Annotated in this window: 58 protein-coding genes (1 of these 58 running past the window's edge); 24 read left to right on the top strand and 34 right to left on the bottom strand. The window is 61.7% G+C overall.

Features of this window, described 5'->3' with window-relative positions; translation table 11 throughout:
* Positions 1-998, bottom strand: partial view of a nitric-oxide reductase large subunit gene (locus QKB66_RS11400; RefSeq protein WP_311517752.1) — the start only. Its footprint begins 1,651 nt before the window's first position; only the first 998 of its 2,649 coding nucleotides appear in the window; it begins with the start codon at positions 996-998; the stop codon falls past the left edge of the window.
* A gap of 403 nt (positions 999-1,401) precedes the next feature.
* On the opposite strand from QKB66_RS11400, the gene QKB66_RS11395 reads away from it, so the two are divergent.
* The 3 genes from QKB66_RS11395 (at position 1,402) to metX (ending at position 4,257) form a co-directional block, all read left to right on the top strand.
* Positions 1,402-1,611, top strand: coding sequence for a hypothetical protein (locus QKB66_RS11395; protein WP_070518484.1), 210 nt, complete (start codon positions 1,402-1,404; stop codon positions 1,609-1,611).
* Positions 1,612-1,754: 143 nt separating this feature from the next.
* Positions 1,755-3,092 (top strand): O-acetylhomoserine/O-acetylserine sulfhydrylase, encoded by a 1,338-nt coding sequence (locus tag QKB66_RS11390; RefSeq protein ID WP_248092549.1) that lies wholly within the window; start codon positions 1,755-1,757, stop codon positions 3,090-3,092.
* Positions 3,093-3,105: 13 nt separating this feature from the next.
* The gene (gene metX / locus QKB66_RS11385) at positions 3,106-4,257 is read left to right on the top strand and encodes a homoserine O-acetyltransferase MetX (protein ID WP_414253329.1); all 1,152 of its coding nucleotides are present in this window, start codon (positions 3,106-3,108) and stop codon (positions 4,255-4,257) included.
* On the opposite strand, the gene QKB66_RS11380 is transcribed toward metX, so the two are convergent.
* Together QKB66_RS11380 and QKB66_RS11375 are read right to left on the bottom strand one after the other, a co-directional pair.
* Positions 4,254-4,580 carry a DUF3017 domain-containing protein gene (locus tag QKB66_RS11380; protein ID WP_248092551.1) on the bottom strand — a complete coding sequence of 109 codons (327 nt, stop codon included), beginning with the start codon at positions 4,578-4,580 and terminating at the stop codon, positions 4,254-4,256. The two genes, metX and QKB66_RS11380, sit on opposite strands and share 4 nt — an antisense overlap.
* Positions 4,581-5,438: a bifunctional methylenetetrahydrofolate dehydrogenase/methenyltetrahydrofolate cyclohydrolase gene (locus tag QKB66_RS11375; RefSeq protein ID WP_096336518.1), complete on the bottom strand. Its 858-nt coding sequence runs from the start codon at positions 5,436-5,438 to the stop codon at positions 4,581-4,583.
* A 24-nt stretch (positions 5,439-5,462) separates the two neighbouring features.
* Between QKB66_RS11375 and QKB66_RS11370 the strand changes: the two genes are divergently transcribed.
* The 4 genes from QKB66_RS11370 (at position 5,463) to QKB66_RS11355 (ending at position 8,511) form a co-directional block, all read left to right on the top strand.
* On the top strand, positions 5,463-5,933 hold the full coding sequence (locus tag QKB66_RS11370) for a tRNA (cytidine(34)-2'-O)-methyltransferase (RefSeq protein ID WP_061920678.1): 471 nt from the start codon (positions 5,463-5,465) through the stop codon (positions 5,931-5,933).
* 78 nt (positions 5,934-6,011) lie between these two features.
* Positions 6,012-6,278, top strand: a complete 267-nt coding sequence (locus QKB66_RS11365; protein ID WP_248092553.1) for a FeoA family protein — start codon at positions 6,012-6,014, stop codon at positions 6,276-6,278.
* A gap of 2 nt (positions 6,279-6,280) precedes the next feature.
* The gene (gene feoB / locus QKB66_RS11360; RefSeq protein ID WP_414253328.1) at positions 6,281-8,227 is read left to right on the top strand and encodes a ferrous iron transport protein B; all 1,947 of its coding nucleotides are present in this window, start codon (positions 6,281-6,283) and stop codon (positions 8,225-8,227) included.
* Entirely contained in the window at positions 8,224-8,511 is a 288-nt protein-coding gene (locus QKB66_RS11355; protein WP_070518488.1) for a hypothetical protein, read from the top strand. Before feoB ends, QKB66_RS11355 begins: the two co-directional genes overlap by 4 nt.
* Here the strand turns inward: QKB66_RS11355 and QKB66_RS11350 are convergent.
* Positions 8,474-9,937 carry a PH domain-containing protein gene (locus tag QKB66_RS11350; RefSeq protein ID WP_414253327.1) on the bottom strand — a complete coding sequence of 488 codons (1,464 nt, stop codon included), beginning with the start codon at positions 9,935-9,937 and terminating at the stop codon, positions 8,474-8,476. The genes QKB66_RS11355 and QKB66_RS11350 overlap by 38 nt on opposite strands.
* Positions 9,934-10,407, bottom strand: a complete 474-nt coding sequence (locus QKB66_RS11345; protein WP_311517757.1) for a PH domain-containing protein — start codon at positions 10,405-10,407, stop codon at positions 9,934-9,936. The genes QKB66_RS11350 and QKB66_RS11345 overlap by 4 nt, the downstream gene beginning before the upstream one ends.
* A gap of 67 nt (positions 10,408-10,474) precedes the next feature.
* On the opposite strand from QKB66_RS11345, the gene QKB66_RS11340 reads away from it, so the two are divergent.
* Positions 10,475-10,735 (top strand): helix-turn-helix transcriptional regulator, encoded by a 261-nt coding sequence (locus QKB66_RS11340; protein WP_414253326.1) that lies wholly within the window; start codon positions 10,475-10,477, stop codon positions 10,733-10,735.
* Positions 10,736-10,739: 4 nt separating this feature from the next.
* Positions 10,740-11,222 carry a hypothetical protein gene (locus QKB66_RS11335; protein WP_414253325.1) on the top strand — a complete coding sequence of 161 codons (483 nt, stop codon included), beginning with the start codon at positions 10,740-10,742 and terminating at the stop codon, positions 11,220-11,222.
* Here the strand turns inward: QKB66_RS11335 and QKB66_RS11330 are convergent, their stop codons facing one another.
* Both QKB66_RS11330 and QKB66_RS11325 read right to left on the bottom strand, forming a co-directional pair.
* A complete protein-coding gene (locus QKB66_RS11330; RefSeq protein WP_414253324.1) occupies positions 11,223-11,555 on the bottom strand; it encodes a hypothetical protein in 333 nt (110 codons plus the stop codon).
* Positions 11,542-14,688 (bottom strand): error-prone DNA polymerase, encoded by a 3,147-nt coding sequence (locus QKB66_RS11325; protein ID WP_414253323.1) that lies wholly within the window; start codon positions 14,686-14,688, stop codon positions 11,542-11,544. Before QKB66_RS11325 ends, QKB66_RS11330 begins: the two co-directional genes overlap by 14 nt.
* 133 nt (positions 14,689-14,821) lie before the next feature.
* On the opposite strand from QKB66_RS11325, the gene QKB66_RS11320 reads away from it, so the two are divergent.
* The 4 genes from QKB66_RS11320 to QKB66_RS11305 are packed head-to-tail and all read left to right on the top strand — an operon-like array spanning position 14,822 to position 18,357.
* The gene (locus QKB66_RS11320) at positions 14,822-15,679 is read left to right on the top strand and encodes a MetQ/NlpA family ABC transporter substrate-binding protein (RefSeq protein WP_096336525.1); all 858 of its coding nucleotides are present in this window, start codon (positions 14,822-14,824) and stop codon (positions 15,677-15,679) included.
* Between the two features lie 4 nt (positions 15,680-15,683).
* Positions 15,684-16,586 carry a MetQ/NlpA family ABC transporter substrate-binding protein gene (locus tag QKB66_RS11315; protein WP_239239104.1) on the top strand — a complete coding sequence of 301 codons (903 nt, stop codon included), beginning with the start codon at positions 15,684-15,686 and terminating at the stop codon, positions 16,584-16,586.
* A 32-nt stretch (positions 16,587-16,618) separates the two neighbouring features.
* Positions 16,619-17,680 carry a methionine ABC transporter ATP-binding protein gene (locus tag QKB66_RS11310; RefSeq protein WP_062042132.1) on the top strand — a complete coding sequence of 354 codons (1,062 nt, stop codon included), beginning with the start codon at positions 16,619-16,621 and terminating at the stop codon, positions 17,678-17,680.
* On the top strand, positions 17,677-18,357 hold the full coding sequence (locus QKB66_RS11305) for a methionine ABC transporter permease (RefSeq protein WP_062035800.1): 681 nt from the start codon (positions 17,677-17,679) through the stop codon (positions 18,355-18,357). The genes QKB66_RS11310 and QKB66_RS11305 overlap by 4 nt, the downstream gene beginning before the upstream one ends.
* Here QKB66_RS11305 and QKB66_RS11300 read toward each other — a convergent pair.
* Complete coding sequence (locus tag QKB66_RS11300) at positions 18,344-19,198, bottom strand: sucrase ferredoxin (RefSeq protein WP_414253322.1); 855 nt, start codon at positions 19,196-19,198, stop codon at positions 18,344-18,346. The genes QKB66_RS11305 and QKB66_RS11300 overlap by 14 nt on opposite strands.
* Positions 19,199-19,302: 104 nt before the next feature.
* On the opposite strand from QKB66_RS11300, the gene QKB66_RS11295 reads away from it, so the two are divergent.
* Positions 19,303-19,923, top strand: a complete 621-nt coding sequence (locus QKB66_RS11295; protein ID WP_414253321.1) for a hypothetical protein — start codon at positions 19,303-19,305, stop codon at positions 19,921-19,923.
* On the opposite strand, the gene QKB66_RS11290 is transcribed toward QKB66_RS11295, so the two are convergent.
* Both QKB66_RS11290 and QKB66_RS11285 read right to left on the bottom strand, forming a co-directional pair.
* Positions 19,920-21,488, bottom strand: coding sequence for a DNA polymerase Y family protein (locus QKB66_RS11290; protein ID WP_414253320.1), 1,569 nt, complete (start codon positions 21,486-21,488; stop codon positions 19,920-19,922). The two genes, QKB66_RS11295 and QKB66_RS11290, sit on opposite strands and share 4 nt — an antisense overlap.
* On the bottom strand, positions 21,485-22,168 hold the full coding sequence (locus QKB66_RS11285) for a hypothetical protein (RefSeq protein ID WP_248092593.1): 684 nt from the start codon (positions 22,166-22,168) through the stop codon (positions 21,485-21,487). The genes QKB66_RS11290 and QKB66_RS11285 overlap by 4 nt, the downstream gene beginning before the upstream one ends.
* A 58-nt stretch (positions 22,169-22,226) precedes the next feature.
* Here QKB66_RS11285 and QKB66_RS11280 point away from each other — a divergent pair, with 58 nt between their 5' ends.
* The gene (locus QKB66_RS11280) at positions 22,227-22,640 is read left to right on the top strand and encodes a hypothetical protein (RefSeq protein WP_248092594.1); all 414 of its coding nucleotides are present in this window, start codon (positions 22,227-22,229) and stop codon (positions 22,638-22,640) included.
* Here QKB66_RS11280 and QKB66_RS11275 read toward each other — a convergent pair.
* The 3 genes from QKB66_RS11275 to QKB66_RS11265 are packed head-to-tail and all read right to left on the bottom strand — an operon-like array spanning position 22,637 to position 25,620.
* Complete coding sequence (locus QKB66_RS11275) at positions 22,637-23,779, bottom strand: hypothetical protein (protein WP_414253319.1); 1,143 nt, start codon at positions 23,777-23,779, stop codon at positions 22,637-22,639. The genes QKB66_RS11280 and QKB66_RS11275 overlap by 4 nt on opposite strands.
* Positions 23,780-23,815: 36 nt before the next feature.
* On the bottom strand, positions 23,816-24,469 hold the full coding sequence (locus QKB66_RS11270) for a response regulator transcription factor (protein ID WP_248092596.1): 654 nt from the start codon (positions 24,467-24,469) through the stop codon (positions 23,816-23,818).
* 2 nt (positions 24,470-24,471) lie between these two features.
* Entirely contained in the window at positions 24,472-25,620 is a 1,149-nt protein-coding gene (locus QKB66_RS11265; protein ID WP_248092597.1) for an ATP-binding protein, read from the bottom strand.
* A 112-nt stretch (positions 25,621-25,732) separates the two neighbouring features.
* Between QKB66_RS11265 and QKB66_RS11260 the strand changes: the two genes are divergently transcribed.
* The 5 genes from QKB66_RS11260 to QKB66_RS11240 all read left to right on the top strand — a co-directional run bounded on the left by QKB66_RS11260 (position 25,733) and on the right by QKB66_RS11240 (position 31,637).
* Positions 25,733-26,749: a PspC domain-containing protein gene (locus QKB66_RS11260; protein ID WP_248092599.1), complete on the top strand. Its 1,017-nt coding sequence runs from the start codon at positions 25,733-25,735 to the stop codon at positions 26,747-26,749.
* Positions 26,749-28,365, top strand: a complete 1,617-nt coding sequence (locus tag QKB66_RS11255) for an HlyD family efflux transporter periplasmic adaptor subunit (RefSeq protein ID WP_248092600.1) — start codon at positions 26,749-26,751, stop codon at positions 28,363-28,365. Before QKB66_RS11260 ends, QKB66_RS11255 begins: the two co-directional genes overlap by 1 nt.
* Entirely contained in the window at positions 28,362-29,033 is a 672-nt protein-coding gene (locus tag QKB66_RS11250; RefSeq protein ID WP_248092603.1) for an ABC transporter ATP-binding protein, read from the top strand. Before QKB66_RS11255 ends, QKB66_RS11250 begins: the two co-directional genes overlap by 4 nt.
* Entirely contained in the window at positions 29,030-30,301 is a 1,272-nt protein-coding gene (locus QKB66_RS11245; RefSeq protein ID WP_248092606.1) for an ABC transporter permease, read from the top strand. Before QKB66_RS11250 ends, QKB66_RS11245 begins: the two co-directional genes overlap by 4 nt.
* 376 nt (positions 30,302-30,677) lie before the next feature.
* The gene (locus QKB66_RS11240) at positions 30,678-31,637 is read left to right on the top strand and encodes an HNH endonuclease signature motif containing protein (RefSeq protein ID WP_414253318.1); all 960 of its coding nucleotides are present in this window, start codon (positions 30,678-30,680) and stop codon (positions 31,635-31,637) included.
* Between the two features lie 51 nt (positions 31,638-31,688).
* Here QKB66_RS11240 and QKB66_RS11235 read toward each other — a convergent pair whose 3' ends face one another.
* Positions 31,689-31,907 (bottom strand): aldo/keto reductase, encoded by a 219-nt coding sequence (locus tag QKB66_RS11235; RefSeq protein ID WP_414253317.1) that lies wholly within the window; start codon positions 31,905-31,907, stop codon positions 31,689-31,691.
* A gap of 119 nt (positions 31,908-32,026) precedes the next feature.
* On the opposite strand from QKB66_RS11235, the gene QKB66_RS11230 reads away from it, so the two are divergent.
* Complete coding sequence (locus tag QKB66_RS11230) at positions 32,027-33,364, top strand: DUF2252 domain-containing protein (protein ID WP_414253316.1); 1,338 nt, start codon at positions 32,027-32,029, stop codon at positions 33,362-33,364.
* 52 nt (positions 33,365-33,416) lie between these two features.
* Here QKB66_RS11230 and guaA read toward each other — a convergent pair whose 3' ends face one another.
* The 4 genes from guaA to guaB form a co-directional block, all read right to left on the bottom strand.
* A complete protein-coding gene (gene guaA / locus QKB66_RS11225; RefSeq protein ID WP_414253315.1) occupies positions 33,417-34,991 on the bottom strand; it encodes a glutamine-hydrolyzing GMP synthase in 1,575 nt (524 codons plus the stop codon).
* Positions 34,992-35,063: 72 nt separating this feature from the next.
* The gene (locus tag QKB66_RS11220; RefSeq protein WP_414253314.1) at positions 35,064-35,639 is read right to left on the bottom strand and encodes a hypothetical protein; all 576 of its coding nucleotides are present in this window, start codon (positions 35,637-35,639) and stop codon (positions 35,064-35,066) included.
* A gap of 25 nt (positions 35,640-35,664) precedes the next feature.
* Entirely contained in the window at positions 35,665-36,801 is a 1,137-nt protein-coding gene (locus tag QKB66_RS11215; RefSeq protein WP_248092635.1) for a GuaB3 family IMP dehydrogenase-related protein, read from the bottom strand.
* Positions 36,802-36,825: 24 nt separating this feature from the next.
* A complete protein-coding gene (gene guaB / locus QKB66_RS11210) occupies positions 36,826-38,346 on the bottom strand; it encodes an IMP dehydrogenase (protein WP_414253313.1) in 1,521 nt (506 codons plus the stop codon).
* Between the two features lie 162 nt (positions 38,347-38,508).
* On the opposite strand from guaB, the gene QKB66_RS11205 reads away from it, so the two are divergent.
* Positions 38,509-38,880, top strand: coding sequence for a DUF5319 domain-containing protein (locus tag QKB66_RS11205; RefSeq protein ID WP_061920620.1), 372 nt, complete (start codon positions 38,509-38,511; stop codon positions 38,878-38,880).
* Between the two features lie 67 nt (positions 38,881-38,947).
* Here QKB66_RS11205 and QKB66_RS11200 read toward each other — a convergent pair whose 3' ends face one another.
* Together QKB66_RS11200 and QKB66_RS11195 are read right to left on the bottom strand one after the other, a co-directional pair.
* Positions 38,948-39,751, bottom strand: coding sequence for a hypothetical protein (locus tag QKB66_RS11200; RefSeq protein WP_414253312.1), 804 nt, complete (start codon positions 39,749-39,751; stop codon positions 38,948-38,950).
* Positions 39,752-39,816: 65 nt separating this feature from the next.
* The gene (locus QKB66_RS11195; protein ID WP_414253311.1) at positions 39,817-40,377 is read right to left on the bottom strand and encodes a sigma-70 family RNA polymerase sigma factor; all 561 of its coding nucleotides are present in this window, start codon (positions 40,375-40,377) and stop codon (positions 39,817-39,819) included.
* 304 nt (positions 40,378-40,681) lie between these two features.
* Here QKB66_RS11195 and QKB66_RS11190 point away from each other — a divergent pair, with 304 nt between their 5' ends.
* Positions 40,682-40,972, top strand: a complete 291-nt coding sequence (locus QKB66_RS11190) for a WhiB family transcriptional regulator (protein WP_061920616.1) — start codon at positions 40,682-40,684, stop codon at positions 40,970-40,972.
* 9 nt (positions 40,973-40,981) lie between these two features.
* On the opposite strand, the gene QKB66_RS11185 is transcribed toward QKB66_RS11190, so the two are convergent.
* The 11 genes from QKB66_RS11185 to glmS all read right to left on the bottom strand — a co-directional run bounded on the left by QKB66_RS11185 (position 40,982) and on the right by glmS (position 52,290).
* Positions 40,982-43,330 carry an ATP-binding cassette domain-containing protein gene (locus tag QKB66_RS11185; RefSeq protein WP_414253310.1) on the bottom strand — a complete coding sequence of 783 codons (2,349 nt, stop codon included), beginning with the start codon at positions 43,328-43,330 and terminating at the stop codon, positions 40,982-40,984.
* Positions 43,331-43,396: 66 nt separating this feature from the next.
* On the bottom strand, positions 43,397-45,013 hold the full coding sequence (gene groL / locus QKB66_RS11180) for a chaperonin GroEL (protein WP_414253309.1): 1,617 nt from the start codon (positions 45,011-45,013) through the stop codon (positions 43,397-43,399).
* A gap of 6 nt (positions 45,014-45,019) precedes the next feature.
* Entirely contained in the window at positions 45,020-45,319 is a 300-nt protein-coding gene (groES, locus tag QKB66_RS11175; RefSeq protein WP_269465448.1) for a co-chaperone GroES, read from the bottom strand.
* Between the two features lie 163 nt (positions 45,320-45,482).
* Positions 45,483-45,911: a hypothetical protein gene (locus QKB66_RS11170; protein ID WP_061920608.1), complete on the bottom strand. Its 429-nt coding sequence runs from the start codon at positions 45,909-45,911 to the stop codon at positions 45,483-45,485.
* 105 nt (positions 45,912-46,016) lie between these two features.
* Positions 46,017-47,066 carry a tRNA (adenosine(37)-N6)-threonylcarbamoyltransferase complex transferase subunit TsaD gene (gene tsaD / locus QKB66_RS11165; protein WP_414253308.1) on the bottom strand — a complete coding sequence of 350 codons (1,050 nt, stop codon included), beginning with the start codon at positions 47,064-47,066 and terminating at the stop codon, positions 46,017-46,019.
* Positions 47,063-47,533 (bottom strand): ribosomal protein S18-alanine N-acetyltransferase, encoded by a 471-nt coding sequence (gene rimI / locus QKB66_RS11160; protein ID WP_248092658.1) that lies wholly within the window; start codon positions 47,531-47,533, stop codon positions 47,063-47,065. Before rimI ends, tsaD begins: the two co-directional genes overlap by 4 nt.
* Positions 47,530-48,198, bottom strand: a complete 669-nt coding sequence (tsaB, locus tag QKB66_RS11155) for a tRNA (adenosine(37)-N6)-threonylcarbamoyltransferase complex dimerization subunit type 1 TsaB (protein WP_248092675.1) — start codon at positions 48,196-48,198, stop codon at positions 47,530-47,532. The genes rimI and tsaB overlap by 4 nt, the downstream gene beginning before the upstream one ends.
* Positions 48,198-48,665, bottom strand: coding sequence for a hypothetical protein (locus QKB66_RS11150; protein WP_248092678.1), 468 nt, complete (start codon positions 48,663-48,665; stop codon positions 48,198-48,200). The genes tsaB and QKB66_RS11150 overlap by 1 nt, the downstream gene beginning before the upstream one ends.
* Positions 48,666-48,730: 65 nt before the next feature.
* A complete protein-coding gene (gene tsaE, locus QKB66_RS11145; RefSeq protein ID WP_062042205.1) occupies positions 48,731-49,195 on the bottom strand; it encodes a tRNA (adenosine(37)-N6)-threonylcarbamoyltransferase complex ATPase subunit type 1 TsaE in 465 nt (154 codons plus the stop codon).
* On the bottom strand, positions 49,188-50,282 hold the full coding sequence (gene alr, locus QKB66_RS11140; protein WP_414253307.1) for an alanine racemase: 1,095 nt from the start codon (positions 50,280-50,282) through the stop codon (positions 49,188-49,190). The genes tsaE and alr overlap by 8 nt, the downstream gene beginning before the upstream one ends.
* A gap of 136 nt (positions 50,283-50,418) precedes the next feature.
* Complete coding sequence (glmS, locus tag QKB66_RS11135; protein WP_414253306.1) at positions 50,419-52,290, bottom strand: glutamine--fructose-6-phosphate transaminase (isomerizing); 1,872 nt, start codon at positions 52,288-52,290, stop codon at positions 50,419-50,421.
* A 152-nt stretch (positions 52,291-52,442) separates the two neighbouring features.
* Between glmS and QKB66_RS11130 the strand changes: the two genes are divergently transcribed.
* Complete coding sequence (locus QKB66_RS11130; protein WP_311517781.1) at positions 52,443-53,270, top strand: dienelactone hydrolase family protein; 828 nt, start codon at positions 52,443-52,445, stop codon at positions 53,268-53,270.
* A gap of 56 nt (positions 53,271-53,326) precedes the next feature.
* On the opposite strand, the gene QKB66_RS11125 is transcribed toward QKB66_RS11130, so the two are convergent.
* From QKB66_RS11125 to QKB66_RS11115, 3 genes are read right to left on the bottom strand one after another with little or no spacing between them, the layout of a single operon-like run.
* On the bottom strand, positions 53,327-53,596 hold the full coding sequence (locus QKB66_RS11125) for a hypothetical protein (protein ID WP_248092690.1): 270 nt from the start codon (positions 53,594-53,596) through the stop codon (positions 53,327-53,329).
* Complete coding sequence (locus QKB66_RS11120) at positions 53,596-55,200, bottom strand: zinc metalloprotease (protein ID WP_414253305.1); 1,605 nt, start codon at positions 55,198-55,200, stop codon at positions 53,596-53,598. The genes QKB66_RS11125 and QKB66_RS11120 overlap by 1 nt, the downstream gene beginning before the upstream one ends.
* Positions 55,197-55,520, bottom strand: coding sequence for a hypothetical protein (locus QKB66_RS11115; protein ID WP_248092695.1), 324 nt, complete (start codon positions 55,518-55,520; stop codon positions 55,197-55,199). Before QKB66_RS11115 ends, QKB66_RS11120 begins: the two co-directional genes overlap by 4 nt.
* Between the last annotated feature and the right edge of the window lie 108 nt (positions 55,521-55,628).

The raw sequence follows: 55,628 nt of genomic DNA, 5'->3' as shown, positions 1-55,628 counted from the left end.
ACGTTATACGGCAGGATTTCCTGCAATGGGATACCGAAGAAGCCGGTCAGCTCCGTGCGGTAGTGCTGCGAGGCTGCACCCAGGAGCGCCTGGATGAGGAAGAGCAATGCGATGACAAGGACAAACCATGCCACGACCTTCTGCGACTTGGTAAGACCTACTTCGCCCGGCTGGGTGAAGTCGAGGTTTGGCGCCTCTTCTGCGTGCCAACCAATGGACTTAGACCAACGGCCATAAATCGCGAAGATAAGGCCGGTGCCGCCGATCAGCGCGATAAGCGAGAGCACAGACCAGACCACGAGGTCTGCGGTCGGGCCGTTATCCACGCGTGGCTCAGCCGGCCAGTTGTTGGTATAGGAGTAATCGTGGCCCGGGCGCTCTGCCGCAGAAGCCCATGCAGTCCAACCGAAGAAACCAACAAGGTTGTTGATCTGCTTTTTGTCTGTAATGAACTCAGATGGAAGTCCCTTGTTATGAGAGTCTTCGCCAAAGTACTTCGCGTAGTAGTCCTTGTTGGACTCGAAAGCAGCGATTTGGTTATCGGTCCACTTCAGTACACCAGTTGCTTCGTCGTAGCGGTTGGTGCGGAACTCCTGCTGGACTGCTTCTTCTGGAGTCGCGTCCGAGGAGATGAAATCGGGATAACCGTTGGCGTCGTTAAGCTCGCGTGCCTTATCCAAAGACATGCGGAGGTATTCCGCCGTGTAGTCAGGGCCTAGGTAGGCGCCGTGTCCCATGACGGAGCCGTATTGCTGCAGGCCGCGGGTTTGGTAGAGAGCCTGACCGTTCAGAATCTCATCCTTGGTCAGGATGGTCTCACCGGTGGTTTCGGAAACAATCTTTTCCGGAAGAGGCATAGACGCGTTGTAAGTGCGGTACGCCAAAAAACCCATGACTAGAAAGCCAAAGATCATGACTAGGGCGACGCCCTGCACCCACACGCTGCTGAGCTTAAGGACCGGCTTGCGGCGGTCCTCGTGGCTAGTAGTGGTGGACATATATTTTCCTGTCTTCTCAATGTGCTGACGCTTAGACTGCGCGCCAAGGTGTCCCGAGTCAGAAGGCACCCACACCGATTATGGACGGAAAAACTAGAGTTAAATAGCCGGGCACGCGCCCACCTTCCCCAAAGGCGGTCATACGGAAGGTTGACACCCGCCAATAGCTAGACCATTCCCCCATTGCCGATTTTCAGCTAATTTTTATATCTCCCCAAGTGAAACGCAATAAAACACTTCGACCATACTCCCCGATTTGCTTTAGCTTTAAAGCGATTTCCCAACGGTGTTAATTTAATCACCATTTGCAAAGCGCTGAAAAAATCAGAGTACATACAGGTTAACGCCACCAACCCCAACCCCAAAAGTTGTTTAATTCGGATTTTGTCGTATTATTTTAAGCATGACTTTCGCAGAGCACACCAAGCGCAACTGGCTAATCACCCTCTTTGCCGCCATCTTCCTCGCGGCGATTGTTTCGATGATCTTCCTGAACGACCCGCACCAAACCGTCACGGTCGCAATGGTCTTCATTGCGGCTGCCTTACTACTCTTCGGCGGCATCCTAGGCGGCTGGTACCTCATCCACCAGCGCGCAGGCTCCCAAAAATAAACTCGCGCTAAACTCACACCGCGACTAACGGTCGGCTACCTGCCGACCGCTTTGTCTGTTTTTATTCATTTCACTTGCTGGGCAAACGTCAAATTTTCTCCACATCCATGCCCATTATGAACCGCTTGGTCTAGTCTTTGCTCATGGCTACAAAATACGACACCAGCAACCTTGAAAACCTCGCCCTCGCTACCCGCTGCCTGCACGTAGGCCAGGATCTCGACGGCTCCACCAACTCCCGCAACGTTCCGATTTACCAAACCACCTCCTACGTATTTGATTCGGCCGAGCATGCCGCCGCTCGCTTTGCGCTTGCCGACGCCGGCCCCATCTACACCCGGCTGACAAATCCCACGGTGGACGCACTCGAGCGTCGTCTAGCGGCGCTCGAAGGCGGCGTAGCCGCAGTCGCCTTTGCCTCTGGGCAGGCGGCAGAAACCGCCGCCATCGAAACGCTGGCTGGCGCGGGCGACCATATCGTGGCCTCCCCTCGCCTCTATGGCGGAACGAATAGCCTTTTTACCCATACGCTGCACCGTCTCGGCATTGAAGTAACTCTGGTCGAGGATCCCGATGATCCGCAGTCATGGCAGTGCGCTGTGCGCGGAAATACCAAGGCCTTCTATGGAGAGACCTTCGGCAACCCGGTGGCAGATGTGCTGGATATTCCAGCAATCGCTGAGGTAGCGCACGCAAACCAGGTGCCGCTGATTGTGGACAACACCATCGCTACCGCGGCGCTGGCGCGCCCGTTAGAGCTCGGCGCGGACGTCGTCGTCGCCTCCACCACCAAATTCTATTCCGGCTCGGGCTCGGCCATCGGTGGCGTCATCGTCGACGGCGGCACCTTTAACTGGACCGTTCAGCGCGACGGCAAGCCGGTATTTCCGTTCTTCACCGAACCCGACGAAAGCTACCATGGCCTGCGGTTTGCAGACCTCGGCGAACTGGCTTTCGCGCTGCGCGCCCGCGCTGGCATCCTCCGCGATACGGGTGCGGCAGTCTCGCCTTTCAACGCTTGGCTGACCTTGACCGGGCTGGAAACTTTGGAGCTGCGCGTGCAGCGCCACAACGAAAATGCCCAGGCAGTTGCGGAATTCCTCGAGGCGCATCCGAAGGTGGCCAAGGTCAATTACGCCGGCCTCGACTCGAGCCCGTATAAGACCACCAAGGAAAAGCTCGGCTACCAATACACCGGTTCGGTACTCTCCTTCGAAGTGGCCACCGAGTCGGGCGAACCGGCAGCGGCCACAGAAACCGCCTGGAAGTTCATCGATTCCCTCAAGCTGCATTCCAATCTGGCCAACATCGGCGATACCCGTTCGCTTGTGGTGCATCCGGCTACCACCACCCACTCGCAATCCAACGAGGAGGGGCTGCGGGTAGCTGGCATCACCCAGGCCACGATTCGCCTCTCCGTTGGCATCGAAGCAATTGACGACATCATCGCTGACCTCGAGCGCGGCTTCGCGGCCATCTAATCAAGAAGTCGCCATGACTGTGCCCAACTTGGCTTGTGAAGGTGAGCTCGAAGAAGTCGGCGTCGGCAAGCTGCGTACTGAAGCAGGCGCTGAAATTCCCGAGGTGTGTATTGCGTATCAGCGGTGGGGCGAATTCGCCGGTGACCCGCACGGCAAGAATAACGTCCTGCTCATCGAGCATGCACTGACCGGCGATTCCAACGTTGCCGACTGGTGGGCCGACCTGCTGGGCCCAGGCGAGGCTTTGGATACGCGAAAATGGTGCGTGATCGCCACCAATGCGCTGGGCGGCTGTGCTGGTTCCACTGGGCCCGCCAGCGCGCATCCCGACGACGGCCGTGCCTGGGGTTCGCGCTTCCCCGCGCTATCGATTCGAGATTTGGTGAGAACGGAAAGGCAATTCCTAGAAGCCCTCGGAATCACCCAGGTCCATGCCATCATCGGTGGCTCCATGGGCGGGGCGCGCACACTGGAGTGGACGCTGCTGTACCCGGAATCCATAACCGCGGCCTGCGTCATTGCGGTATCAGCGCGGGCTTCGGGCTGGCAGATCGGCATTCAATCCGCACAGATTTCTGCCATTGAGCGCGACCCGTTCTGGCACGGCGGGGATTACTACGCAAGCGGCAAAACGCCTCGCGAAGGGCTCGCCGCCGCACGCCGGATTGCCCACCTCACCTACCGCGGCGAACAGGAAATCGACGAGCGCTTCGGCGTCCAAGCACAACGCGGCGAGAATCCGCTCGGGCCTTACCGCGCGGGGAACCAGCGTTTCGCGGTCAACTCCTACTTGGACTATCAGGGAGGAAAACTCGCCCGCCGCTTCGACGCCGGCTCCTATGTAACGCTGACGGAGGCGCTCAACCGCCACGACGTCGGCCGCGACCGCGGCGGCCTCAACAAAGCACTAGCAACATCGACTGTTCCCACGATGGTAGTCGGCGTGGACACGGACATCCTCTACCCGTATCACCAGCAGGAACATATCTCGCGCAACATCGGCAACCTGCTGGCCATGGCAAAAATCGTCTCCCCCGTCGGTCACGATGCTTTCTTGGCCGAAGCCCGCCAGATGGACCGAATCTTGCGTAACTTCCTTACGCTCTCGGCACCTGACGGGCTGGAGTTGGAAACGGCTTTTAGCGGCAGCGAGTACTACATCTAAGACCCCAACGAATCGACTGAAACCGACAAGAACACCATCACGGCACCAATAACGCCGGTAAAGCACGCATCAAAACGGCGCGAGCGGACCGCGAGGATGCCGACGATTTTCGAGTCACAGCTAAGCCGCACCAACGAAAGCCAAAGCAGGCCTGCGCCAAGGACTACCGTGGCACGGCGCCAGTGCTCGGAAATCGCAAAAACCGCAGAAAGTGCAACGGCGGCACAAAATAGCCCCACGGCCGCCCACTGCACTGACGCGGGTAGGCGGGAGGGCCGCAGATTGGCGTCGTGCGGGTTATCGAGGTTTAGCTCCGGGGCCATCTACTGCTGGCCCGCCAGCTTTTCTGCGCGCTCCACGATGTTGGACACCAGGAAGGCACGGGTCAGCGGGCCGACACCGCCCGGGTTCGGCGAGACGAAGCCGGCCTTGTCCCAGACGTCTGGTGCGACGTCGCCAGCCAGCTCGCCATCAACGCGGGAAACTCCGACGTCGAGAACCGCGGCGCCTTCCTTGATCATGTCTGCGTTGAGCATATGTGCCTTGCCGGCCGCTGCGATGATGACATCGGCTGAGCGCGTCTCAGCGGCCAAGTCCTTGGTGCCGGTGTGGCAGAGCGTAACGGTGGAATTTTCACTGCGGCGGGTAAGCATCAAGCCGATCGGACGGCCAACGGTCACACCACGGCCGATGACGACGACCTTCGCGCCATCCAGCTCCACACCAAAGCGACGCAGCAGGTGAATGCAACCATTCGGGGTGCACGGCAGCGGGGCATCCTCGTTCAAAACCAGCTTGCCCAGGTTGACTGGGTGCAGGCCATCGGCGTCTTTTTCCGGATCAATCTTGGCCAGGATCTTGTTTTCATCCAAGTGCTTCGGCAGCGGCAGCTGCACGATGTAACCGGTACAGCCGTCGTCTTCGTTCAGCTCGTCGATGACCTTTTCCAGCTCCTCCTGGCTAATATCCGCCGGAAGGTCCTTGCGGATGGAGTTGATTCCCAGCTGTTCGCAGTCGCGGTGTTTCATCTTCACATAGGAATGCGAGCCCGGGTCATCGCCCACCAGCACGGTGGCCAGGCCAGGCTGGATGCCCTTTTCCTTGAGGGCCTCGACGCGGGTTTTCAGATCCGCGAAGATCTCGTCACGGTACAACTTGCCATCTAGTTTGGTTGCGCTCATGCGCTCCATCCTAGACTTATGCCCATGAGCCAGCTGCACATCGTCTTTGATAATCCCGTGATCCCCACCAATACCGGCAACGCAATCCGCACCGCCGCCGTCACTGGAGCGTCCCTGCATCTCATCGAGCCGCTCGGATTCAACTTCGATGACAAGCACCTAAAGCGCGCTGGCCTGGACTACCACGACCTTGCTGACCTGCACATCCACAAGGACTTCGACGCCTGCATGGACGCACTGCCCGGCGCGCGCGTGTTTGCTTTTAGCACGCATACCGATAAGTGGTTCACGGACGTCGAGTTCCAGGAAGGCGATGTCCTCCTCTTTGGCACCGAGCCCACCGGCTTGCCGCCAGAGCATCTTAATCACCCACGTATCACCGAGCAGGTGCGCATTCCGATGGTCCCGGCGCGCCGTTCGATGAACCTGTCCAACGCGGCGTCGACAGCCGTGTATGAGGCTTGGCGCCAGCTGGGGTTTAAGGGCGCTGTCTAGGACAATTGTCACAACGATTAGGTAAACCATCATTCGGTTAGGGTAACTTTATAACCGAATTTGAAAGGATGCCCAGTCATGTTGCCTTTGCACGTACGCTCAGGCGAGTCGACCTCCCACAACTCGGCCTACTCCCTGCCTGTCGGTTCTACTGTTACCCTGCGCCCCGAATGCCTGGATTGCATGAATAATCCAGCCATGGCCCGCCGCTTGGGCGAGCTGGGCATCCGCCCGGGAGCATGCCTAACCGTCGGCGCGCACGTGGCAGGCGGCGCGCGCATCGTCGCGGTTGGCTCCTGCCGCTACGCCATCGACCGCCAGACGCTGCAATCAATCGGGGTTTAGTGATGAGTGCTGTAACGCCCAGCTGCCATGGAAATCCGGGCGGGGCGCTGGCTCCCGCGGGCGCTGCCATCATCGCCATGGTGGGAGCGCCGAACTCCGGCAAGTCCACGCTTTTTAATGCGCTAACCGGTTCGAAGGTGCAGACCGGCAACTGGCCGGGCACGACCGTGGAGGTCAGCCGCGGCGCATGGAATATTGCGCATTCGTGTTGCCCGGCCGAGGTTGCCGATCTCATTGACTTCCCCGGCACCTATTCTTTGGATCCGCTCAGCCCAGATGAGGCGCTCACGCGCACCATGCTTTACGACGCCGCCCCTGCCGAGCGCCCCGATCACGTCATCGTCGTGGTCGACGCGACTGCGGTTGCGCGCGGGCTCAACTTGGCGTTTCAGCTCGCAGAGCTTCCCTACCGGCTCAGCATCGCGCTGACCAAGCTGGACGTGGCACAAGACCAGGGCTTACAGGTGGATGCCGATGCGCTCGCGAGGGCCACGGGAATCCCGGTGGTCTGTGTGGATGGCCGCCGGCGGGAAGGATTGGAGCGCCTGCGTGAGACGGTGCAGGCGTCCCTCACTGAGGAGCCACAGGTCCTGCGCGAAGACGCCAGCATCGACGCCCGCTTTGCGGATCTCGACGCCGCCACCAAAGCAGCGGTGCACATGCAGTCCCAGCCGGTCACACGTTCGCAGCGCCTAGATGCGATAGCGCTGCACCCGGTAGCGGGCCCGTTGCTTTTCCTCGCGGTGATGTGGCTAGTCTTTCAGATAACCACCACGGTGGCCGCTCCTCTGCAAGACGGTTTGGAGGCTCTGGTCTCAGGGCCCATCTCTGACGCAGCGCGCCACCTTCTGGAGACAGTCGGCCTTCAGCATCCGCTGGTAGAGGGCTTGCTTGTCGACGGCCTTATTGGCGGCGTCGGCATGGTCCTTACCTTTGCACCCCTAATGGCGCTGATGTTTTTGTGCCTGGCCGTGCTTGAAGATTCTGGCTATATGGCCCGCGCGGCAGTGGTTACGGACCGTTTCATGCGCGCCATCGGCCTGCCAGGCAAGGCATTTTTACCTATAGTTGTGGGCTTTGGCTGCAACGTTCCTGCCATTGCTGCGACCCGCGTGCTGGGTTCGCCGCGGCATCGCATCATGACCTCGCTGCTTATCCCGTTTACCTCCTGCTCTGCCCGGTTGGTGGTCTTCGTGATGTTGGCGGAGACCTTCTTCCCGGGTCATGCCGGCAGCGTCGTTTTTTGTATGTACGTCATCTCCATCGCTCTGCTTATTCTGGTGGGCTTGGTGCTGCGCGGCACGTTGTGGCGGGCTGTGCCGCAGGACCCGCTGGTCATTGATCTTCCGACGTATCAACTTCCCACCTTCCGCCTCGCCATGTCGGTGATGTGGACGAGGCTGAAGGGATTTTTGCAGACTGCCGGCGGCATCATCGTCTCCACGGTGGTGGTCATCTGGCTGCTCATGGCGATTCCCGTAGGCGCTGGTGGGGTTTCCCTGTCTGACTACAAGTCGCCAGCTCCTGAGGATTCAGCTTATGGCGCTATCTCGCGCAGCATCGCTCCGGCCTTTGCCCCGGCGGGCTTTGATTCTTGGTCGCTCGCGGGCCCGCTAGTGACGGGGTTCGTGGCCAAGGAAGCGCTGATTTCCACGTGGTCGCAGACCTACGCAGTAGACGACGTCACCGACGCCGCACCCGAAGAACAGGCATCGAGCCCCTTAAGCGAGAAGGTGCGCGCCGACTTCGCCACAGCCTCCGACGGAAATACGAACGCTGCAGTGTGGGCGTATATGCTCTTCCTGCTCGCCTATACCCCGTGCGTGGCAACGCTGGCTGCCCAGAAACGGGAGATTGGCTGGCGCTGGACACTCTTCGGTTTCGCGGTGCAACTATTCACCGCTTGGGCGCTGGCCGTCGCCGTCTTCCAGCTCTTGAGGCTGCTATGACCTCGCCCATTGTTCAGGTAAAGGACGCGATTTCCTCCGGCACCACCACCCGCGCCGGAATCGCGCACGTAACGGGCCTTGAAATCGGCACGGTCAATCTTGTGATTTCGCATTTGCTTTCCACCGGGGAGCTAAACGCCGAAGCGCTCAACTCCTGCCCCACCAGCGGATGCGGTTCCTGTGCTGCTGCAGCCCACTGCGGCACAGCCTCCGCCAACCTCGGACGAAAGCGCGGGCCGGTCTTGCTTAGTCTGCGCCGGCCTCGCCCGGCGCCGGCATCGTAGCCTCGTGCTCCATCGAAGGCAGCCGGCGTTGCCGCAGGCGGGTGAGAAGCTCGGCGGCGTCGGCAAGCGCGAGCTGCTTTCCCGCCATGCCCACGGGGCCGCGGACCAGATCGAAGCGGATGTTTTGCACGCCCAGCAGCTGATTGAGCGGGCCGGCTTGGACCGTCAGTTCCTGGATATGCGGAGTGCCCACGACCATCACCCGACGCGACAGTCTTCCTGAATGCACAACGGCGACGTCCTCGCCCACCAACGTGACCGCCTGCTGGCGCACATCCACCGGCGAGGCCAACCAGGCCTTACGCGGCGACACATAGGTGGGGTGGGTGTGCCCCTCTGGCTGGGCGTAATACTCGATCTGCGCGGCATCAAGATCGGAGACCAGCTCTAGTACGCGCAGCGCCTGCTCCCGCGTGCCCACCGGCAAGATGCGCGTGGAGCCCGACTGCTTGCCGCCGCCCACCGCGCCGTACCCGGCCACGGAAACCTGCACCTCGTACCAGCCAAACATGCGCCACAGCAGCGGCTGGGTAACCCGCACCGCGTGAATGCGCGAACGGCGGATGGTCTGGCGGCGGCGGTCAGCCAAGCCGTAGGAGATGTTGAGTACCTCATCGTGGCCGTCGTAGCGGGATTGGAAGCGCCACGAGGTATCGATGAGATTCCAAATATTGGGCACAAAGCCCACCACGATGGGCACCGTGGCGGCGCGGAAATCCGGCAAAGCGAGGAAAATCGCCATGACTACAACCGCAATCAGCGTGGGCAAACGCAGCGCCTCCGCCGCCAGCGTGCGACCAACGGGGATTTCTGGAATCAGCTGCCAGCCCTGCTCTTCCGCCGGAGCTACCTGCCCGACCGCCTCGGAACCGGCAGCCTCCGACCCCGCCGAACGGCTATGCACGTGGGTCAAAAGCTCCTCGCGCAACGCCATGGCCTCTTGCCTGCGCAGAAAGGAAATCTCAATGACAGAGGCCGTGCCGCCAGCTGTTTCCACGCGCACCGCAGCAAGGCCGAAAAGCCGCGCGATGACGGACTCCACCACGTCTACCGCTTGGATACGGTCATAGCGCGCGGAGCGAAAAGACGTGGAAATCACGCCATGACGCAGCGCCACCTCATCGGGGCCGAGCTTATAGCCCAGCTTGCGCCACCAGATGGCGGAGACATACCAAATGCCCAGGCAGACCACGACGAAGCCGCCGAGCCCCGCGAGCGTTCCAAGGCCAATGTCACTCCAGTGCCCGCCACGTAGGTAGGCCGCGATGTCGGAGAGCATCTCCACGTTGAAGTTGAGCACGAAAATGGCCAGAAACGCGAAGATAACCGACCAAAAGCGCAGCAGGGGCGTCAGCCGGTGCACACGGCGATAGCCTTCCCTATCAACTGGGGCGCGGTCCTTGCCCAGCCGGTGCCGGCCGCTCACAGTCCGCTCATCCTCTCGCGTGCCTTCACGGCAAGGCGCTCGCGCAATGCATCGGCGTCAGCGGCTAAAAGGCCTGCAATTTTCGCATCTGAGCTTGTCGACGCCGTGTGAATCTTCACCCTTTTCAGCCCCAAGGCCCGCTCGATTGGGCCGGCGGAGACGTCCACGAACTGGATGCGGCCGAACGGAACAATGGTCAGGCGGTACCACAGCTTGCCGCGGGTAATCACCAGCTCATCGTCGGTCTCCTTCCACCCCATATTCGCCACCTGCGCGGGGATGAGCCAGAGCAAGTAGACGAACCACGCTACCCAGGCTCCGGCGAACCAGTACCAAAATGAGCTGGCGAAATACCCCGCAACCGCGAAAGCGATAGCAAAGACTGCCGACCAGCTCAGGTGGTGAATATAGCGAGCTGTGGTCAGCTTCCGGGAGACCGGATGTATGTCTGGAGAAAGGGCGGAGCGCATGCCGCCTATGCTAACAAAGCCCTCAGACCCCTTGACAAAGTGTTGGGTTTATACAACACTTTGGTTTATGTCCCCAAAGAAAAAGCCGTCTTCCCCAATTTTCAATAGGGTTCGGTTGCTCCGGGTCGAGAGGGACATGTCGCGCGCCCAGCTTGCCGACGCCGTCGGGGTCAACCCCCAAAGCATCGGCGCCCTTGAGCGTGGCGATCACTCTCCCAGCCTCGACCTCGCGTTCAGCATCTGCGAAGTATTCGACCTCCCTGTCGAAGCCGTCTTCTCGCGCACCGAATTCCAGCCCTTGTCAACAGAGATTTACCGAAGGGATTAACCCAATGACCATTCAAAGCTCCGCCGCAGTCCAGGGACGCGTAGCCAAGCGCAAGCGCCTCGTATTTTTATCCAGCTGGGGCCTCACCCTCATCTTATTGTCTGTTCCCCTACAGTTTGTAGATCAGTTTTGGCCTTTCACGCTCGCCTGCACAGGTGCAATCATGACTGGCATGTATGTAGCACAGCTACGCAAGACCATCGGCTACGCAGACCTTCCCACCACCGAGCTCGACGAATACATGCTGCAACTGCACATCGAAGCCCGCGACGACGGTCTGAAGACGGCCCTCATATCTTCCCTGCTATTGCTCCTCGCTTGCGGCGCCATTTCAGTGGGCACGCATTTCGTCGATTCGATGGACGGGATCTTTGTCGCCGTCTTGTTCTTCAAACTCATCCTGCTGCAGATGCTGTGTATTCCCTTCAGCGTCGCACAATCCCTCGCCGGCAAAATCAACCGCGACGAGCTCATCTCTAAGGAATAATCATGCCTTCACGTTCCCGTTATGGTCCTGTGGCTCGGCGGGAATGCTGGCCGGCGTGCTGATGTTCGGAGCATCATCGTAGTCATAAGGAATGGGCACGCCGCCTTCGTCGGTGCGCCCATACCACTCAGTGGCTTGCTCCGAGGTGGAGTCGAACTCCGCGCCAATAGAATACTCCGCTTCTTCCCCGTCGAGGCCCAGCGGAATCCGCCCGTACTTAGAAAAGACCAGGTAGAGCAGGAGGAAAAACAGGCCCGCTGCCAGCGCGGGGTGAATGTTGTGCGGTATTACCTGAATACGGGGGATTTCTCGCACCGGCCTAACGGAAATCACGCGAGCCGCGGGAGAGCCACTCACCCATGGCAAGCGGCTCCAGCTTGTCTGCCACCACGTTGACCGCGCCCGTGGCATTTTGCACGATGCCACGAATAACCAGCGCTTTAGACGTCCTGGCCACGGTCTTGTTGAGCTGCCACATCCCCGGTGAGACCATCACGTTCATCAAGCCGGTCTCATCCTCCAAGCCCAAAAAGATGACGCCGGCGGCAGTCTGCGGACGCTGCCTATGCGTCACGATGCCCGCAATCCGCACCCGTGTGCCGTCTGGAACCTGCCGCAGCTGCGCGGCGGTGCAGACATGGGCGTCGTTAAGCGCGGCGCGCACGAGCTCCATCGGCTGTTTGTCGTGGGTAACGCCAGTACTGGCGACGTCGGAAGCCATCAGCTCGAAAGCGCTCATGCCAGGCAGGCTCGGCGCAGAAATAGCCGAAAGCCCTGCAAGCATGCCCGCCTTTTCCGTGGCCGCCACCCCCGCCTGCCACAGCGCCTGACGCCGGCTTAGCCCAAAGGTCTCCAGCGCACCGGCACTGGCCAAAGCCTCCACATGTTCCACGCTAAGCTCCGCCCGCCTAGACAGATCCGCGATGTCTTGAAACGGCGCCTGCGCGCATGCATCCTCGATACGCTGCGCAGCCTTCTCCCCCAACCCCTTGATGAGGTTAAGGCCCAGCCGGATCGCCACCTCGCCGCCGTCTTGGACCACCGCACGCGCCTGACACCCCGAAGCGTTCACGTCCAGCGGAAGAACTTCCACGCCGTGCCGCCGCGCATCCTGAATGAGCGATTGCGGCGAATAAAAGCCCATCGGCTGCGCCCGCAAAAGGCCCACACAAAACTGCGCCGGATAGTGATACTTCATCCACGCCGAGAAGTAGACCAACGAGGCAAAAGACTGCGAGTGCGACTCTGGGAAGCCATAGGCTGCAAAGGCCACGATCTTGTTCCACAGTTTGTCCGCAACCTCGCCCTCGATGCCATTCGTCTGCGCGAGCCCATCATAAAAACGCTGCTTGAGCGCGGCCATCCGCGCAGGCGAGCGCTTCGAGCCCATCGCACGCCGCAGGTCATCAGCCTCCGCGCCAGAAAAGCCTGCGGCGTCGACGGCAATCTGCATCAGCTGCTCCTGAAACAGCGGAATGCCCAGCGTCTTGCCCAGGGACTTCTCCAGCACCGGGTGGTCATAGGTCACCGCCTCCTTACCGTCGCGGCGGCGTAGATAAGGATGCACCGAACCGCCCTGAATCGGGCCGGGACGAATGAGCGCAACCTCCACCACCAAGTCGAAGAACTTCTGCGGGCGCAAGCGCGGCAGCGTGGACAGCTGCGCGCGCGATTCCACCTGGAATACCCCCACCGCATCGGCGCGGCAGAGCATGTCATAGACCTCTTTTTCCGCGAGGTCGAGCTCCCACAGATTCACCTTGTGCCCGGTGGTCTCCTCCACCAAGTCCTGCATGTGATGCAGCGCCTCGAGCATGCCAAGGCCCAGTAGATCGAACTTCACCAGTCCGGCCGCCGCGCAGTCATCCTTATCCCACTGCAGCACCGAACGCTTTTCCATCCGCGCCCATTCCATCGGCACCACGTCTGCAATAGGACGGTCGCACAACACCATGCCGCCCGAGTGAATGCCCAGGTGGCGCGGTTGGCCGAGGAATTGCTCCGCCAGCTTAACGACGCCCTCCGGCGGCTCCGAAAGCCCCTTCGACCAGGAATCGGCGCTGCCTTGGGGATAGCCCAAGGCACGCGCTGCATCGCGAACAGCGCCCTTGCGGCGATACGTAATAACGTTGGCCACCTGCGCTGCGCGCTCGCGGCCATGCTTGTCATAGACGTATTGAATGACCTCCTCGCGGCGGCCGGATTCGATGTCGATATCGATGTCCGGTGGGCCATCGCGGTCTGGCGAAAGGAAGCGCTCAAAAAGAAGCCCCGCGGAAATCGGCTCGGCGTTAGTGATTCCTAAGGCAAAACACACCGCGGAGTTCGCCGCCGAGCCGCGCCCCTGGCAGAGGATGTTGGAGCGACGGCAAAAATCCACGAGGTCACACACGATGAGGAAATACCCTGGAAAGGTCAGCTGCTCGATAACGCCTAGCTCGTACTCGATCTGCTTCCACGCCCGCGAGCGAATCGCAGCCGGGCGCGAGGCATAGCGCTCTTCTGCTCGCTGCCAGGTCAGGTGCGTCAGCCAAGACATCTCGGTATGGCCTTCAGGCACCTCGAAGTCAGGCAGGTTCGGCGCGAGCGCATCCCAGGTGAAACTGCACTCCTTTAATACTTTGACGGTCTCGGCGATGAGCTCCGGCCGCTCCGGAAAAAGCTGCGCCATCTGCTCGCCCGAGCGCAGCCAGCCGGCGCCCATCGGGTGCGCATCGGGTTCTGCCTGGTCCAGAGATTTTCTTTGGCTAAGCGCACGCTTTGCCGCGGCTAGGCGCGCTTCCTGCCGTGTGGCGGCAGCGGGCAAGGCAGTGGCGATGGCGCGCAGATTATTGCATTTATCCAGTTCAGCGTGGCGATCTGCGTCCTCAGGAGACATCGTGCAGGAATATTCAAGTACTATGCTGTCTATTTTTATTCTTTCGAGCACATGATCGATTTTGTCCAACCATTGCCAGTCCAGAAGAAACAGACAATAATCTTGCAAACGCTCCGCAATTACTTCCAACGGCGGATAAGCCACCTCGCCCTTCACGCCTGCATCCATGCGCGCTTGAGCAATCAATCGCGATAGCCGACGGTACCCCTCGGGAGTGCGGGCGAGGACGACAAGAGGGCCGTCGACAAGCGAAAGCTCCGCCCCAAACACCGCCGGCAGCCCCGCCTTAGCGGCGGCTTCGGCAAATTTCATCAGGCCATAAAAGCCGTCCTTATCCACCAGTGCAAGCCCCTCTAGCCCCAGCTGCATCGCGCGCGCCACCAGCTCCTCCGGCTCCGAGGCGCCGCCCAAAAAACTATAGGAAGAAACCGCATGCAGCTCCGCGAAAGGCACGGCCGAGACCCCGCGCTCGAGACCCTCGCCGCGCTCCCCCAGGTGTTCCACCGAAACGGGCGTTGCAGCAGGACGGCCGGAAAGAATCCGCTCCACCCGCGACCAAGGCAGCGCCGCCCCACCATTGAACCTCATGGGGAAAAGATATGATCGAAACTATGTTCTAGTCAATTTTCAGCCCCACCCAAAGCGATATAGACAAAGCGGTTCAATCATTGCTAGGTTTCTTGCAACAAACGTTATTTCACTCGAAGGGACACCTCATATCATGCGTATTCGCCGCGTTCTCGCTGCTTCCTCCGCAGTCGTCATCGCAGCCACCAGCCTGGCTGCTTGCTCCTCTGGCGATTCCGACGGCAAGATCGTCGTCGGCACTACCGACGCCGCTAAGAAGGCATGGTCCGCCTTCGAGGACGAAGCCGAGGCGCAAGGCCTTGATATCGAGGTGCAGAACTTCTCGGACTACAACACCCCGAACCAGGCGCTTGACCAAGGCGAACTGGATACCAATAACTTCCAACACCTGAAGTTCTTGGCGGAGTTCAACAAGGGCAACGGCACCGACCTCGTTCCGATCGTCGCCACCGAAATCGTGCCGCTGGCATTGTTCTGGCAGGGCCACGACTCCCTCGACGGCATCGAGGGCCAGGAAGTCGCAATCCCGAATGACACCACCAACCAGGGACGCGCCATCAACGTCCTCGTACAGGCCAAGCTGGTTACGTTGAAGAAGGAAGGCCTCATCACCCCAGGTCTGCCGGATATTGACGAGGCAAAGTCCAAGGTCAAGGTCGTGCCTGTCGACGCCGCGCAAACCCCCGCCGCCTACGGCGAAGGCAAGCCAGCCATCATCAACAACTCCTTCCTCGACCGCGCCGGCATCGACCCCACCACCGCCGTGTTCCAGGATGACCCGAACTCCAAGGAGGCAGAGCCTTATATCAACGCCTTCGTCGTTCGCGCAGAAGACGCCAACAACGAGGAGATTAAGAAGGTCGCCGAAATTTGGCACTCCCAGGCCGTCCAGGACGCCGTCGCAGAGGATTCCAAGGGCACTTCCGTTCCGGTTCAAAAGTCTCCGGAGGAGCTGAAGAAGATCCTCGACCGCGTGACAGAGCAGAGCTAGCGCCGTGCAGCTGAAAAAGATTGCTGCGCTGGCTGCGGCAAGCATTGTTGCGGCCACAGGCCTTGTGGGTTGTTCTTCCAAGTCCTCCGAGTTTGCTGCCGGCACCGCAGAGGATCCAATCATCATCGGCACCACCGATGCCGAGCTTCCGGAGTGGGACGTATTAAAAGATCTCGCCGCCAAGGAAGGCATCGAGATCGAGATGAAAAGCTTCACCGACTATGCCACCCCGAACCAGTCTCTGGCGGAAGGCAGCACGGACACCAACAAGTTTCAGCACCTGAAGTTCCTGGCGGAATACAACGCGGGCAACGGCACCAACCTCGTTCCGGTGGCCTCCACGCAGGTCTACCCGATGCCGCTGTTTTGGAAGGGCCACAAGGATATAAAGGGCATCGAGGGCCAGGAAGTCGCCATCCCGAATGACGCCACCAACCAGGGCCGCGCCATCAACCTGCTGGCCGCCAACGATCTGGTGACTTTGCAGGAAAAAGGCAAGCTAACCCCGGATCCGGCCGACATCGACGAGGCCAAGTCAAAGGTCAAGGTAACCCCGGTCGATGCTTCCCAGACTCCGTCGGCATACGGCGAAGGCACCCCTGCCATCATCACCAATTCCTTCTTCAAGCGCGCGGGCATCAACCCGGCTGAGGCAGTGCTTTACGACGACCCCGAAGCTCCCAGCGCCGATCCCACCATCATGTTCGACCCATACATCAACGTCTGGGCAGTACAAGAAAAGGATAAGGACAACGATAAGGTCAAGCGCTTAGCGCAGCTGTACCTTTCACCAGAGGTCAAAAAGGCAGTGCAGGAGACCACGGGCGGCACCACCATCTTCGTGGATCGTCCGCAAAATGAACTCCAGGAAATCCTGGATCGCTTGGAGACTTCCTCCGCCGAGTAAGGTCTTAGAAGGTTTTAGCCAGTCACAACAATATGAAGGAAACGCCTCACGTGACAGATAATCCCGGTGCCAAGCACGGCACCCGCATTGAGTTCCGCAATATCACCAAGGTCTTTACAAATAACAAGACCGAAACCAAGGCGCTTGACGACGTCTCGCTGACCGTCGAGCCCGGTGAAATCGTCGGCATCATCGGCTTTTCCGGCGCGGGTAAGTCCACACTGGTGCGCATGATCAACGGCTTAGATAAGCCCACCTCGGGCCAGCTCCTGCTGGATGGCACCGACATCGTCGGCATGCCGGAGTCCAAGCTGCGCGGTATCCGCCGCAACATCGGCATGATTTTCCAGCAGTTTAATTTGATGACCTCGCGCACCGCGGCAGGCAACATCGAATACCCGCTGCGCCTAGCCGGTATGCCGAAGGAAGAACGCAAAAAGCGCGTGGAGGAGCTCCTGCAGTTCGTGGGCCTTGGCGATAAGGGCTCGAATTACCCGGAGCAGCTGTCCGGCGGTCAGAAGCAGCGTGTGGGCATCGCTCGCGCGCTGGCGACCAACCCTTCGCTGTTGCTGGCTGACGAAGCCACCTCCGCACTCGATCCCACCACCACTCACGAGGTGCTGGATCTGCTGCGCAAGGTCAACCGCGACCTGGGTATTACCATCGTCGTGATTACCCACGAGATGGACGTGGTTCGTTCCATCGCGGATAAGGTCGCCGTCATGGAAGCCGGCCGCGTAATCGAGGCCGGCAGCGTCTACGAGGTCTTTTCCAACCCGCGCACGGAAGTCGCTTCCAAGTTCGTTGCCACTTCCCTGCGCAACACCCCAGACCTGGTAGAAGCAGACGACCTCCTCGCCCACGAGGGCCGCCTTTTCACCATCAACCTGACCGAGAACTCCGGCTTTTTCACCGCATCGGCACGCTTGGCGGAAAAGGGCGTGTCTATCGCAGTGGTCCACGGCGGTATCACGACTCTGCAGAAGCATTCCTTCGGCAAGCTCACCGTGCGCTTGAACGGTAATGCCGCCGCCATCGAGGAGTTCTACCGCACCCTGCAACGCACCACCGAGATTGAGGAGATTTCCCGATGAACGTGACCTACCAAGCTGCCGCTGACTGGGATCGCTTGGGCGATACCCTCATCGAGGCCGTCCAAGACACCCTCATCATGGTCTCAACGACCCTGGTGGTCGCAGGCCTCCTCGGCCTCGTTTTAGGCGTCTTGCTCTACACCACCCGTCCAGGTGGCATCCTGCAGAACAAGGTTGTCTACTTCATCATCAATATCCTGGTGAACTTCATCCGCCCCATCCCGTTCATCATCCTGCTGGCCTTCGCGCAGCCGCTAACCGTGGCGGTCCTTGGTGGATCTATCGGCCGCGAACCTGCGACCTTCGTCATGGTCATCGCAGCCACCTTCGCCGTGGCCCGCATCGTGGAGCAAAACCTGGTCGCCATCGACCCCGGCGTCATTGAAGCAGCCCGCGCGATGGGCGCTTCCCCTTGGAAGATCATCACCTCGGTCATCGTGCCGGAGGCCCTTGGCCCGCTGGTTCTGGGCTATACCTTCCTGTTCATCGGCATCGTAGATATGTCCGCGATGGCCGGCTACGTCGGTGGCGGCGGCTTGGGCGATTTTGCCATCGTCTACGGCTACCGCGCCTTCGAGTGGGAGGTCACCGTGGTGGCCACCCTGATTATCATCGTGCTGGTGCAAGCCGCACAGTTCTTCGGCAACTGGCTCTCGGCCAAGATTATGCGCCGTTAACATCCCCCGCGTGCACACCCACTGCGTGCCACGCCTTTGAGGTCTTCGGGCAGTCTCCACACGAGGAGATGACCCCGGAGACCTCTTTTTGTTCCAGCTCTACCCGCCAGGTGCGGCCGTCGTCGTGGTGCACGGTATCTTCAAGCGCGTGCAACTGCCCATAGCGCAAGGCCTCCCCCGCCTCGATCAGCTCCCGCGCGACTGCCAGTTCCGCCACCTGCCCGCGCGGTTCATAGAGCCCGCTGCCGCGATTGCCCGGGTAGAAATACTCCCCGCGACGCGCCGCCAGCAGCATCTCACGCGCCGCCTCAACGTTAAGCCTGCCAAAGGAATAACCCCACGGCATCAAAAGAATCGACGGAGCGAAACGATGCCCCTTCGTGTGCGAGGTCTCCCATACCTCCTCCGGGAAACTTGCAGCCAGCTCCGCCGCAAGCGGGCGCCCCTTGACCGCACAGCACACGTCCCGACGCCCGTGGGTACAAATCAGCACAAGCGGGCGGGAAAGAACGCCGTCTTCCGGCACCGCAAAATCCAACCCCAAGATGCCTTCCGGGCCGTCTAGGAGATGCTCCATATAAACTCCGCGCTCGGCCCAGACCACGTAGCAGCGATGCTTGCCGTTAATGCTGCGGCCTTCCTTGCCGGGCTTGCGGATAAGCTGCAGCCCTGCCACGCCTTTGAGCTTGGATTTAAGTTCAGCAGTGAGTTCCGGGCCGAAGGTCCCGCCGTCTAAGACATCGCGCGACCAGCCGTTTGGCCACTCGAAGAGCACAAATACGCTTTCTTTCTTGGCAGTGCCCGGAAGCGGCTCAACCTGTACGTCGGAGCAAAAAGTCATGTGCCACAGCTTACCTGCCATCAAAATGAAAATGATGACAACAATGTGGTTAAGAATCCTGCCTTGGCTATACAGAGTCGGTGGCTAGGCAATAGTCTGTTTGCATGCCGAAATTATCCTCCCTCGTGCCTGCTCTCGCTGTCCTTACTCTCGGATCTGTAGCTTTGGTAAGTTGCGCTAGCGACACAGAGGATAAATCCAGTCTCGCGTTCACAGAGGCGATATCTACTACGTCCTCTGTCGAAGGCGCCCCCACGACCTCTGCTCCAGCCGGTGTAACCCCGCTTGGCGTCACCAATCTCAGCCGCAAGACAGAACGCCCCGCGGCGCCTTCCCAGCTGGTTGTCACCGATGTTCGCGTAGGCAATCACAATGGCTTCGAACGCGTCGTCTTCGAATTCACTGGTGAAGGCAGCCCCGGCTGGTTCATCGACTACACTGACACGCCTCTTCAGCAGGGCTCCGGCAACGCCATCGACTATGAAGGCGCCACGGCTCTCAACGTCAACATCGACGGCACCGTTTATCCCTTCGAAAAAGACATGGCCGATCCCAATCTCGGCTCCACCCCCGGCGCAGGCGGTTTTATCACCGAGGTCAAAAGCTCCGGTACATTCGAAGGCCGATCCCAGTTCGTGGTTGGCCTAAAGGAACGCCACCCATATTCCGTGCAGGTCCTGGAAGAACCCACCCGCCTGGTCATCGACTTCCTCGCTGCCACCTAGCAATAGGACGCCTCCACGCTCCACCGCCCGGCCGCCCAGACCAGCAGCCAGGCCCGCTGATTCTGCGCGCCTTGGCCTACCACTTGCAAGCGTGCGAGCCTTTGAGCTTCCTCTCCCCACCACGCAGTATCCACCGGCCATGGCCCAGCCCAGCCGATGACCTGATAGCGCTTGTTACCCCAGCTCAACGCCACTGGCGCCGTGCTCAATAACGCTTCGGCGGTGACGTAGACGTCGTGGGCGGAGGCGTCGAGAAGCCGGATGCGCGAGGCAGGGTGCGCCAAACTTGCCGGCAGCGGCGAGGGAATTCGGCCTGGCCAGCTGCCCTGCGGAGCGGGGTCGCGCTGCTCGCCGTAGGGGACGTACTCGATGCGCTCTGCCACCCCACGCCCGCCGGCCTCCCGCGGCTGCAGTACTCGATCCACGCCCAGCTGCGATTGCACGCGCGCGATGACCCGCTTGGCTTTGTCATTGCTCTTCATCTGCCCCCACAGGCCCTCGCCCTCCGGCGCCGCGGTTTCTACCGGTTCCAACGCCAGCCTGACGACGCCGCCTTCCGCGCCCGCCCGCGCCGAACTCAGCCAGCCATCCAGCTGCCAGCGGACGCGATCGGCCGTTGCGCTTTCATCCAGGGCCTCCTGCGTACGCCACACGCGCTCCAGCACCGCGCCACCTAGAAACTCCGCGACGACCCGTAAACGCACACACGTCTGCCCTGCCTCCGCGAGCACGCTGTGCAGCTGCGCCGCCAACTGGCGCGCCGCAAAGGCCGCGGCGTCCACTCGCTCTAAGGGTTCTTCATAGCTGACCTCCACCACCAAATCCGGCCGCGCAAGCTCCGGCGCCACCCGCCTATCCGGGACGGCATTAGCTATGTCATGACAACGCCTGCCTGCCTGCCCAAAGCGCGTCATTACTTGCCTAGCCGGCAACGCCGCCAGCTCGCCGAGGTTACTAATCCCCAGCTGCCGCAGCTGTTCTACCACTTCTTTCGCGCAGCCCAAAGACACCTCCGCGGCCAGCACGCTTAAGGGCTGGCCCGCCAAAAACTCCCGCGAAGCGCCCTCCGGCACCACCGCGCCCAGGCCATTGTGGCGAGCAGCGATGAGCGCCGTGGCGATTTCGTCTGCCACCCCGACGGTGGCGTCGAGGCCGGCGCGGGAGGCGGCGTCGACAAGCATGTGCACCGCTGTGTCCTCACAGCCGTGGAAACGCCCCGCCGCAGCAGCATCCACGATGACCAGGCCCGGACGCAGCACCTCGATGGAGGAGGCCACCGCATCCAAGCCGACGGCAATCTCGGCGAAAGCAGCGCCATCACGATCCGCGTTATGCTCCTCGACGCGCAGCTCTGGCAGCACCGCCTGCGCCTGGCGCAAGCGCATCCCGCGGCGCACGCCGGCTCGGCGCGCGAGGCCATCGCATACAACGACCTTGTGCTGCGCCACGATAGCTGTAGCCCGCTCCCGCGTTGTGCCTCCCCGCGCTGCGCCTACCCGCGCCGCCTCCTGCATCCGCAGCGCCTGGACCGGCCAATCGGGAAACCACAGCGCCGCGACCCTCATACCGCCTCCAGCCGACGCCGCTGTCCACACGTCACCGTGCCGCGCCGCGCTCGCACGCCCTTAGACTCCACGTTTACTGCAATATCCACGCCGTTAATACGCCCGCTTCCGCGCCCCAGCCCGCGGAAGCTGGTGACTTCCGCTTCGATTTCCGTGGTGGTTCCCGGCAGGCGCACGCCCACCGTCACCACGGCCGCCTGCCCGCCGCGAATCTTCGCCAGAACGGGCCGCGCTTTCGACGGCGTGACTTCCCCAACCCCGCGGTGAATAACGACATCGAGGCCTTCCGCCAACACTCCCGTCACCGACCACGGCTCAGCGCCGGGATCCGGGACGACAATCACGCGGCGCAAATCCCCCGACTCGGCCACTTGTGCGAGAGACAGTTCCGGCCAGCCGACGACGCCGACGTGTCCACCCTGTGCGCTAATATGACAAACAAGCTCGATGATAAGCGCAGGACACTCCCCGCAATACACCGCACTGCGCCGCGCGAGACCCCCACCAGGAAGCAGCCTGGCCAGGGAAGAAGGCACCTCCACCACTTCCTCATCTGGCTGCACTGCCGGGGTGATTCGAGGCGCTTCCAGCTTGTGCATCTGCGCCCGCAAAGCGGCAATCTGGTCCGCGCGACTCTGCCCCGCGGCCACCTCCGCCATGCGAACACTTGTTTGATTCATGCCTCCATTATGGCCCTTCCCCCACGCTCTTGCAATTGCAGTGATAGCGTTAACCGGCATGACTGCCCATGCCAGCGATATCCGCCACCTCGAGACCCCAATCCCCACCCCACACTGGGTACGATTGGGCGCTTCCCTCCTCATCGGCGCCGCCGTGGCTGTGTTGGTCAGCGATGTCCACTTCGGCATCGCCATCGGGGTTGGCCTGCTTTTTCTCATTGCGGCCTTCACCCTCGTTTTTCTACACCCCTACCGCACGCAACTGCGGGCCTACGCGGACAAAAAGAACGTGACGATGCTGCCGAATATCAGCCAGCTCATCCCCCTGATGCTGCTATGGCTCATCGTCATGCTCGCCCCTCTTTTTACGCTTCCCGCCTGGGGCGTGGCCGTGACCTGGCTGCTGATTTCCGGCGCCGCCTTTTTCGTATTCCCCCACGTCGACGGCACCCGCAAGCTAGCTTATGCCTAGCCAGCTTCGTTAAAGCTATCGAGCTCCGTCGGGTCCGGCCAGTATTTCCTGGTCAGGCTATGCTCAACCGGCACCTTCTTTGGCCCGTCGGGGGTAAAGCGCATGCCGACGTGGCCGTCGAAAAGCGTGATGCCATCTCCGCGGGTATCAAAAAGCATGGTGCCAACGGCCGTAACCTGCTCATCCTTGAGCGCTTCGTCCGCGTGGAAGAAACTATCGTCGACGTCCTTCGGGACAACACCGAAAGGCATGGTCAGCTGGATGCTGGCCGCCCGCTCGGCTTTATCCGACGGCGAGGTCAAGTCAAAGTCCGCCTCAGAAGGAAATGGCGTTCCCTCCTCTGCCGCGCAAACCGGAGAAAAGTTCTCCCAGCGGCATACATAATCTGACTCGCGGGCAGGAATGCGAAAAGGCCTTTGATCTCGCACCAACTCATCGCGGTTTTCATCCCACGGCTTCACGTTCACGTTGCCCAGCCCCACCGGGCGCCCGCCATCGCTGCCTGGCAATGCGCGCTCGAAATCCAGGTAGGCATCGTCGTAGCCGTCATAATCAGATTGCAGCTTCTCCAGGCCATCACCCACGACCAGTTTGTCACCATCTAGGGAGTAAGAGACCTTCTGGCCCTCCGCGTAGGTCACCGTGGCCTCGGTGCCCTCGATGTCGACGTCCTCGACGCGCGAGGCAATCTTAATAACGGAGTCTTTAGCCAAATCCTCACCCGCGAAGAAGAGCACCGCCTCGCCGTGGTCCTGGGAAGGCTCGGACTTGTCCTCGCTGTTGTAGCGGCCGACGCGGTCGTCGATAGACACGACTGCGTAACTCATCGGCGCGCAGGGGTCGAACTGGTTATCCACCAGCCCCAGATCATCTCCCATTCCGAGGGAATGCCCGCGCGGGCTATCCAGCCCCACCTTGCGCTGCATCAGGTAATAGCCAGCATAGGTATCGCCTAGGTCAAAGAAAGGATCCGCGCATCCTTCAGCACCTTCCACGGTATCCTTATCGGCCTCGCCGCTCCACAAATCAACCATGTTGAACTCCGGCTCCTTGGAGTCAGATGCAGCGTTTGGATCAAAGAGCGGCTCATCTTTTGAACCCGCAGCAGAGCACGCAACAAGGCTAAGGGATAGGGTCACGCAAGCAATAGGGAGAGATAGACGCATGTAAATAACTTAATCCAGATCATGGCTAGCCGCCCAGCGAGTCAACTGATGACGATTCGACTGCTGCGTCTTGCGCAAGATATTCGACGCGTGCGTCTCCACCGTCTTCACCGAGATAAAGAGACGCTCGCCGATTTCGCGATACGTGTAACCGCGCGCGAGCAGCCGCAGCACCTCGAGCTCGCGCCGTGTTAGCGCGTCGACCGCCGGATCCACGGATTCGTCCGGCGCGCCGGGCTTCGACTCGGCAGGCGCACCCGATGCGAACGCATCGAGCACGAACCCCGCCAGCCGCGGCGAGAAATACGCGTCGCCCTCATGCACCCGGCGCACGGCCGCGGCCAGCTCCGGGCCTGAAATATTCTTCGTCACGTAGCCCCGAGCGCCGGCACGGATGAGCGCGATGACGTCCTCCGCCGCGTCCGAGACACTCAGCGCCAGGTACACCGGGCCCGAGGCGCCACGCAGCACGGCCAACCCGCCGCCGTCCGGCATATGCACGTCAAGCAGCACCACGTCCGGGTGCGCCGACTCAATCCCCGCCACCGCCTCGGCGACGGTACCCGCGTCACCTGCAACTTCGATATCGGCAGCCTGAGCGAGCTCCGCGCGCACGCCGGCACGGAAGACGGAGTGATCATCGACGAGGAAAACGGAAACCATGGCTACAAAACTACCGTGAGCTCCACCTCTGTGCCCTGCCCCAGCGTCGATGTCACCCGTGCGGTGCCCCCGGCGCGTTCCATGCGCCCGCGGATAGAGTCCCGGATTCCGTGCCGGTCCTCAGTCACCGTGTTCGGGTCAAAGCCCGCGCCACGGTCGCGCACAAAAATGGACAGCTCGCCAGCTAAGTTTTCCGCATACACGTCCACCGTATCGACGCCCGCGTGCTTACTGGCGTTGACCATCGCCTCCCGCGCGGCCTGCACCGCGAGCTTCGTGGGCTCGGTAAGCTCGATATCTTCGCCCACCGTCACCGGCGCAATCCGCACCTGGAACAGGTCTTCGACCTCGCCACACGCCGCGGCCAGCGCGCCAAAGACCGTCCCCGGCGCCGCCGAGGGGGCGTCAAATAGCCAGGCGCGCAGCTCGCGTTCCTGCGATCGCGCGAGCCGCGCGACCTCCGCCGGATCCTCCGCGCGTTTTTGAATGAGCGCCAAGGTCTGCAGCACCGAGTCATGCAGGCGCGCCGCCATGATCGCCTGGGCTTCCGATGCCGCCTTCTCCGCGCTCTCATCCGCCACCTGGCGCCACAGCTTGAGCACGAGCGGCACCACGAGGGCGCCGAGGCCGACAACGGTCAGCGCGACCGCCGCCAACGCCGGAATGAAGTCCGCGCCGCCGTCCCACCGCGCGATGGTAATGACCACGCCGGACAAGACAAGCACACTACCCGCAGCAATACTCAGCTTGCTCGATACGTTCTCGAGCCCGCGGTCATAGGCTTGCCACGTCACGAGCGCGCCCGCACCGACGATGACCAGCGGCAGCAGCATGTTGGCTCCGCTGGCCAGCGCGCTGACGACCGCCGCCACGGCAATGAAGACAAGCAACCAGTTAGCCCGGAAGTCGAAGCGGGAGGCGGGCGCGGGGGCATCGGCAGGCTTGGTCGCAACCCATACCCCGGCGTAGAGGAACGCGCCGAGGCCGCCCAAGGCGCACAACGCGGTCAAGACCAGGCGCACGAACAACACGTCAACGCCCAGGTGCGCCGCCACCCCCGCGCCCACGCCCGCCACGACGCGGCCGTCCTGGGGACGTGCCAAAGTCGGGAACGCGGGCTGAATCGCGCGCGACGCGTAGGGAGAACTCATGCGCTTAATCTTCGCACGGCTGCGCCCCGCGCGGATCGGGGTAAACCCTGAAGTTCAAAAATCAGGGCGTTCCCCGATGGTGGCGTACCTCGCGGTGCGTCACGATATAGGTATGAACACCGCGACTCTCAACCAGATGTGGGACACGCGCCCGCCCCGCATCCCGAGAAACCAGGGCGGCAATGCCATGATTGCCGGTGTCTGCGAAGGCATCGGCGTGCGCTACCAAATCGACCCTGTCCTCGTCCGCGTGGCTTTCGTTGTTACCGCGCTCGTCCTCGGCGGCGGCATCGCGCTCTACGCCCTGGCGTGGATGTGCATGCCGCTCTACGGCAAGGCCACCGCACCCGTCCAGGACCTCTTTGGCAAGGCCGACGGCCCAAAGTCCGAATCCAGCCTCGCCATCGGGCTCATCATTCTCTTCGCCGCCACGGCCGGCTTCGGCCCGCTGTTCGGCGAGAAGCAAACCCTCTCCACCGTCGTCATCTTCATCCTCGCCGCCGTAGCCTGGTACGGACTGCACCAACGCCAACCCATCCCGCCCGCCGGCGTCCTCGCGTCGCCGGTCCCCGACGCCACCCCGGGCCCCGATATGTCCGCCTTCACCCCCGTCGAAGGCTACCCATTTCCGCCGGGGCGCACGACCCCACCGTCCTGGGATCCCCTGGGCACGGTGCCCGAGGCCTGGCATCTGCCCGACCCGGCGCCCTACAAGCAGCCTGAGCCAAAGAAGAAGCACCGCGAAGGCGTCATTGCGGCCATCGCGATTTCCGCCGCCGTCATCGCCGGCCTCGGCTTCGTGCTCACCATGACCATGACCAGCGAGGACGAGACCTCCAGCGTCGTACAATTTACCCCGCACGACGGCGCGGAGCTGCAGGACGCCTACGACAATGGCATCGGCAAGCTCACGCTCGACCTGCGCGAGCTGGAGCTCGACTCCCCGCGTACCGTGACCGTCGACAACGGAATTGGTACCACGGAAGTCTACCTGCCGGACAATCTGCCCATCGCGCTCGAATGCGACACCGGCATTGGTGAGAGCAACTGCGTTCCGCGCACCGATCCAGGCGCTAAGCTGACATTAATTATCAATAACGGAATTGGCACTACTACTATTCACGAGTAATGAAAAAGAAGACTATCGCCCTCACCACCGCCGCCCTCGCCGTCCTCACTGTGGGCGGTGGCGGCGCCTACTACCTCACCTTCGGCCCCGACGGCGTGGTGCTCACCGCCGCCGATGTCACGACCGTCGCGGCGAAGGACATCACGCAGTCCGTGCCCGCCACGGGCTCGATCGCACCCGCCCGCGAGGTCTCGCTCGCCACGACGCAGACCGGGCCCATCGTCACGCTCGACGCGAAGGTCGGCCAGCGCGTCACGGCCAACCAGCGCCTCGCCTCCTTCGACACCTCTGCTACCGAACGCGAGCTCCAAAGTCAGCGTGCCGCTCAGGCCGCGGAAGAAGTCGGCGCGTTCAATCAGGTCGAGGACGCGCAGCTCCAGCTCAACCAGCTCCAGGACGCGTTGGATCAAGGCCTCAACGGCGAGGTCAATGCCGCCCGCGCCTCCGTGGACACCGCGCAGCACAGCTTCGACGACGCGCAGCAGGCCGTCGCCGAGTCCCGCGCCGCCGCAGATCCTTCCGTCGCCGAAGCCGCCGCCGCGGTAGACACGGCCCGCGCTGGGCTGCGCACCGCGAATAACGCATCGCTCCAGGCCGCGCTCGCCTCGCTCGGTACTGCTGGCGAGGCCACCGCAGACAGCGCCACCATGGCCACGTCGCTGCTCGCCTCGACCGAGGCGGATGACGCGGTCAGCGACGCCCAGAACCAGGTTGACCGCGCCGAGGAGTCCTACGCCCGCGCGCTCGAGGCCGTGGACCGCGAGGTCGGTGCCAAACAGCGCGCCGCCAACGCTGCCTACGCCCAGCTTTCCGATGCCCAGCTCGCCCAGCGCGCCGCCGAGCTCAGCGCCCAACAGCAAATCGACGCGCAGTCCCAGGCCGTCAACCACGCCCTCAAGTCCGCCGCGGGCGCACGCGTCGCCGCCGAGGAAGCCAATGCGAAACTCGAGTTCGACATCTCTGGTTCTCAGCTATTTTCTCCGCTTAATGGAGTGATCACGTCCGTCACCGCGCAGCAAGGCCGCCCCGCCGAGGGGCCACTGCTCGCGATCGCGGATGACTCGTCCCTCCTCGTCAAGGCAACGGTCAAGGAAGCCGACATCGCGGATATCGAGGTCGGCGACCGCGTCACGTTCACCTCCCCCAGCCAGCCGCATAAGGAATACACGGGCACCGTGTCCTTCATCTCGCCCGTCTCCGCCGCCCCCGCCGCCCCCGCCGAGGCCGCCGGCTCCGGGGCCTCCGCACCGGCGGCGAGCGGCACCGGCACGGGTTCGGGAAAAGCCGAGTTCCCCATCGAAGTCCGCGTGGACGGCAACCGCGAGGGCCTGCGTCTAGGTTCCACGGCAAAGGTCAAGGTCGTCACGCACGAGGACAAAGACGCGCTGACGGTTCCGCTCAGCGCGCTCATCGATGGCGACAAAGCCGTGCTCGTCGTTTCCGACTCCGGCACCATCGAGCGCCGCGACGTGAAATTGGGCACCCGCACCGATTTCGAAGCCGCCGTCACCTCTGGCCTCCACCGCGGCGACCGCGTGCTCACCCAGGGCGCGGCCCACGAAGGCGACGTAGGCCAACAGGCATCCCTGCCCGACGCAGCGAGCGGAGAGAAATGAGCCTCATCGACATGCGAGGCATCGTCAAGCGCTTTAACGAAGGCACCGATGCCGAAATCACCGTCCTGCCCGGCTGCGACTTTCAGATGGAGCCCGGCGAGTTCGTCGCCGTCATTGGCCAGTCCGGCTCCGGCAAATCTACGCTCATGAACATCATTGGGCTGCTCGATCGCCCCACCGCGGGCACGTATTTCCTCGGCGGCGAGGACGTCTCCACCTACAACGATGACGCGCTCGCCCGCCTGCGCGCCGACAAGCTCGGCTTCGTCTTCCAGAACTTCAACCTCATCGGCCGCATCACCGCGCTCGCCAACGTGGAGATGCCCATGGTCTACGCCGGCGTGCCCCGCCGCGAACGCGCCCGCCGAGCCGCCGAGCTCCTCGACCTCGTCGGCATGTCCGAGCGCGCCAGCCACCTGCCCAACGAACTCTCCGGCGGCCAGAAGCAACGCGTCGCCATCGCCCGCGCGCTCGCCAACAACCCGGAGGTCATCCTCGCCGACGAGCCCACCGGAGCCCTTGACTCCCAGACCGGCCGCCTCGTCATGGACCTCTTCCACGAGCTCAACCGCGAGCGCGGCACCTCCATCGTGTTTATCACCCACAACCCGGAGCTTGCCGCCGAGTGCTCGCGCACCGTAACCATGACGGACGGGGTGCTGAAATGAATCTCACCGAATCCCTGCGCATGGCGCTCACCTCGCTGCGCACCAACAAGATGCGCTCGCTACTCACGCTGCTGGGCGTCATTATCGGCATTGCCGCCGTCATCGCGATCCTCACCCTCGGCTCCGCGCTCAAGGGCCAGTTCACCTCTGACCTCGACAAGGTCGGCGCCAATAACTTCCAGGTCCAGGTCAAGGAACGCACCGACGAAGGCGAGACCGACTACTACGTCGAATCCTCCGTCGACGACCCCGACTCCCTCCTCACCCCCGAACAGCTCGAGCAAGTGCGCACGGCGCTCGCTCCCGACGTCGAGGGCGTCATCATCGGCGAAACCGACACGTATCCGGGCGACCTGGCGGTAGAGGGGGCATCGGAAAGCTCAGCGGTAGCGGTGAAACCCACCAACCCGGACTACGTAACGGCCTCGCAGTTCACCGTCCGCACCGGCCGCGCACTCACGGACGACGACATCGCGGCCGACCGTGCCGTGACCATGCTCTCCGCCGCGACCGCCACCGATCTCTTCGGCGACGCCGACCCGGTGGGCCAGACATTGAATTTTGCCCCGCTCGACGGCACGGATCTGGAACTCACCGTCATCGGCGTCTACGACACCCCCGACACCGGCGCGCTCATCGGTGGCGGCGAGGCCGAATACGCGCTCGTGCCCTATCCCCTCGCTGCCCAGCTTTCCGATGCCCCTTTAGCCGGCGAAGCCTTTTCCTCCGTGTCCCTGCGCGCGGCGCCCGGCACGGACAAGGCCGCGCTCGGCGCGCGGCTCCAAGCGGCCTTCGACTCGATGTACGCCGACAACGAGGACTACCGCGTCGAGGTCACCGACTTCAGCAAGGACCTCGCGAGCCTCAACCAGCTGCTCACGGCGTTGTCCGCGGCGATTGCGGCGATCGGCGGGATCTCGCTGCTCGTCGGCGGCATCGGAGTTATGAACATCATGCTGATTACCGTCACGGAGCGCACGCGCGAGATTGGCGTGCGCAAGGCGCTCGGCGCGCGGCGGAGTGACATCCGCCTGCAGTTCGTGACGGAGGCCATCATCGTGTGTCTCATCGGCGGGCTCATCGGCGTAGTGCTCGGCTCTGTTGCGGGCATGATCGGCTCGTCGCTCATGGGCTACTTCGTGTTCCCGCCGCTCGCCGCGATTGTGGTCTCGCTGCTCTTCGCGCTCGCCATCGGGCTCTTCTTCGGCTACTACCCCGCCGGCAAGGCGGCAAAACTCGACCCGATTGAGGCGCTGCGCTACGAGTAGCCTGGCTGCATAATTCATTTCGGCAACGACTACAACGAAACTGCCCATCCCGCCGTCCTCCCCGCGTTCGCGGTGCCCGGATCGCATGCGGGCTACGGTCTCGACGAGCACTCCGCCCGCGCCGCGTCGCTCATTCGCGGCGCGTGTGGCGCGCCCGCCGCAGACGTGCACTTCATGGTAGGCGGCACGCAGGCCAACACGACGGCCTGCGCGCGGTGCGTTTCTGCACGTCCTGGTCCACGCGCGACGAGGACGTCGACGCGCTTTGCGCCTCCATCGCCCAACTCTAGGTCTACCCCTGTTCGAATACCCCTGTTCGACAAATACATTGGACAATCGGTTGCAGGCTTTCCGACGCCTCCTTAACCTCCGTGGCATGACCGTCTCGATCTTCGATGCCCTTGCTCTCGGCGTCGATTCTCTCAAGGAAGCCGCAGGACTCACCTTGGCTGAACTCCGCGACCGCGGCCTGACGCTCGCCGACGCCACGTTCATCCAGCCCTTGGCCGCCGTCTACTGGCGCACTAAGCCCAAAGGCATCGCCGAGGCCCGCAAGGCCGCCCGCGCTGCCGGCCACAGCCTGCGCGTGCTCGCCCGCATCGAGGTGCTCGCCGCGCGCTGCGACGACCCTAACGCCGCCCGCGTCACCTTGTGTGGAACCGCGGAGACCAAGCTCGATGAGGTCGGAGCGAGTCTTGCCAAGCCGAAGACCCGCGTGGAGTCCGCCCGCCATACCTATGGCAAAGACGGCTGGCACCGTTTGGTGATTAATACCCAAGACCCGTGGCTGATGGACATGCTCAGCGCGCTGCCCGGCGACGACCTGCTCGACGGGTTCAAACAGTTCGTCGCCGGCGGGGAGCAGGTGAAGTCCCCGGCTCGTGCTGCGCACGTAGTTATTCGTCTCGACGAGCATGAGGAGTACCTCGCCGAGGGCAAGCTCATTCGTGCCACGGATGGCACGGTGCGCCCGGCTCGTTTGCTTGTGCAGGAGAAGTTGGCGGAGGTCGGCTACGTTACGTTGGTGACTGATTGGGGTGAGCCGGTGGATTGCTTTAAGTCGACGCCGATCTTCAACGAGAAGCAAACACTCATGGCGTTCGCGCTGCATCCGCAGTGTATTCACCCGGGATGTGTGACCCCGGCTTTGGAGTGCGAGCGTGACCATTTCATCCCGCGGAACAAAGGCGGCGACACGAACGTCGCGAACCTTGTGCCGCTGTGCCGGTTCCATAACGGACGCAAGGCCGACGGGGATTCGTATACCCACGATACCGAGGGCAATTACTGGTACGTCACGCCCTACGGCAAGCGCTACCTCTGCACGGTGGACTAACCCCCACAAACGACAACCCGCCCCGAAAGGCGGGTCATTCGACATGCCGTTTTAGTTTTTCGTGCCGCCGAAAACGTCGGACATGGCGGTGACGTCGAGGGCCACATCGATGTCAGCGACCTGGTTAGCGGTGAGCACGATGTCGGCGGCGGCGAGATTCTCACGCAAACGCTCGGGCTTGCGGCTGCCGGGGATGGGCACCGCGCACTTCGCGATGAACTGCGCGCCGAGCTCCTCGCCCACTCCCCGCTGCTGGCGTTTAGCACCCATGTGTCCAGGCTCCGCCCAAACCGCGTGTCCATCCCGCTTGCCGATGCCCCCGGCCCGCACGCCGCGGCGCCCGCGCGCGAACTATACGAGGCGCTCGTTCGCGACTAGGCTGATTCGACGTGAAGCCACAACATACTCCTGCCGAACGCCGCGCTGCCGGCAAAGCAGCCCGCAAGCACACCCCGCGCCGTACCCTCGGCTCGTGGCAGCCTGCCGAGGACCGCGACCCTTTGGGCATCATCCACGCGCAGGCTCCGGCGCGCGTCGCGGAGCTGCTGCCGCTGCGCTACGCGCGGATGGGGGAGTCGGCGTTCGCGTTCTACCGCGGCGGAGCGGCGATTATGGCGGCGGACCTCGCGTCGTTGGCTACCTCAGGCATCACGGTCCAGGCCTGCGGAGACGCGCATATCTCGAACTTCGGGCTCTTCTCTGCGCCGGATCGGCGCACGGTCTTCGACCTCAACGATTTCGATGAGACGTTGCCGGGTCCCTGGGAGTGGGACGTTGCGCGACTGGTGACCAGCGTGGAAATTTGCGCGCGCGAGCGCGGCTTTGATCCGGAGGAGCTCGTCAAGTCCACCGTTGCCGCCTACCACCGGGCGATGTCTCGTTTCGCGGACATGGGCAACCTCGACGTGTGGTACGCACGCTTCGAGATGGAGGCGACACTCGATGAATTCGGTGGACGACTGGGCAAGAAGTCCGTCAAGAGCGTGCGCAAGCTCATCGCGAAAGCCCGTGCCAAGGACAGCCAGCGTGCGGTGGGCAAGCTCACCGAGGTCGTCGACGGGCAACGCCGCATTATCTCGGATCCGCCGGTGCTCGTGCCGCTGCGTGATCTCGTGGAAGGCCCCGAGCGCGAGCTTGCCGATGCCGTCGTGCGCGAAGCGCTGAGCTCCTATCTAGCCACGCTCGCACCAGAGCGGGCCAGCTTGCTGCGTCAGTACCGCTACCAGGATGCAGCGATGAAGGTCGTGGGCGTGGGCAGCGTGGGCTTGCGTGCGTGGATGGTGGTGTTCGAGGGCAACGGCGAGCACGACCCGCTTGTGCTGCAAATCAAGGAGGCGCGGCCGTCAGCACTCGCGCCCTATCTCCCGGCAAGCGAGTACGCTCATCATGGTCAGCGCGTCGTCGAGGGCCAGCACGCCATCCAGGCGACGGCGGATATCCTGCTCGGCTGGACGCAGGTGGGCGACCACCACTTTTACGTGCGCCAACTGTGGAATGGCAAGGGTTCCATCGATCTCGATGACCTCAGCGCCGAGGAACTCAACGCGGTCGCCGTGCTCTCCGCCGTCACGCTCGCCCGCGCCCACGCCCGGACCGGTGACCGACTAGCCATCGCGGGCTATCTGGGTAAAGGTACCGCCTTCGAGCGCTCCGCCGCCCGGTTCGCGCGGGCCTATGCCGACCAGAACGAGGCCGACTGGCAGGCGTTTCGCGCCGAATTCCTCTAAAACGCGCACAGCGCCCCGCCGAGATCGGCGAGGCGCTGCGGGGCGGGCGGGATTATTCCCACTCGATGGTTCCTGGCGGCTTGGAGGTTACGTCCAGCACGACTCGGTTGACTTCCTTGACCTCGTTGGTGATACGGGTGGAGATCTTCTCCAACACGTCATAAGGCAGGCGGGTCCAGTCTGCGGTCATGGCATCCTCAGAAGATACCGGGCGCAGCACAATTGGGTGGCCGTAGGTGCGGCCGTCGCCTTGGACGCCTACGGAGCGGACGTCGGCAAGCAGTACCACCGGGCACTGCCAGATCTCGCCGTCTAGGCCAGCATTGGTCAGCTCGGTACGTGCGATGAGATCTGCCTCGCGCAAGGTCTCCAAACGCTCTTCAGTAACCTCTCCGATGATGCGGATGCCCAGGCCCGGGCCCGGGAACGGCTGGCGCGCCACGATCTCTTCCGGCAAGCCCAGCTCGCGGCCCACCGCACGAACCTCATCCTTGAACAGCAAGCGCAGTGGCTCGACGAGCTCAAACTCGACGTCGTCAGGCAGGCCGCCCACGTTGTGGTGGGACTTGATGTTTGCGGTGCCGTCGCCGCCGCCGGACTCCACGACGTCCGGGTACAGGGTGCCCTGGACGAGGAAGTCAACGGTGGAACCTGCAGGGGCGTCGTTAAGCACGCCTGCAACAGCACGTTCGAAGGAACGGATGAACTCCGCACCGATTGCCTTACGCTTAGCCTCCGGCTCGGTCACGCCGGCGAGCTTGGCAAGGAACGCCTCGCGTTCGTCTGCGGTGACGAGCTTTGCGCCTGTCGACGCCACGAAGTCCTTCTCCACCTGCTCACGCTCACCCGCGCGCAGCAGGCCGTGGTCGACGAAGACACAGGTCAGACGGTCACCGATAGCGCGCTGCACCAACGCGGCAGCCACAGCGGAGTCCACTCCGCCGGATAGGCCGCAAATGGCGCGGCCTTCCGGACCTACCTGCTTCTGGATATCAGCGATAAGCTGCTCCGCAATGTTGTCTGCAGTCCAGTTCTGCTCTAGGCCTGCGACCTCGGTGAGGAAGCGGGTAAGCACTTCCTGGCCGTGCGGCGAGTGCAGTACCTCTGGGTGGTACTGCACGCCTGCCATACGCTTTTCAAGGCACTCAAAAGCCGCCACCGGCGCACCCGCCGAGGAGGCAGTAACCTCGAAGCCTTCCGGAGCCTCGGAGACAGAGTCGCCGTGGGACATCCACACCTTGTGTGTGGCCTCGAGGCCCCGGTGCAGGACACCGCCGGAAACGTTAACGTCGGTGCGGCCGTATTCACGAGAGCCAGTCGAGGCGACCGTGCCGCCGAGCGCTTGGGTCATAGCCTGGAAGCCGTAGCAGATGCCGAAGACCGGGATGCCCAGCTCAAGCAGCTCGGGTTTCAGAGAAGGAGCGCCATCCGCATAGACAGAAGACGGGCCGCCGGAGAGAATCAGAGCGACCGGATTCTTGGCCTTGATTTCTTCCACGGTGGCAGAGTTGGGAACAACCTCAGAGTAGATGTTGGCCTCACGGACGCGACGTGCGATGAGCTGCGCGTACTGAGCGCCAAAGTCCACAACGAGGACTGGACGCGGAGTAGTGGTTGGGTTAGTCACGCGCTACAGTCTAGCCCATTGAACCGCCTTTAAATACGGGGTACCCCAGTTCGTTGTGAGAAGCGGTGGCCGCTACACTTCGAGCTCTGGCGCGCGGGCGAGCGCGTGCTGCGTTGCCGTCTGGAAACTCGTCACTCGGATAGTTCCGCGTACGAGTGAGGTCGACGCGAGGATGCGGAACTCCGCTTCGTCGGAAAGCGCACGCATTCGCCCTGCGTATTCTGCCAAAATCTCACCTTGCTCGGTAAGCCGGATACGCCGCCCGACGTCACGTTCGCAGTGAGCGAGTTGCTGCGAGATAGCGGAGTGCGTGTACTGCAAAGCTTTCGCCACTGCGGTTACGGTTCCAAGGCGTTGCAGCTCGGTGCGGCGCTCGCAGTGCAGCTTTTCGACGACGCCGGCACCCGGGGCACCGCTGCCCTGCGCCTGCTGATGGCGGCGGCCGTCCTGCTGCTCATCAGCCGGCCAAAGGTACGCATCTGGGGCCGCGAGCAGTGGCTCGCTGCAGCTGCGCTCGGACTCTCGCCGGGCATGATGAACGGCTTCTTCTACGCGGCCATCGCGCTGGTTATCTGGCCTCGGTACTACATACGATGGTGCCTGCTCGCGGCACAAAACCAAAACTGCGACGGGTGCCATGGAAGGCACGCCGCCGCAGTCGGGCAAAGGTCGGTTAGCGTACTGCCAAGCCCACCTTCTGGAAAGACTTCAGATCCGTGTAGCCGCACTTAGCCATCGCACGCTTGAGCCCACCAACCAGGTTCAACTGACCGTGTGGCTCATTAGACGGGCCGTGCAAGATGACCTCGAGCGAAACCTGCTCCGGCTCCGACAACGGCGCGTATCCTGCCGCGATGAGGTCCATGTCCGCAGCCTCGATGACGCCGCGTGGGAAACGTGGGTGCCCTGCGGTCGAAGGCCAGTAGTAACCCTTACCGCCTGCCTCTGCAGCGCGGGCCAAAACCGGGCCCAAGACCACAGAATCAGCGCCGCAAGCAATCGCCTTGGCGACGTCAGCGGAGGTGTAGATATCGCCGTCGGCAAGCACATGCACGTAGCGGCCGCCGGTCTCGTCGAGGTAGTCGCGGCGAGCGGCAGCGACGTCGGCAATGGTGGTTGCCATCGGCACATCGATGCCCACGGTCTCGGCGTTGGTGTTAACGCCCGAGCCCACGATGATGCCGGCAGCGCCAGCACGCATCAGGTGCAATGCGGTGGTGTAATCAGCCACGCCGCCAGCGATAACTGGCGTATCGATGGAACCGATGAACTCCTTCAAGTTCAGCGGCTCCCCGCCCTGTTGGACGTGCTCCGCGGAAATCAACGTGCCCTGGATGAACAGGATCTCAGCACCAGCCTTGATAACCACCGGTGCCAATTCACGTGCGTGCTGCGGCGACACACGCACCGCCACGGTCACGCCAGAGTCACGCACCTGTGCGATGCGCTCTGCCAACAGCTCCTCATTCAGCGGCGCTGCATGCAGCTCCTGCAGCGTGGAAAGGTCAAAAGGATTCTCGGTGACCTTCGCCAAGGCTTCCTCTAGGTCCGCGTGACGGCCCCACAGACCCTCCGCGTTGATGACGCCCAAGCCGCCCTGCTTGCCCATCTCGATGACGAACTCGGGCGTAGCCAACGCGTCGGTTGGGTGGGAAACCAGCGGGGTATCGAAAGTGTAGGCGTCGATGTTCCAAGTGGTGTCGACGTCTTTAGAAGAACGGGTACGGCGGGTAGGGACCAAAGAGATCTGATCAAGATCGTAAGTACGGCGTGCCTCACGGCCGATACCGATTTCAACGTAATCGCGCATGTTCTCTTTCCTCGAAAGATTCGTTTAGCGGTAGTTCGGAGCTTCGATGATCTGCTGCAGATGGTGCGGGTGAGATTCCTTCAGGCCCGCCGCGGTGATCTGGACGAAGCGCTTGGTCTTCAGCTCCTCGATGGTGGCCGAACCGGTGTAGCCCATGGAAGCGCGCAGGCCGCCGATGAGCTGGTGCACGATGGCATCGATGTCACCGCGGAAAGGAACGCGACCCTCGACGCCCTCCGGAACCAGCTTGTCCTCGCTCTTAACGTCGGCCTGGAAGTAGCGGTCCTTGGAGTAGGAGCGCTTCTCGCCGGTAAGGCCGCGGCCCTGCATAGCGCCCATGGAGCCCATGCCGCGGTAGCGCTTGTATTGCTTGCCCTGGACCACGACGATATCGCCAGGCGCCTCGGTGGTGCCTGCGAACATGGAGCCCAGCATGACGGTATCTGCACCGGCAGCCAATGCCTTGGCGACGTCGCCGGAGTACTGCATGCCGCCATCGCCAATGACCGGCACGCCAGCTGGACCAGCCACTGCCGCAGCTTCCATGATGGCCGTAATCTGCGGAGCGCCAACGCCCGCGACGACGCGGGTGGTGCAGATAGAGCCTGGGCCGATGCCGACCTTGATAGCATCCGCGCCGGCCTCAATCATGGCCTTCGCCGCCTCGCGGGTAGCGAGGTTGCCGCCCACGACGTCGACCTTGGAGCCAAAGTCCTTCTGCACGCGGGACACCATCTCCAGCACCCGGTTGTTGTGCGCGTGAGCGGAGTCGACGACGAGGACGTCAACGCCGGCGTCGACAAGCGCGCCTGCTCGAGCATAGGATTCCTCACCCGTGCCGATACCCGCTGCCACCAGCAGTCGTCCGGAGGAATCCTTGGAGGAGTTCGGGAACTGCTCGGTCTTTACGAAGTCCTTGACCGTGATCAGGCCAACCAGCTTGTTGTCATCATCGACGATAGGAAGCTTCTCAACCTTGTTGGAAGAAAGCAGCGCCAGCGCCTCCTCCTTGGCCACGCCCTCCTTGGCCACAACCAGCGGCATAGGGGTCATAATCTCGGAGACTTTGCGGCCGAAGTCCGGCTCGAAACGCATATCGCGGTTGGTGCAAATGCCCAGCAAGGTACCTTTGTCATCGACGACCGGCAGGCCAGAAATGCGGAAGCGTGCGCACAGCTCGTCGACTTCCTGGATGGTCATATCCGGGCTAGCGGTAACAGGGTCCGTCACCATGCCGGACTCAGAGCGCTTGACGATTTCTACCTGGGTTGCCTGATCCTCAGTGGACAGGTTGCGGTGCAGGACGCCAATACCGCCCTGGCGTGCCATGGCGATTGCCATGCGCGCCTCGGTAACGGTATCCATGGCGGCTGAAGCCAACGGAACGCCGAGACGAGTGTTGCGGGTGAACTGCGCCGAGGTGTCCACCTCGGACGGAACGATGTTGGATTCTGCCGGCAGCAGCAGAACGTCATCAAAAGTCAAGCCGTACAGGGCTACCTTGTTTGGGTCATCGCCGCCGGTGAGAATGTGATTATCGCTCATGGGTTAAGGACACTCCTTAAATAAGGCCAAGATGGTTTCGCGGTAACCACAACTGTAGTGCTTAAAGCACCCCGAATGGTAGCCGGGCCACCCCGTAAGAAAGGTATGCGAACCCCAATGAGGAATTGCCTAAAGGGGGTGGAAGTTTATAGGCTCGCAAAGGTGAACTTCTTCGCCAATATGCCACGCGACCCATTCGCAGACGATCCCAACGACCCCGCTTCCTTCCTGGAGGAAGACGAGCAGGTCATGCCTTTGTCCGAGGAAGAACGCTTGGCTATCATCCACGACCTCGCCTTGGTGCAGGAATTCGCCCGCGTGCTGGGCCCGCGCGGAATCGACGGCATCTTCTTTCTGTGCGAGGATTGCGAAGAAAACCACTTCTACGAGTGGGACATCATGGCTGCAAACATGCGCGCTACGTTGGACGGCGAACTCGCCCCGGTACATGAGCCAGGCGCGCAGCCGGACCCCACGCGCTATGTTCCGTGGGATTATGCGCTCGGCTACATGGACGGCCTAGATGCCCGTTAAAAAAGAAATTCCCTACCTCGCTGTGAGGCAGGGAATTTTTTAATACTGCTGGTTTACTGCTGCTGGTTTACTGCTGCTGGTTTTCGCCGAGGTAGCCATCAGCGCCTTGGACGCCAGAGTTATCCGTGGCGACTGAAGTCGGCTCGGTCTGCTCGCCAGTTTCCTGCGAGGGCGTATCCGGAACCACAACCGTAGAGGTGATGGTCTGGTATTCCGTTACGGTTACCGGCGCTGGCTCTGGGCTAGATGCTGGGACTTCCTTTTCCAGGGTCTCCGTCGCAGTTACCGTAGAACGCGCTACGGAAAATGGCTTGGTAGCTGGCGTGGCCGAAGGCTTTTCCGCGGAGGTAGGCTCCGGCTGCGAGTTGCGTGATTCGTCGATGATACGGCGTGCTTCATTAAGCAATTCGCGGGTGCCGGCCATGTCTCCATTTGCGGAGCGACGGTCCATTTCCTCGAGCGTGCCTGCAAGCTCCACGGAGGAAGCATCCGAGGTGCCAAACATGGACTTGTGCACGCCGTAGAGCGGAGAACCAGGGCCTGCGTTGTAAACGGCAGTACCAGTACCGGCGATGACCAAGGTCGCCGCCGCTGCACCAATTAGGCCGTTGACGAAAGGCCGCGAACGACGCCTCTTGGAGGCCGCGGCCAGAGAGATAACCTCAGCTTCCTCGTCGGCGCCTTCGATAACCGGAGCTGGCGGCATTTGCTTTTCGACGTCGTCACGCAGCTCGAGAAGCAAGCCCGCCAACTCGTCTTCCCCAGCAGAAGGGTCCTGGCCCTGAGAAAGGCTAGTCAGGAATGCGTCGTCATCGACCAAAGGCTGCAGTTGCTCAGAGATATTGAGCTGTGGCTCATCCTTCTTCGCCATGATGGCCTCCCTTCCTTGAATGAGATATGGACATATGAGATTTGAGAAGATACGCGCTTGCGCTATTAACCAGAGGTGCCGATAGCCTTGCGCAGTTGTGCCAATGCTCGATGCTGCGCCACGCGTACCGCACCCGGGGTAGATTCCACGATTTCCGCAGTCTCCTCAGCTGTAAGGCCCACGAACACGCGCAAGATGACTATGTCTCGAGCTTTGTCACTTAATGTATCGAGCAACTCCCGCACTCTGTTACTACCATCCGTGACCAGCGCAGATTCCTCCGGATTTGCGTCTTTGGCCGCGCTTTCCGGGACTTCCTCGGCGGGGTGGGAGTGGTCTCGACCCATGGCGCGGTGCGCATCGGTGACCTTGTTGAAGGCAATGCCATAGACGTAGGCCATGAATGGGCGGCCCTTATCCTCATAGGAGTCGATGGATGTGGCAACAGCGAGGCAGATTTCCTGCGTGACGTCTTCTGGCGTGGGTTGGCGCCCGCCGCCGATGCGTGCGCGGCAGTAGCGCAGCACCTGCGGGTGGATAATCCGCATGATCTTCTGGAGTGCGCGACGGTTGCCGTCAGCAGCTAGCGGCACGAGGTCCGCTAGCTCTTTATCGGTATCGCTCACTGTTTTTCCTTGGGGGTTTTCCTTGGGGTTTGCTGCTTTAGTTTTCGCCTTAGCCCTTACACCCTAGCCCGTTCGGGTGGATTTATATCCTTTTACTCCCGGCGCGCCAAAAGTTCATACACCGTTTACCTTTGCTGTTCGTGCAGTTCAGACCCGCTAAAAATGCCCTCCGCGTAAAGAATCCATATAGCGTAAACAATCCGGTAACCATTCGTTTACCACGTGCGTCGAAACTTCTAAATCGTCTTATTCCTCCATTGCGCGGATTCATGCGCGCAGGGTATTTACTAAAGGAGTTTTGAACATGTCTCAGCCCCATTCGCTTCCCGGCCCTAACGCTGACTTTTGGGATTGGCAGCTGCAGGGTGCATGCCGAGGAGAGAATTCGGACGTGTTTTATCACCCAGACGGCGAGCGTGGCCGTGCTCGCGCCCAGCGTGAGAACCGCGCTAAGGCAATTTGTCAGTCCTGCCCGGTCCTCGAGCTATGCCGCGAGCATGCGCTAAGTTCCGCGGAACCGTACGGCGTGTGGGGCGGCATGAGCGAATCCGAGCGCGTGGCTGCTTTGCGCACCCGCGCTACGGTCACCGTTTAGGCCACATATTCAGCGAGGTAGCGCCCAGTCACAGAGGAGGCGTTGCCGGCGAGTTCGCGAGGGCTGTTCGCGAGGGCTGTTCGCGGCAACCAACCCGCCACCTGCGGAGCCTGCCCCGGGGCCTAAATCAATGATGTGGTCCGCATGTGCGACCACAGCTAGGTGGTGTTCCACGCACACCACGGTGTTGCCTTCCTCGACCAGGTGGTCGAGCAATTCGAGCAGCTTATCGACGTCCGCCAAGTGCAAGCCCGTCGATGGCTCATCCAACACCAAAACATCAGCCTGCGCCTTCTTATCCGCCATGTGGACGGCCAATTTCAGGCGCTGACGCTCACCGCCGGAAAGGGTGTTGAGTGGTTGGCCCAAAGTGATATACCCCAGCCCCACGGCGACCAGGATCTCACAGATCTTCTTCGCAGCGGCAACCTTATTTTCCGCGAAGTAAGCCGCAGCCTCAGCAGCTGGCGTTTCCAGTACGTCGGCGATGTTTTTGCCGCCTAGCTCGTAACGCAGCACGTCTTCGGAAAAGCGCCTGCCTTCACAGACCTCACACGGCACGTCAGCGCCGTCCATGAATCCGAATTCCACGTAGATGACTCCCGCACCATTGCAATTTGGGCACGCGCCTTCGGAGTTCGCAGAAAACAGGGCAGGCTTGACGACGTCGCTTTCAGAACTGTTCGCCTTCGCAAACGCCTTCCGGATGGAGTCCAACGCACCGGTATACGTCGCGGGGTTGGAGCGACGCGAGCCTTTGATCGGGGTTTGGTCGACGAAGAGGATGCGTTCTTGGACGTCTTCTGGCAGGCACGCCAAAAGCGAGGACTTACCAGAACCGGCCACGCCGGTAATCGCGCTGAGCACGCCGAGCGGGATGTCTACGTCGATGCCGCATAAGTTGTTGCGCTGAGCGTTATGGATTTCGATGGCGCCCGAAGGAGTGCGGGTTTCTTCCTTGAACTGGGCGCGGTCCGCCAGGTGGCGGCCGGTTAAGGTATCCGCCTCGCGCAGTTTATCGACGGAACCGGTAAAGACCACTTCCCCACCCTGGCTGCCAGCGCGGGGCCCTAAGTCGACTACGTAATCAGCAATAGCGATGGTCTCCGGTTTATGCTCCACCACGAGAACGGTGTTTCCCTTATCGCGCAGCTGCAGCAAGAGTTTATTCATCCGTGCGATATCGTGCGAGTGCAGGCCGGCGGTGGGCTCGTCGAAGACATAGGTGGCGTCGGTAAGCGCGGAGCCCAAGTGACGTACCATTCGGGTGCGCTGCGCCTCGCCGCCTGAGAGCGTGCCCGTGGCACGACTCAAGGTAAGGTAGCCCAAACCGATTTCCACCGCATTAGCCACCGAGCGCCTAATCGAGGCCAGCAGCGGCGCGGCGGACGGGGCGTCGATGGCAGAAAGCCACTCGTCGAGCTCAGTAAGCTCCATGTCGGAGACGTCGGCGATGGACTTGCCTGCAATAAAAGATTCGCGGGCATGCTGCGCCAGACGTGTGCCGCCGCAGTCGGGACAGTCCGCGAAGACCACTGCGCGTTCCACAAAGGTCTTCATATGTTTTTGGAGGCTATCTTTGTCCTTCGACAGCACGGAGGACTGCAAGCGCACGATTAGACCTTGGTAGCTCATGTTGATGCCGTTAATTTTGGTCTTGACGTCGCTCAGGTAATACAGCGCGTGCTTTTGCTCCTCGGTGAAATCCTTGACCGGCTTATCTGCCGGGTACAAGCCCGACTCTGCATAGGCCTTCCACAGCCAGGAGCCGACTTTCATGCCGGGGTACAAGATGGCGCCGTCGTTTAGGCTCAAGGACTCGTCCACGACCTCTTTCAGGTCGATTTGCGAGGCGCGGCCCGTGCCCTCGCAGGTCGGGCACATTCCGCCCGTGCGCTCAAAACGGCGAACCTCTTTCACGCCATTGACCTCAATGGCACCCTGGCCGCTGGCGGAAGGAACGTTGAAGGAATACGCCGCCGGGCCGCCCACGCGCGGGGAGGCAATGCGCGAGAAAAGCACGCGCAGCGCGCCGGTGATATCCGTTGCGGTGCCGAAAGTGGAACGCGAGTTGGCTGCCATCGGCTCCTGCCCCACCATGATGGCGGCGGTAAGGCCGCTGAGCTCGTCGACGTCGGGATGGGCCTGGGATTGCATAAAGCCCTGCACGAAACCCGGGTAGGTCTCGTTGATAAGCCGCTGAGATTCCGCCGCGATGGTTCCGAACACGAGAGAGGACTTGCCGGAACCGGAGACACCGGTGAACACGGTGAGTTTCCGCTTAGGGATATCGACGCTTATGTTTTTGAGATTATTATCGCGCGCGCCGACAACGCGGATGAATTCTTGATTGTGCACCTAGCCATCCTAAGACGAAACCCCGGGCCTCCACGTGGGAGACCCGGGGTGATTCGCGGCTAAAAATTAGTGGTGATGGCCATGAGAAGCAGCGGGAGCTTCTTCCTCAGCTGGCTTTTCCACTACGGATGCCTCGGTGGTCAGAACCATGCGGGCAACAGAGGTGGCGTTAACCACTGCGGAGTGGGTGACCTTAACAGGGTCGATGATGCCCTGCTCCAGCAGGTTGCCGTACTCCAGGGTGGCGGCGTTGAAGCCGTGGCCGTTCTCGAGTGCGGAAACGTGGTCAACTATAACGGAACCGTCCAAGCCAGCGTTCTGCGCAATCCAGTAAGCCGGGCGGGTCAGCGCGCGGGATACGGAGAGCACGCCGGTCTTGGCCTCGCCCTCGAACTCCTCGGCAAGCTTTTCCAGTTCCTTGGAGATCTGCACGAGTGCGGAACCGCCGCCTGCGATGACGCCCTCGTCGACGGCCGCGCGGGCAGCGTTGATGGCGTCCTCGACGCGCAGCTTGCGCTCGTTAACCTCAGTCTCGGTAGCAGCGCCGACGCGGATGACGGCAACGCCGCCGGACAGCTTCGCCAGACGCTCCTCGAGCTTCTCGCGATCCCAGGTGGAATCGGTGCGCTCGATTTCGCGGCGCAGCTGCTCGCGACGCTCCTCCACAGCGCTAGCTTCGCCAGCGCCGTCAACGATGACGGTGTCTTCCTTGGAAACCGTCACGCGGCGGGCAGAGCCCAGTACCTCGAGGCCAACCTCGTTCAAGTTGATGCCTACCTCCGGGTCCACAACGGTGGCGCCGGTGACAACGGCCAGGTCATCCATGAAGCCCTTGCGGCGCTCGCCGAAGTACGGGGCCTTCACGGCGGCAACCTTGAGCACCTTGCGGATGGAGTTAACAACGAGCGCCTGCAGCGGCTCGCCTTCCACATCTTCCGCGATGATCAAGGTAGGACGCGACGACTCAGCAATCTTCTCCAGCAGCGGCAGGAAGTCCGGCAGGGAGGAGATCTTGTTGCGGACGAGGAGGATGGCTGCGTCGTCAAGCACTGCGTTGTAGGTCTCTTCTTCCGTAGCGAAGTACGGAGAAAGGTAGCCCTTGTCGAAGGAAATGCCCTCGGTAACGTCCACGGAGGACTCGATGGATTGGGATTCCTCGACGGTTACGACACCGTCCTTGCCCACCTTGTCCATGGCGCCAGCGACCATCTCGCCGACCTCTGGGTCACGGGAGGAAACGGTTGCCACCTGCGCGATTTCCGACGCCGAGTTCACCGGCGTTGCGCGCTTCATCAGCTCTTCGACGGTCTTTTCCGCCGCCGCAGCGATACCGCGGTTCAGCTCAACTGGGTTGGCACCAGCGGCAACGTTGCGCAGGCCTTCAAAGATGAGCGCCTGCGCGAGCAAGGTTGCGGTGGTGGTGCCGTCACCTGCGATGTCGTTGGTTTTCACGGCCACGGACTTCACCAGCTGTGCACCGAGGTTCTCAAAAGGCTCCTCGATGTCGATGTCACGGGCGATGGTCACGCCGTCGTTGGTGACGGTGGGGCCGCCGAAGGCCTTGGACAACACAACGTTGCGGCCGCGGGGGCCGAGGGTGACCTTGACTGCGTCAGCAAGCGTATCAACGCCGCGCTGGATGCCCTCGCGAGCTTCCTGGTCAAATGCAATCAGCTTTGGCATGAAGGCCTACTTCTCGATGACTGCGAGCAGGTCACGTGCGGACAGCAGGAGGTACTCCTGGCCGTCGTACTTCAGCTCGGTGCCGCCGTACTTGGAGAAGATTACGGTGTCGCCCTCGTTGACGCCGACCGGAACGACCTCGCCCTTGTCATTGGTGCGGCCTGGGCCGACGGCGATGACGGTAGCCTCCTGCGGCTTTTCCTTAGCGGAGTCTGGGATAACCAGGCCGGAAGCGGTGGTGGTTTCTGCTTCTACGATCTGGACGAGAACCTTGTCCTCAAGTGGCTTGATGTTTGCCATGGTGATTCCTCCGAAATTTGAATCAGTTAGTTGTATGTGCCGGTTGTGGATGTCCAGCACAGCCGTCGTCGCGGGTGAACAACTGTGGGTCAAACAACCTTCCTAGCACTCTACCCTTGCGACTGCTAACCCTCAACAAACTCCGGAGGCGCGGCGAAGCCTATAAAACTTAGACGGACTTTTCAGAATTGATGACCGCCGCGCGCCAGAGGCCATACTCTTCTGGGTAGTCTTCGCGGTAATTGCTTACGGCACGGATACCGTGCTCGACTGCCTCGATGACCTCGTCGAAGTTCTCAGACTCACCGTCTGCTTCGACGAAGATGACCGGACCGCTAATAGCGCGGATTGGGTCCTGCAGGAATGCCGAGTTACCGGTATCGGCAGCATTGCGCGCCAGGGAGGCAACCGGATTCGGCTCCGCGCCCTCAGCCTTGGCATTGGGGTTAAAAAGCGCGGCATAGGTGGAACCGTCGTCTTGGAACACGACGGCGACGCGGTCTTCGGTGGTGCCGCCCAGGAACTGGTTGGCGTGCTCAAGTTCGAATTCGATCTTGCGGCGGGTCAGGTCTGGATTAACGAGAAAACCGGTGGTCATGACGGGGTAAGGCTCCTTCAATAGCCAGTAGGGCAATATCGTTTCCGTACATTACCGCCGCCTTAACCACCCCGCATCCGGAGGAAGGCAAACTTTTGGTGAACGTTAATTTGCGCTAACGAGCGGGACTTCCACCTCGAGCTGGGTATCGGTGCCGCAGGCCAGGCCGGAAGGCTCCGCGCCTTCGTGGATGAGCTGCGCCGCTACGGCCGCAATCATCACGCCGTTGTCGGTGCACAGCTTAAAACGCGGCACTCGCAGCTCGATGCCCGCCGATTCGCAACGCTTGGCCGCCAGCTGCCGCAGGCGCGAATTCGCAGCCACGCCACCGCCCAGCAGCAGAACCTTGGCGCCGGTGTCCTGGCAGGCCCGCACGGCCTTCGCGGTCAGCACATCCGCCACGGCCTCCTGGAAGGAAGCGCAAATATCCTCGATGGATACGACGCGCCCTTCCTTCTCCGCCTTTTCCACGTACCGCGCCACGGCGGTCTTCAAGCCGGAGAAAGAAAAGTCATGGCGATGCACGCCGCGCAAATCCTCCACACGCGAAAGGCCCCGCGGAAAGTCAATGTTGGCCTCGCCTTGCGCCGCCAGTTTGTCGATGACCGGCCCTCCCGGATAGCCCAGCCCCAAAAGGCGGGAGACTTTGTCGTAGGCTTCGCCGGCGGCGTCGTCAAGCGTGCTGCCCAATTCCTTCATGGGCTTTCCCACCGCCTCAACCTCAAGCAGCTGGGTGTGGCCGCCGGAGACCAAAAGAGCCACTGCGTGCGGCAGCTGTTCACCTTCGAGGTTGGCCACGGCTACGTGCCCGCCCAAGTGATTGACGCCGTAGAAAGGCACGCCCCAGGCAGCTGCATAGGCCTTCGCCGCGGAAGCGCCCACCAGCAAGGCACCCGCCAGGCCCGGCCCCACCGTCGCGGCAACGGCATCCGGCTTGGAAATCCCCGCTTCCTCCAGTGCTGCGCGCATCACCTGCGGCATAGCCTCCAGGTGGGCACGCGAGGCGATCTCCGGAACCACGCCGCCGAAGCGAGCGTGCTGCTGCATCGAGGAGGCAACGCTGTCAGCCAGGATTTCCATATGGCCATCCGCGTCCAGCTCGATGATTCCTACACCGGTTTCGTCGCAGGAAGACTCGATTCCGAGAATTTTCACTTCGCGGTCCTTTCGCTTTTACGCGGGCGGAACATGGTGTGCGCGTCCGCGCCTGAAGGTTGATAGTAATTGCGGCGGATGCCGGTCTTAATAAAACCGTAGGCTTCGTACATGGAAATGGCGGGATCGTTGCCCACACGAACCTCGAGAAAAACCGGGGAGTCTTTAAGGTCAGCGATATAGACGATGTTATCCATCATCATCCTGCCCACCCCACGGCGCTGCATCGCGGGATCAACGCCGATGGTATGAATTTCAAATTCCGGGTCGGTGACAGGTCCCATCATGCCGATGCCGGCATAACCAACCAATACGTCCTCGTCTTCCACACCTAGATAAAAAGTGTGGCCGTGTGCGATTTCCTGCACGAAAGCCTCCGCCGGCCACGGCCCCTCCCCTGCAAAAAGCACTTTCTCCAGCTCCGCGCAGCGCTGCGCATCGGCGGCGGTTAGTTCGCGCAGCTTCACAGATTTAGCCCGGAGATGTCGGGAAGGGCGGCTGAGCGCGGCTTCGGCTTCGGCGGCACGGCGTCTGGACGACGCAGGTACAGCGGGGTCAACGGAGCAGGCGTCGCGGAAAGGTCGGCAACGGCAACCAAACCGGCCGGGCGCGGATTCGCCGCCACGTGCGGCAGCGCCTGCAGGGCCTCGGGCAGCTTTTCAACCAGGTTACCTGGGATAACTACCGCTTCCACCTCCACGGCTATCTCGCCCGGCTTGACGACGCCCGGGCCTTCCACCCGCACGCCTTCTGCATAGGTCGCCCAGTAGATTTCCTTGCGCCGTGCATCCGTTGCCACGAGGATGCGCTTATCCGCGCCATGTTCGGCAGCGATGGCGTCGTGGGAGCAGACGCCGTGGACCGGGATACCGAGGGCGTCGCCAAGCGCGGATGCGGTGGCCATACCTACGCGCAAACCCGTAAACGGGCCCGGGCCACACCCCACGACGATTGCGTCCAAATCGGCAAAGCCCATTCCCTTTTCCTCCAACAGGCACTGGATGGTGGGAATCAACTGCTCGTTATGCGCCCGGGTATCGGTGATAATCCGCTCGCTGACCGCACCGGATTCGGTATCTACTACACCGGTAACCAGGTCAGTCGTTGCGGTATCAATGCTTAAAACCAGCACTAGGCGCCCAGCTTCCAGGTATCGCCTTCCTTGATGAATGGCAGCAGAGACTGGGTAGCAGCAGGCTGCAACGGCTGGCCCGTCGGGCACAGGTCGATCTTTTCGCGGTTGAGCTTCTCTGCGTAGAACTCATTGTTGCCGCCGATGGCAACGAAGTAGTTGGTGTCCGCGTCGACGTCTTCATCAATACCCAAGGCATGCGGGTCGATGCCGTACATCTTCTTGATCTCATCCAACTTGGTGCCAGCGCAGATGGTGGTCATGCCCTGCCAGTTACGGCCCAGAACCTCGCTCGGAGCGACGGCGCTGACAGTCAAGTTGGTCTTATCGAGGGAGTCGACAGCGCTTTCTAGGGTGCGCTCCACGGGTGGCTGCTCACGCATGCTCGACAGCGCAATCATCGCGCCCAAGGCGATGATGAACAATCCGATGAGGAATGTGGTGATGAATTGACCGACCTTGGTCATATTGAAAGCGCTCCTTGCACGTCATGTGGGGATTAGTTGACCCCGCTTATCCTACAAGAAGGTAGTTAACCTACCCAGTTCCAGGTGAACACGCGAGTATCGTCTGCGGCCTCACGGTTTATGTTGATCAGCAAAAAGGCCTCCGCGAGCTGGTCCATGAAGCCGCCGCCCCACTCGGCGACGACGACGGCGTCGTCAAGCTCGGTGTCCAAATCCAGCGCGTCGAGCTCGCCTAGAGGATCGTCGGAGTGGTCCAGCAGGCGGTAAGCATCGACGTGGACGAGCGCCGGGCCGCCGACGGTCGAGCGATGCTCGCGGGCGATGACGAAAGTCGGCGAGGTGACGCGGCCTTTGACCTGCATGCCTTCGGCAATGCCTTGGGTGAAGGTGGTCTTGCCTGCGCCCAGCGGGCCGTCAAGGATGACGAGGTCGCCAGCCTCAAGCGCCGCCCCCAGTTCCTTTCCCAGCTCGCGAGCGGCTTCGGCAGTAGCTACCTGCTTTTGGCCCTGCTGCGGAAACTGGCTACGCATGCCCGATTCCTCCCTCAAAATGGCGGGCGGTGCGGCCAGTGGGACGGCAGATGATTTCGTAATTGATGGTTCCGGTGACCTCCGCCAGATCCGTCGCGCTCAGGCCGCCTTCGCCGAAGATGATGGCTTCGTCGCCTTGCTCGACGCTGTACTCGTTCTCGCCCAAGTCCACGACAATCTGGTCCATGCACACGCGGCCCACCTGTGGGTAAAGCTTGCCGCCGATGCCGACCTTAAGCTTGCCCTGAAAGTTGCGCGGCAAACCGTCGGCGTATCCGCACGGAATCGTGGCCAAAAATCCCGGCTTTTCGGCTTTCCACGTGAGGTTGTAGCAAGTGCCCTCGCCTGGCTGAATCGGCTTGATGTTGACGACGCTCGCCGCCCAGGTCATCGCCGGCTTCAAACCGTGCTCGAGGCCGGGGATCGGCTCCAGGCCATAACAAGCCAAGCCCGGACGGACCATCTCGAAATGGGAAGAAGGTCGTTCCAAAACAGCCGGGGAGTTGGCCAAATGATTCACTGGGCACTCCAGGCCTGCAGCCCGAGCCCTCTCTAGCGCGCGGCGAAAATTAGCTTCCTGCTCGTCGTTGAAGGGATTATCTGGCTCATCCGCGCACGCAAAATGCGACATGAGGCCTCGAACCTCGACCTGCGGGGCGTCGCGAAGCAATGCGAAAGTAGCATCCCAGTTCGTTTCCTCCACGCCGGAGCGATGCAGACCGGTTTCAACCTTGATATAAACCTGCGCCGGAATCTCCGATTCCACCAAACGGCGCGCGTGTACCAAGGAGGGCACTGCAATGTGGATGCGGCATGCCAAAGCCTCCGCGATGTCCTGCGTGGAGTCCCAAATCCACGCCGCAATCGGCTGATCGATTCCGCTGCGCCGCAGCTCAATGGCCTCTTCGAAAGTCGCCACACCGAAAGCATCCGCACCCGCACGCGCCATCACTGGCGCGACTTCTTTGACGCCGTGGCCATAGGCATCCGCCTTCACCACGCACATGAGCTGCGCGGGAGCCACCTCTTTCTTTAACAAAGAAACATTGTGGGCGATGGCGTCAAGGTCGATTCTGGTACGAAGCATGGGTCTATTGTGCCACTGCACTGGTGTGCAGGACTAACGCAGCAGCACGCGGCGCGGATTTCCCGTGCGGTTAAAACACAAAATCCGGAAGCACCCACCATAAGGCGAGGGGTACTTCCGGATTTAAAGCGAGCTTTTACTCGACGGTGACGGACTTAGCCAAGTTACGCGGCTGGTCGACGTCGTAGCCCTTCGCGGTGGCAACGCCACAGGCGAAGATCTGCAGCGGAACCGTAGCCAACAGCGGCTGCATCAGCGTCGGGGACTGTGGAATGCGGATGACGTGGTTAGCATATGCCTCCACAGCATCGTCGCCTTCTTCAGCAATAACGATGGTGATTGCGCCACGGGCACGGATTTCCTGGATGTTGGATACGACCTTAGAGTGCAGGGAATCGCGGCCACGCGGGGAAGGAACGATGACGAAGACCGGCTGGCCCTCCTCAATGAGCGCGATTGGGCCGTGCTTGAGCTCGCCGGCAGCGAAGCCCTCGGCGTGCAGATATGCGATCTCCTTCAGCTTTAGAGCGCCCTCAAGCGCGACCGGGAAGCCAACGTGGCGGCCCAAGAAGAGAACGGACTCGGCGTTTTGCATGGAGTTAGCAAGATCGGTGACCTGCTTCTCGTTGTCGATGACTGCTTGGACCTTCTCCGGCATATCGCGCAGCTCCTGCAGAACCGCGTTTACTTCGTCGGCGAACATGTTGCCGCGCAGCTGCGCCAGGTACAGGCCGAGGAGGTAGGTCGCGGTGATCTGCGCCAAGAAGGCCTTGGTGGAAGCAACGGCGATCTCCGGGCCGGCGTGGGTGTACAGCGCAGCGTCGGCCTCGCGAGGGATGGAAGAGCCCTGGGTGTTGCAGATAGCGATCACCTTGGCCCCCTGCTGACGAGCGTGGCGCACCGCCATCAAGGTATCCATGGTCTCGCCGGACTGGGACAAAGCGACGACCAAGGTCTTCTCGTTGACGATCGGATCGCGGTAGCGGAACTCGTGCGCCAGCTCGACCTCGGTTGGGATACGGCACCAGTGCTCGATTGCGTAACGCGCAACGTGGCCTGCATAAGCAGCGGTACCGCAGGCAATGACGATGATCTTATCGATGGACTTCAAAACCGCCTCATCGATGTGAACCTCGTCCAGGGTCAACTTGCCTTTCCCGTCAAAGCGGCCAAGCAGGGTGTCACGTACAGCAGCTGGCTGGTCGTGGATCTCCTTTTCCATGAAGGAGTTGAAGCCGCCCTTTTCTGCGGCAGCTGCGTCCCACATGATTTCGAATGGCTTGCCCTGTGCAGCGTTGCCTTCGTAGTCGGTGATGGAAACTTCGTCAGCAGTGATGGTAACGACCTGGTCATTTTCCATCTCGACGGCGGACTTGGTGTAGTCAATGAAGCCGGAGACGTCGGAGCCCAGGAAGTTCTCGCCCTCACCCAGACCAATGACCAGCGGGGAATCGCGGCGGGCGGCAACAATGCGGTCAGCCTGCTCGGAGTGGATTGCTAGAAGGGTAAAAGCACCTTCCAGGCGCTTGCCGGTCAGCTGCATCGCCTTGGTGAGGTCACCCGCAGCTTCATTGTGGAAAATATCGCCCAGTAGGGTGGCAGCAACTTCGGTGTCGGTCTCGGACACGAAGTTATAGCCCTTGGAGGTCAGCTCGGCCTTCAGCTCAGCAAAGTTCTCGATGATGCCGTTGTGAACAACTGCCAGCTTGCCGCCGTCAACTACATGCGGGTGGGCGTTCAGGTCGGTCGGGCCGCCGTGGGTTGCCCAACGGGTATGTCCGATGCCCAGGACAGAGTCCTGCAAAGGGCGGGAAGCAATTTCTGCTTCGAGGGCAGCAACTTTGCCGGCCTTTTTGCGCCAGCTAATTTCGCCATCGACGTACATTGCGACGCCAGCAGAGTCATAGCCTCGGTACTCAAGACGGCGAAGGCCTTCCAGCACAACGTCCAGGGCATAGTATTCACGGCCACTGGATGCGTGACCTACGTATCCAACAATTCCACACATAAGCCTCGATCCTACCTCATAGGAATTGGAACCTCTTCACTGCAAAGTTAAAGCTTTTCTTTCACCGCCAACCGCGAAAGAAAACCCGCATTCTGAGCCATCAATATGGCTTATCCCCCGCCGCCGTGCTTTCTTCCTCTATTCTGGAATACGTGTCTGCGAATCTAAAGAAGCATCTAGGAACTCTGTCCAAGCGTGGCCCCCACCGCGTCCTCGTCGGCGATCTTTCTTATGCCGGCATCAACGGCAAGGTTTATACCCCAGCTGAGGGCAAGGGCCTGCCGGCTGTGGCCTTCGCCCACGATTGGACGAAGAAGGTTAAGAATTACCACGCTACCCTGCGCCATTTGGCTAGCTGGGGCATCGTGGTGGTTGCCCCTGATACGGAGACGGGTATTAACCCGAGCCACCGCAATTTCGCTGCGGACGTCGAATCTGCACTGCAAATTGCAGCTGGCGTCAAGCTGGGCACGGGCAACATCGCGGTATCGCCTTCCAAGCTCGGCATCGTCGGCCACGGCATGGGCGGCGGCGTCGCCGCGCTGGCAGCGGTTGATAACCCAAAGGTTCGCGCCGTAGCGGCGCTGTACCCGGCAGATACTGCGCCTTCGTCTTATGCAGCGGCTAAGTCCATCACGGCTCCGGGCCTGATTATCGGTTCCGAGCGCGAGGATCTTTTCCGCGCCGGCAACCCTGCGCAGCTGGCTGACAACTGGGGCGGCGAGGTGGCTTACCGCGAGCTGGCCAAGGGCACCCAGGCTGGTTTCACTGAGGATCGCCTCTTCAAACTGGCCGTCGGTTCCGGTGCGTTCCAGTCAGGCCCGACTGAAACCGCACGCGCTTTGGTAACCGGCTTCCTGCTGTCGACGCTTGCGGGTGAGTCCAAGTACGACGATTTCGCTGAAGCTGATGCAAGCGCTAAGGGCGTGAAGAGTATTTTTGGTGAAGAACTGCGCAAGAAGGCCGGTATTCACCGCTAATATTCGCAGTCACTGCACCGCCTAGCCAGTCCGCACAACGCGGGCTGGCTTTTTATTTACCGCTGTTGGTTGCGCCGAAGCACAGATTTGATTTGCCCGCTTCCGCGGCGCTTGCCGTGGGCTGGGAAGGCGGAGTGCTGGCGCGGCTCGCTTGCCGACGCCGCCTGCCCCGCGTTCATCCTTGCCCTCGCCGTTGCTTTTTCAGCGGACTTTTCGAGTTCGTCTTGAGCTTGTGCCATTGCCTTTTCGAATTCGAGGAGGCGGGCGGCAGTCCGCTCCCTAAAGCCGCGCGCAAATTCCGCGAACTCATCATTTACTGCTGCCATTACCACTGCCCTGCCTTCCGTGCGTGAACTGTTTTATCTTCTGGTGCTGGCTCCGGAGCCGGTGGTGCTGGCGGCGGTGCTGGTGCTGGTTCAGGTGCTGGAGCCGGCTCCGACGGTGACGGTGGGACTGGCGCTTCCGCTGCCTGCATGTGCGCGACCTTCTCCGGCGGCGGCGTAGGCTCTTCTACTTCCGCAAGCTCAGGCGGCGGTGGAATGACGCCATCCCGCGGCGGCTCGGGAGCCGGCGGTTCTGGTGCTGGCGGCGGACATGGTTCCGGCGCTGGTGGTTCAGGTGCCGGCGGTTCAGGCGCCGGCGGCGGCTCCGGGCACGGCTCCTCTGGAATCGGCATATTCTCTAGACACTCAGCAGCAGCGGCAGCCAGCAATCCCACGCCGATGATGGCAACGCCCACTCCCAATGCGCCGAGGCAACCACAGCACGACTGCTCCGGTGGGCATTGTTGGGCTACCTGTGTGGTTTCCTGCTCACACTCGACTATCTCTTGTTCGCACTCAGCTGTCTCTTGCTTGGCTTCGGTGTCTTGCTGTACTTCGATGTCCAGCTGGACTGTAACCTGCCGCGGCTGTTCCTCCGGACACGGCGCTTGTGCAGGTTGGATTGGCTCGGGCTCTACCAGCGCCTGCGCTGGCTGCGTACAAGGCTGCTCGACAGGAGCTGCAGGCGGCGGGCAAACCGGCGACTGCGGCGGCGGTGTCGCAACCGGTGGCGCTACAGATGGAACTGTAGGCGGCACGGGAGTCGGTGCAGGATTCGGTGGAGCTGGCGGTACGCCAGCGGGAGTCGTGCAGATAGGTGCTGCCTTCGTAGGTGGTGCAGTTGTCTCGCATGCTTCGGCCGGCGGTGTTTGGGCAGGCTGCGTAGTATCGGCAGGCGGCTGGCCGGTGACGGTGGGCGGGGCGGATGGACAGGGGGCGTCGGCAAGCGGTGGCTCACAACCGCGCGCTGGCTCGGGCGGGGTCTTAGGGAGCTCGCGCTCGCAGACCTTGGAACAGCACTCCTCGAACTTGTCGTAGCATTGCTCGATTGCGGAATCGCGGTCGCGACAGGTGGTCATCACCATGTCATTGGTTTGCTCGATGAGATTGGCGCCGATAGAGGAGATAATCGGGACGATGAAGCGGCCGAGTGGGTGCTTGGAGGCGATCATCGTCAAAATGTTGAGCAACGGCACCACCGCGGAAAATAGCTCCGTCAAAGAAGTATCCGAAACACCGACGATGTCCTCGATGGCATTGGAACACTGCTGCGCCTTACCGGTTAGCTCATCGGCCTCTTCGCGCTCTTGCTCAAAGTCCTTCTGTACTCCCCCGAGGTGATCCATCAGGGCATTCCCCGCGATGCTCAGCACCGTACCGACAACAAACCCCTTCAGGCCCCCGCCACCGCGAGCAGGCCGGCGCCCGCCCATCGCAGCGGAAGTTCCGCGCACCAGTTCCTGTGGTTTGATGCCGTCGACTGAACCAATCATGCTGCCCAGCAAATCTAGCGGCGTGCTGGGGCCTGCATAGCTGCCCTGGCTGGCGGCCTGAAATTGGGAGACGGCCTGCGAATAATCCCCTAACAAAGACTTCGTGGTGCTCATCGGACCCCACCGCCAAAGGATGGCTCCACGTGGGTAAGGCTTGCCGCGTTGGCCTCGTCCAAGTCTGCGAACTGCCTGATCTGCACACGAACTGCCTCAGCAGTGGCGGTGATATTATCCAAGCGCCACGCGCCGCGGGAGTGCAGCTTTTCCAAAATCGCCTGTATGCGGGCGCCTTGCCCCGCAAAGTCGCGGCCTGCCGCGGACGGGGAAAAAGCCGGAATATCCGCCATGTGGGCGCTGCGCTGGGCTTGGTTTTCCTCAATCACGCGGTTTAAGCGCTGGGATATATCTTGTTCGTCGAAAAATACGTCAGTCACTGTGGGCACTCCTTGGCCTGCCAATATTCATTCTTGCCCTTATTGGACTGTCCACAACCGCCTTCGGTTCCCCACTAATTGCAAAAGCCAGCCCGCCACGGCAAATTC

It is taken from the genome of Corynebacterium sp. c25Ua_89 (genome assembly GCF_047459735.1).
Classification (GTDB): domain Bacteria; phylum Actinomycetota; class Actinomycetes; order Mycobacteriales; family Mycobacteriaceae; genus Corynebacterium; species Corynebacterium simulans.
The sequence above is the reverse complement of the archived record's forward strand: the minus strand, read 5'-3'. Positions and strand labels throughout refer to the sequence as shown.

Coding starts and splice junctions, on each gene's coding strand:
- QKB66_RS11265 (WP_248092597.1), bottom strand. CDS start 25,620: ATGAGTTCTCCCTACGCGTCGCGCGCGATTCAGCCCGCGTTCCCGACT.
- QKB66_RS11190 (WP_061920616.1), top strand. CDS start 40,682: ATGTCTCAGCCCCATTCGCTTCCCGGCCCTAACGCTGACTTTTGGGAT.
- QKB66_RS11255 (WP_248092600.1), top strand. CDS start 26,749: ATGAAAAAGAAGACTATCGCCCTCACCACCGCCGCCCTCGCCGTCCTC.
- QKB66_RS11335 (WP_414253325.1), top strand. CDS start 10,740: ATGACCATTCAAAGCTCCGCCGCAGTCCAGGGACGCGTAGCCAAGCGC.
- QKB66_RS11235 (WP_414253317.1), bottom strand. CDS start 31,907: ATGGGTGCTAAACGCCAGCAGCGGGGAGTGGGCGAGGAGCTCGGCGCG.
- QKB66_RS11290 (WP_414253320.1), bottom strand. CDS start 21,488: ATGAGGGTCGCGGCGCTGTGGTTTCCCGATTGGCCGGTCCAGGCGCTG.
- QKB66_RS11245 (WP_248092606.1), top strand. CDS start 29,030: ATGAATCTCACCGAATCCCTGCGCATGGCGCTCACCTCGCTGCGCACC.
- QKB66_RS11270 (WP_248092596.1), bottom strand. CDS start 24,469: ATGGTTTCCGTTTTCCTCGTCGATGATCACTCCGTCTTCCGTGCCGGC.
- QKB66_RS11390 (WP_248092549.1), top strand. CDS start 1,755: ATGGCTACAAAATACGACACCAGCAACCTTGAAAACCTCGCCCTCGCT.
- QKB66_RS11340 (WP_414253326.1), top strand. CDS start 10,475: ATGTCCCCAAAGAAAAAGCCGTCTTCCCCAATTTTCAATAGGGTTCGG.
- feoB (WP_414253328.1), top strand. CDS start 6,281: ATGAGTGCTGTAACGCCCAGCTGCCATGGAAATCCGGGCGGGGCGCTG.
- groL (WP_414253309.1), bottom strand. CDS start 45,013: ATGCCAAAGCTGATTGCATTTGACCAGGAAGCTCGCGAGGGCATCCAG.
- alr (WP_414253307.1), bottom strand. CDS start 50,282: ATGCTTCGTACCAGAATCGACCTTGACGCCATCGCCCACAATGTTTCT.
- QKB66_RS11295 (WP_414253321.1), top strand. CDS start 19,303: ATGCCGAAATTATCCTCCCTCGTGCCTGCTCTCGCTGTCCTTACTCTC.
- guaB (WP_414253313.1), bottom strand. CDS start 38,346: ATGAGCGATAATCACATTCTCACCGGCGGCGATGACCCAAACAAGGTA.
- QKB66_RS11250 (WP_248092603.1), top strand. CDS start 28,362: ATGAGCCTCATCGACATGCGAGGCATCGTCAAGCGCTTTAACGAAGGC.
- glmS (WP_414253306.1), bottom strand. CDS start 52,290: ATGTGTGGAATTGTTGGATACGTAGGTCACGCATCCAGTGGCCGTGAA.
- QKB66_RS11285 (WP_248092593.1), bottom strand. CDS start 22,168: ATGAATCAAACAAGTGTTCGCATGGCGGAGGTGGCCGCGGGGCAGAGT.
- QKB66_RS11120 (WP_414253305.1), bottom strand. CDS start 55,200: ATGAGCACCACGAAGTCTTTGTTAGGGGATTATTCGCAGGCCGTCTCC.
- QKB66_RS11325 (WP_414253323.1), bottom strand. CDS start 14,688: ATGAGGTTCAATGGTGGGGCGGCGCTGCCTTGGTCGCGGGTGGAGCGG.
- QKB66_RS11280 (WP_248092594.1), top strand. CDS start 22,227: ATGACTGCCCATGCCAGCGATATCCGCCACCTCGAGACCCCAATCCCC.
- QKB66_RS11310 (WP_062042132.1), top strand. CDS start 16,619: ATGAAGGAAACGCCTCACGTGACAGATAATCCCGGTGCCAAGCACGGC.
- QKB66_RS11395 (WP_070518484.1), top strand. CDS start 1,402: ATGACTTTCGCAGAGCACACCAAGCGCAACTGGCTAATCACCCTCTTT.
- QKB66_RS11170 (WP_061920608.1), bottom strand. CDS start 45,911: ATGACCACCGGTTTTCTCGTTAATCCAGACCTGACCCGCCGCAAGATC.
- QKB66_RS11260 (WP_248092599.1), top strand. CDS start 25,733: ATGAACACCGCGACTCTCAACCAGATGTGGGACACGCGCCCGCCCCGC.
- QKB66_RS11375 (WP_096336518.1), bottom strand. CDS start 5,438: ATGAGCGCAACCAAACTAGATGGCAAGTTGTACCGTGACGAGATCTTC.
- tsaE (WP_062042205.1), bottom strand. CDS start 49,195: ATGCGTAGCCAGTTTCCGCAGCAGGGCCAAAAGCAGGTAGCTACTGCC.
- QKB66_RS11320 (WP_096336525.1), top strand. CDS start 14,822: ATGCGTATTCGCCGCGTTCTCGCTGCTTCCTCCGCAGTCGTCATCGCA.
- QKB66_RS11380 (WP_248092551.1), bottom strand. CDS start 4,580: ATGGCCCCGGAGCTAAACCTCGATAACCCGCACGACGCCAATCTGCGG.
- QKB66_RS11240 (WP_414253318.1), top strand. CDS start 30,678: ATGACCGTCTCGATCTTCGATGCCCTTGCTCTCGGCGTCGATTCTCTC.
- QKB66_RS11365 (WP_248092553.1), top strand. CDS start 6,012: ATGTTGCCTTTGCACGTACGCTCAGGCGAGTCGACCTCCCACAACTCG.
- QKB66_RS11300 (WP_414253322.1), bottom strand. CDS start 19,198: ATGACTTTTTGCTCCGACGTACAGGTTGAGCCGCTTCCGGGCACTGCC.
- QKB66_RS11150 (WP_248092678.1), bottom strand. CDS start 48,665: ATGACCAAGGTCGGTCAATTCATCACCACATTCCTCATCGGATTGTTC.
- QKB66_RS11370 (WP_061920678.1), top strand. CDS start 5,463: ATGAGCCAGCTGCACATCGTCTTTGATAATCCCGTGATCCCCACCAAT.
- QKB66_RS11200 (WP_414253312.1), bottom strand. CDS start 39,751: ATGGCGAAGAAGGATGAGCCACAGCTCAATATCTCTGAGCAACTGCAG.
- QKB66_RS11345 (WP_311517757.1), bottom strand. CDS start 10,407: ATGCGCTCCGCCCTTTCTCCAGACATACATCCGGTCTCCCGGAAGCTG.
- QKB66_RS11305 (WP_062035800.1), top strand. CDS start 17,677: ATGAACGTGACCTACCAAGCTGCCGCTGACTGGGATCGCTTGGGCGAT.
- metX (WP_414253329.1), top strand. CDS start 3,106: ATGACTGTGCCCAACTTGGCTTGTGAAGGTGAGCTCGAAGAAGTCGGC.
- QKB66_RS11215 (WP_248092635.1), bottom strand. CDS start 36,801: ATGCGCGATTACGTTGAAATCGGTATCGGCCGTGAGGCACGCCGTACT.
- QKB66_RS11125 (WP_248092690.1), bottom strand. CDS start 53,596: ATGGCAGCAGTAAATGATGAGTTCGCGGAATTTGCGCGCGGCTTTAGG.
- QKB66_RS11355 (WP_070518488.1), top strand. CDS start 8,224: ATGACCTCGCCCATTGTTCAGGTAAAGGACGCGATTTCCTCCGGCACC.